This window comes from Acetobacter sp. UBA5411, assembly GCF_002409645.1.
Lineage (GTDB): Bacteria > Pseudomonadota > Alphaproteobacteria > Acetobacterales > Acetobacteraceae > Acetobacter.
Map to the genome: position 1 here is coordinate 1 of NZ_DHNR01000005.1, position 40,694 is coordinate 40,694.

33 protein-coding genes are annotated in these 40,694 nt (G+C 58.5%); 12 read left to right on the forward strand and 21 right to left on the reverse strand.

Annotated elements, in window-relative coordinates; genetic code table 11:
* Nucleotides 1–67 precede the first annotated feature (67 nt).
* A complete protein-coding gene (locus B3759_RS00880; RefSeq protein WP_099347707.1) occupies nucleotides 68–478 on the forward strand; it encodes a ketosteroid isomerase-related protein in 411 nt (136 codons plus the stop codon).
* A gap of 203 nt (nucleotides 479–681) precedes the next feature.
* Nucleotides 682–1,770: a GlxA family transcriptional regulator gene (locus B3759_RS00885; RefSeq protein ID WP_291362763.1), complete on the forward strand. Its 1,089-nt coding sequence runs from the start codon at nucleotides 682–684 to the stop codon at nucleotides 1,768–1,770.
* 147 nt (nucleotides 1,771–1,917) lie between these two features.
* Here the strand turns inward: B3759_RS00885 and sthA are convergent, their stop codons facing one another.
* From sthA to B3759_RS00905, 4 genes are all read right to left on the reverse strand, one after another.
* Nucleotides 1,918–3,402 (reverse strand): Si-specific NAD(P)(+) transhydrogenase, encoded by a 1,485-nt coding sequence (sthA, locus tag B3759_RS00890; protein WP_291362765.1) that lies wholly within the window; start codon nucleotides 3,400–3,402, stop codon nucleotides 1,918–1,920.
* Between the two features lie 710 nt (nucleotides 3,403–4,112).
* Nucleotides 4,113–4,748 (reverse strand): helix-turn-helix domain-containing protein, encoded by a 636-nt coding sequence (locus B3759_RS00895; RefSeq protein ID WP_291362767.1) that lies wholly within the window; start codon nucleotides 4,746–4,748, stop codon nucleotides 4,113–4,115.
* 255 nt (nucleotides 4,749–5,003) lie between these two features.
* Nucleotides 5,004–5,897 (reverse strand): Hint domain-containing protein, encoded by an 894-nt coding sequence (locus B3759_RS00900; RefSeq protein WP_291362769.1) that lies wholly within the window; start codon nucleotides 5,895–5,897, stop codon nucleotides 5,004–5,006.
* Nucleotides 5,881–6,921, reverse strand: a complete 1,041-nt coding sequence (locus tag B3759_RS00905) for a Hint domain-containing protein (protein ID WP_291362771.1) — start codon at nucleotides 6,919–6,921, stop codon at nucleotides 5,881–5,883. Before B3759_RS00905 ends, B3759_RS00900 begins: the two co-directional genes overlap by 17 nt.
* 152 nt (nucleotides 6,922–7,073) lie before the next feature.
* On the opposite strand from B3759_RS00905, the gene B3759_RS00910 reads away from it, so the two are divergent.
* Nucleotides 7,074–7,400 (forward strand): recombinase family protein, encoded by a 327-nt coding sequence (locus tag B3759_RS00910; protein WP_349679284.1) that lies wholly within the window; start codon nucleotides 7,074–7,076, stop codon nucleotides 7,398–7,400.
* A gap of 171 nt (nucleotides 7,401–7,571) precedes the next feature.
* On the opposite strand, the gene B3759_RS00915 is transcribed toward B3759_RS00910, so the two are convergent.
* Complete coding sequence (locus B3759_RS00915; RefSeq protein WP_099347704.1) at nucleotides 7,572–8,510, reverse strand: LysR family transcriptional regulator; 939 nt, start codon at nucleotides 8,508–8,510, stop codon at nucleotides 7,572–7,574.
* 118 nt (nucleotides 8,511–8,628) lie between these two features.
* Between B3759_RS00915 and B3759_RS00920 the strand changes: the two genes are divergently transcribed.
* From B3759_RS00920 to B3759_RS00935, 4 genes are read left to right on the forward strand one after another with little or no spacing between them, the layout of a single operon-like run.
* Nucleotides 8,629–10,266: an MFS transporter gene (locus tag B3759_RS00920; RefSeq protein ID WP_291362774.1), complete on the forward strand. Its 1,638-nt coding sequence runs from the start codon at nucleotides 8,629–8,631 to the stop codon at nucleotides 10,264–10,266.
* 17 nt (nucleotides 10,267–10,283) lie between these two features.
* On the forward strand, nucleotides 10,284–11,360 hold the full coding sequence (locus tag B3759_RS00925; RefSeq protein WP_291362776.1) for an HlyD family secretion protein: 1,077 nt from the start codon (nucleotides 10,284–10,286) through the stop codon (nucleotides 11,358–11,360).
* Nucleotides 11,347–12,891, forward strand: a complete 1,545-nt coding sequence (locus tag B3759_RS00930) for an efflux transporter outer membrane subunit (protein ID WP_408736430.1) — start codon at nucleotides 11,347–11,349, stop codon at nucleotides 12,889–12,891. The genes B3759_RS00925 and B3759_RS00930 overlap by 14 nt, the downstream gene beginning before the upstream one ends.
* Nucleotides 12,888–13,634 carry a pirin family protein gene (locus tag B3759_RS00935; RefSeq protein ID WP_291362777.1) on the forward strand — a complete coding sequence of 249 codons (747 nt, stop codon included), beginning with the start codon at nucleotides 12,888–12,890 and terminating at the stop codon, nucleotides 13,632–13,634. Before B3759_RS00930 ends, B3759_RS00935 begins: the two co-directional genes overlap by 4 nt.
* 3 nt (nucleotides 13,635–13,637) lie before the next feature.
* Here the strand turns inward: B3759_RS00935 and fghA are convergent, their stop codons facing one another.
* The 15 genes from fghA to B3759_RS01010 all read right to left on the reverse strand — a co-directional run bounded on the left by fghA (nucleotide 13,638) and on the right by B3759_RS01010 (nucleotide 32,622).
* Nucleotides 13,638–14,489, reverse strand: a complete 852-nt coding sequence (gene fghA, locus B3759_RS00940) for an S-formylglutathione hydrolase (RefSeq protein WP_291362780.1) — start codon at nucleotides 14,487–14,489, stop codon at nucleotides 13,638–13,640.
* 10 nt (nucleotides 14,490–14,499) lie between these two features.
* Nucleotides 14,500–15,612, reverse strand: coding sequence for an S-(hydroxymethyl)glutathione dehydrogenase/class III alcohol dehydrogenase (locus B3759_RS00945; RefSeq protein WP_010667027.1), 1,113 nt, complete (start codon nucleotides 15,610–15,612; stop codon nucleotides 14,500–14,502).
* A 36-nt stretch (nucleotides 15,613–15,648) separates the two neighbouring features.
* Nucleotides 15,649–16,413 carry an electron transfer flavoprotein subunit beta gene (locus tag B3759_RS00950; protein ID WP_291362785.1) on the reverse strand — a complete coding sequence of 255 codons (765 nt, stop codon included), beginning with the start codon at nucleotides 16,411–16,413 and terminating at the stop codon, nucleotides 15,649–15,651.
* Entirely contained in the window at nucleotides 16,410–17,630 is a 1,221-nt protein-coding gene (locus B3759_RS00955; protein ID WP_291362787.1) for an electron transfer flavoprotein subunit alpha/FixB family protein, read from the reverse strand. The genes B3759_RS00950 and B3759_RS00955 overlap by 4 nt, the downstream gene beginning before the upstream one ends.
* Complete coding sequence (locus B3759_RS00960) at nucleotides 17,627–19,522, reverse strand: DUF3483 domain-containing protein (protein ID WP_291362789.1); 1,896 nt, start codon at nucleotides 19,520–19,522, stop codon at nucleotides 17,627–17,629. Before B3759_RS00960 ends, B3759_RS00955 begins: the two co-directional genes overlap by 4 nt.
* A gap of 2 nt (nucleotides 19,523–19,524) precedes the next feature.
* Nucleotides 19,525–21,576 carry an NADH:flavin oxidoreductase gene (locus tag B3759_RS00965; RefSeq protein ID WP_291362791.1) on the reverse strand — a complete coding sequence of 684 codons (2,052 nt, stop codon included), beginning with the start codon at nucleotides 21,574–21,576 and terminating at the stop codon, nucleotides 19,525–19,527.
* Entirely contained in the window at nucleotides 21,573–22,571 is a 999-nt protein-coding gene (locus B3759_RS00970) for a GlxA family transcriptional regulator (protein ID WP_291362792.1), read from the reverse strand. Before B3759_RS00970 ends, B3759_RS00965 begins: the two co-directional genes overlap by 4 nt.
* A gap of 2 nt (nucleotides 22,572–22,573) precedes the next feature.
* A complete protein-coding gene (locus B3759_RS00975) occupies nucleotides 22,574–23,680 on the reverse strand; it encodes a hybrid-cluster NAD(P)-dependent oxidoreductase (RefSeq protein ID WP_291362794.1) in 1,107 nt (368 codons plus the stop codon).
* Nucleotides 23,677–24,933, reverse strand: coding sequence for an aromatic ring-hydroxylating oxygenase subunit alpha (locus tag B3759_RS00980; protein ID WP_291362796.1), 1,257 nt, complete (start codon nucleotides 24,931–24,933; stop codon nucleotides 23,677–23,679). Before B3759_RS00980 ends, B3759_RS00975 begins: the two co-directional genes overlap by 4 nt.
* Before the next feature lie 203 nt (nucleotides 24,934–25,136).
* On the reverse strand, nucleotides 25,137–26,507 hold the full coding sequence (locus B3759_RS00985) for an L-serine ammonia-lyase (protein ID WP_291362798.1): 1,371 nt from the start codon (nucleotides 26,505–26,507) through the stop codon (nucleotides 25,137–25,139).
* 216 nt (nucleotides 26,508–26,723) lie between these two features.
* Nucleotides 26,724–27,263, reverse strand: coding sequence for a sarcosine oxidase subunit gamma (locus tag B3759_RS00990; RefSeq protein WP_291362800.1), 540 nt, complete (start codon nucleotides 27,261–27,263; stop codon nucleotides 26,724–26,726).
* Nucleotides 27,256–30,276, reverse strand: coding sequence for a sarcosine oxidase subunit alpha family protein (locus B3759_RS00995; RefSeq protein WP_291362802.1), 3,021 nt, complete (start codon nucleotides 30,274–30,276; stop codon nucleotides 27,256–27,258). Before B3759_RS00995 ends, B3759_RS00990 begins: the two co-directional genes overlap by 8 nt.
* Nucleotides 30,273–30,578, reverse strand: a complete 306-nt coding sequence (locus B3759_RS01000; protein WP_010668566.1) for a sarcosine oxidase subunit delta — start codon at nucleotides 30,576–30,578, stop codon at nucleotides 30,273–30,275. Before B3759_RS01000 ends, B3759_RS00995 begins: the two co-directional genes overlap by 4 nt.
* Before the next feature lie 87 nt (nucleotides 30,579–30,665).
* Nucleotides 30,666–31,922 (reverse strand): sarcosine oxidase subunit beta family protein, encoded by a 1,257-nt coding sequence (locus B3759_RS01005; RefSeq protein WP_010668565.1) that lies wholly within the window; start codon nucleotides 31,920–31,922, stop codon nucleotides 30,666–30,668.
* A gap of 349 nt (nucleotides 31,923–32,271) precedes the next feature.
* Nucleotides 32,272–32,622 (reverse strand): RidA family protein, encoded by a 351-nt coding sequence (locus B3759_RS01010; protein ID WP_099347688.1) that lies wholly within the window; start codon nucleotides 32,620–32,622, stop codon nucleotides 32,272–32,274.
* 305 nt (nucleotides 32,623–32,927) lie between these two features.
* On the opposite strand from B3759_RS01010, the gene B3759_RS01015 reads away from it, so the two are divergent.
* The 3 genes from B3759_RS01015 to B3759_RS01025 all read left to right on the forward strand — a co-directional run bounded on the left by B3759_RS01015 (nucleotide 32,928) and on the right by B3759_RS01025 (nucleotide 36,471).
* On the forward strand, nucleotides 32,928–33,743 hold the full coding sequence (locus tag B3759_RS01015) for a glycosyltransferase family 32 protein (RefSeq protein ID WP_291362806.1): 816 nt from the start codon (nucleotides 32,928–32,930) through the stop codon (nucleotides 33,741–33,743).
* 85 nt (nucleotides 33,744–33,828) lie between these two features.
* Nucleotides 33,829–35,574, forward strand: a complete 1,746-nt coding sequence (locus tag B3759_RS01020) for a glycoside hydrolase family 32 protein (RefSeq protein WP_291362808.1) — start codon at nucleotides 33,829–33,831, stop codon at nucleotides 35,572–35,574.
* Nucleotides 35,575–35,724: 150 nt separating this feature from the next.
* Entirely contained in the window at nucleotides 35,725–36,471 is a 747-nt protein-coding gene (locus B3759_RS01025; protein ID WP_291363229.1) for a methylenetetrahydrofolate reductase, read from the forward strand.
* Nucleotides 36,472–36,809: 338 nt separating this feature from the next.
* On the opposite strand, the gene B3759_RS01030 is transcribed toward B3759_RS01025, so the two are convergent.
* A complete protein-coding gene (locus B3759_RS01030; protein WP_291362810.1) occupies nucleotides 36,810–38,468 on the reverse strand; it encodes a SulP family inorganic anion transporter in 1,659 nt (552 codons plus the stop codon).
* A 287-nt stretch (nucleotides 38,469–38,755) separates the two neighbouring features.
* On the opposite strand from B3759_RS01030, the gene cysS reads away from it, so the two are divergent.
* Together cysS and B3759_RS01040 are read left to right on the forward strand one after the other, a co-directional pair.
* Nucleotides 38,756–40,117 (forward strand): cysteine--tRNA ligase, encoded by a 1,362-nt coding sequence (gene cysS, locus B3759_RS01035; protein WP_291362812.1) that lies wholly within the window; start codon nucleotides 38,756–38,758, stop codon nucleotides 40,115–40,117.
* On the forward strand, nucleotides 40,114–40,694 hold a 581-nt coding region (locus tag B3759_RS01040; protein WP_291362814.1), incomplete at its 3' end, for an RNA methyltransferase. The genes cysS and B3759_RS01040, both read left to right, overlap by 4 nt.

Here is a 40,694-nt window from a genome sequence, read left to right on the forward strand (position 1 = left end):
TGTGCAAAGTTCCCGATCTATAAACATTGATTCTCATCGGTTTTCTCATAAGATTTCAGGACATTTCATGACACAGGCTACGACCCGGACTCTGATCGAGTCCTATTACGCAACCTTCAACGCAGGAAACCGTGATGACTTCCTTGCCTTGCTCGCCGACGACGTCATCCACGACATCAATCAGGGCGGAAGAGAGATCGGGAAGGAAGCGTTCCGCGCTTTTCTGGGGCGCATGGACCGCTGCTACAAGGAAACCATTGCCGACATCGCGGTGATGGTGAACGAAGACGGCACACGTGCTGCTGCCGAGTTCATGGTGCATGGAGAATACCTCTCCACAGATGACGGACTGCCTGAAGCGAAAGGCCAGACCTATCTTCTTCCCGCTGGAGCATTTTTCTCCGTGCGTGACGGCAAGGTGTCGAGAATCTCCAACTATTACAACCTCCCGGAGTGGGAGCGTCAGGTTACAGCCTGACACAGCATGAAGGCGACACGCACTCTGCCAGCAATCATACGTGTCGCCGTTCGAACGCATTCTGTCGCTTTTACGAAAGTCCGTCCTCACATAGCTTGCAGTTCGAAAAAGCATTTGTTGGCGGCTCTTTATTCGTTCTACAGTCAGAACGAATAAGTCGGCGATAGTCAGTCGTGCGGACTCTGAACGGCTGGAGGTGCAGTATGTTGCAACGGAAACAGTCGCTACCAACTGAAACGCCAAGCTTGCGTGTCGGAATCATTCTGGCGGAGAATTTCACTCTGTCAGCCTTCTCCCTGTTCATCGACCACCTCCGCCTTGCCGCCGACAAGGAGGACAAGAGCCGCCCTATCCTGTGTAGCTGGCAGATCATGAACAGCCGCCCGGAATCCATTCGCGCCAGTTGCGGCATTTCCGTCAGCCGGACATCGGACCTGATCAACCCAGCCGAGTTTGACTATATCGCCGTCGTGGGTGGTCTGCTGCATGGACGCAGGCAGGTGGATGAAGCAGCCATACGCTATCTGCAGAAGGCGGCCAGTCTCGGCATACCGCTGATCGGCATTTGCACGGGCGCTTTCGTGCTGGCGCGGGCTGGTGTGATGAGTGGTCGTACCTGCTGTGTCAGTTGGTATCATCGTCAGGATTTTCTGGAAGAATTTCCTGATCAGCAGGTGACCAGCGAGCAGATGTATCTGGTTGATGGCGACCGCATTACCTGTTCGGGTGGTGGCGGAACGGCAGAACTGGCGCTGCATCTCATTGAAAAGCATCTGAGCAGACCGCTAGCGCGCAAAGCCAGTCATATCCTGCTGCTGGATCGCCCCCGTCGTGGGGATACGCCGTCCCTTCAGCCTCACCCGCCGATTAGTGAAGATATTGAGCATGTGGTTGATCAGCGGGTCAGGCGCGCAATGATGGAAATGGAGCAGAACATGATCGACCCGCTCCCGATCAGTTCCGTCGCCAAACGACTTGGCATTTCCTCGCGCCAGCTGGAAAGACTGTTTCAGTCAGTGCTGGGAATCCGTCCTGCGGCGTTCTACCGGATGATCCGGCTGCGCTATGCCCGGTCCCTTCTTTCTCAGGGGGAAATGTCGATCACTCAGGTCGCGATCGAAACCGGTTTTTCCGATTGCGCGCATTTTTCACGCCAGTTCAAGACCATGTTCGGTCATTCACCGAGCTCGGTAAAAGGACGGAGTGAGCAGACACCACTTTCCCTTTCCCCGCTTCTTGCCAGCCTGAAGTCCCGGGAACGAGCAGGCGTGAGGTTGTTTGAATCGACCTGATTGCGCGGCCAGTCATGAGAAAATGCTAAAATTTTCTCATGACTGGCACATTCCAAGGCTTTTTGGAAAAAGCTTTACCAAAAACTTCTGCATGATTTACAGAAATCTTCTCACACAGCCTCAAAAACTCTCCTAACAAACTACATCTCACCCTTTTTCTGCCGAAACTTTCTTTGCTCGACGGGGAGCTGAATCCTCAGGCGAAACAGCCGGAGGTTCTCCCTCCCCTTCGTGACGGGGTGTAATTCGGTTCCACACATCCAGAGCCGCACTTTTGTAGGCTTCGGCAAAGGTTGGATAATTGAAGGTCGCTTCAATAAAATACTCGAAGCTGCCATCAAAGTTCAGAACGGCCTGACCGATGTGGATCAGTTCGGTCGCCGCTTCTCCGACAATATGCACACCGAGAAGTCTGTGCGTCTCCAGACAAACGATGATTTTCAGAAAACCGCCGCGCTCGCCCATGATCTGACCACGGGAGGTTTCGCGAAAACGGGCAATCCCTGTTTCGTAGGGGATTTTCTTTTTCCGGACTTCTTCCTCCGTCATCCCCACCATGGAGATTTCGGGAACCGAGTAGATTCCATAAGGGAAAAACTTCGGAGCCGGAGGCACAGGCTGGCCACAGGCGTGACAGGCTGCAATGCGGCCCTGCTCCATGAATGTCGAAGCCAGAGCCGGAAAGCCGATCACATCGCCCGTGGCGTAGATACTGGGCACGCTGGTCTGGAATGTCACCGGATCAACAGTGAGACGTCCGCGATTATCCGCTTCCAGCCCCGCGGCAGCCAGATTGAGGCCTGCGGTCGCACCCTGCCTGCCGCCTGTATAAAGCAGCACGTCAGCACGAACCCGTCGTCCCCCTTCCAGAATGGCGACGGGCTGTTCGGCCTCGATCACAATGGATTCCAAGGCGCTGCCGAGGCGGAAATTGACGCTCTGGTCACGCAGCTGGTGAACGAACTCATCCACCACCTCACGATCGATGAAATCGAGAATATGGTCACGCTGATCAATGATGGTGACACGCACATCCAGCGCACTGAAGATGGTCGCATATTCGATGCCGATCACACCCGCGCCAACAACGGTCAGTGAGCGGGGAATACGTTCCAGACTGACCATACCGTCACTGTCGATGACGCGTTTTCCGTCAAACGGAATATTTCTTGGTCGATGCGGTACGGACCCCACCGCCACGACAATCGCCTTGCCGCTGACGATACGACGGTTTTTTTCGTCATCCTCGATTTCGACCGTATGCGGTCCCATGAATCTGGCGTTGCCATATTCCACGGTAATGCCGTTGCGGAGGAACTGGTGTTCCAGAATATCAACCTCGTCCTGTAGGGTTTTACCAAGACGCATGTCGAGATCCTGCGCCCCGATATCCTGCTTGACCCGATAGTTGATCCCGTAAATTCCGCGTTCCCGCCAGCCGGTCAGATTGAGCACCGTTTCCCGCAGGGTTTTTGACGGAATGGTCCCGGTGTGAACGGAAACACCGCCCAACTGTCCGCGTCTGTCGATGATCAGCACGGAGCGTCCGAATTTGGAAGCCTGAACGGCAGCCCGCCGACCTGAAGGTCCACTCCCGATGACGATCAGGTCATAATCAAACGATTCAGCCATACGCTCTTGCCCGCCTGTTTCCATCTGCAATCATGACGCATAGCCGCATGAAGGGTTCCGCTTTGTAAGCCAACAGATGTTACTGACCGCTTTTGCTCACCAATAGGCAAGCCTCAAGGCTTGTGACAAGTCTCTAACTTGCATTGCGATATAACTAACTCTCATTCAATGGATGATATTCTAGTGATCAAGGTTTGTTTAGCTTACAAGTTTTTGCACGGCTGCGAGAAGCGCCTAGACTGCGGCTTCTTTTACAGCCTTAAGTTCCAATCTACCTTCAACGACTGACAGAGCAATAAAGGCTGACAGTTGATCTTTTACTTGATCTACCGCCTACTCAAATGACGTCGAACTTTTGAATGTTTTATCCGTGCTTTCCCGTCTGATTCGCTGCATCGCCTCACACACTTCTTGGCTTAACAGCGGTGGCGCTGCCCCTCATCCGACACGAAAGTATAAGACGCCTCAATCAAAAATCCATAACACAGGCGCTAGCTGTGCCTTCGTATATCCTCACTTTTCCCAAGAGCAAACACTGGATACGTCGTTCCATCATAAAATACCATGTAAGCCGTGAATAACATTTAGCTATCTACAAGTCCCAGCAGACGTCTTACTAAAAGACTCCTGCCAACATCAAGGAGCAAGACATTCCGGACCAACAAATAATTCAGCTACAATCGAAGCTGTCGCATAAGAACAATCGCTGTTCATGACTGAGCCAAGGAACTGTAGAGATGCCACAATTGGTTTGTGAAAGGGTCGCCTCTCCGGCGAAGGACTGACTGCGCTGATGCCCTTATTTCAAGCCAACGCATCACCTCCGCCCGAGACGTTATATCCACCACTCGAAACAAACCGAGTAGACGCCTGTCTTCTAGAGAAAGTTCTTCAAACGTCTCTCCATTTTTTGACGATGCACTCCTGATCAATGTATCAAAATCCACTCCAATAGCAACAGCAACTCGTGAAAGATTCCTTATTGAGCACCCGCGTTTTCCGCCTTCCCATAACGCGATAGCAGCACGAGATAGACCCGTTTTTTGCGCTACATCTCCCTGTGAAAGACCAGCCTGCACCCGTTGTATCAGCAGGCGCTTTCCAATTTCCTCATCAGAAGCTCTTGCCCATGACTGATGCATGTCGCATTCAAAGAGAATCGCTTGCTGTACCCGAATCCAGCCAACAAAATCCGCGATTGCTACAGCCTGAAGGAAGCATCTGTCCGTCCGCTTTTCTTCACGGAAAGCAACTGAATGTCCTTCCACAAGTATAACACGACGATTCACAACATGATCTGAGTTCTTACCCCAGAGCTGCCCTGCTTGTAGACGAATACTCGTCATGGTCAGGTCCTCCTGAATACGAGAAACATCAATGCTCCCCATAGAATTGAGCTGAGAATGATTGCGAAAAAAATTCCTCTGAATGGTCTGAGAGGATCATCGACCTCCCGTCTAGGAGATAATCCCCTCAGACCCTCAATATTTTTCATGGTCGACAAAACTTTCGTGTCTGCCGTTCAATATATTTCCGGACAACAATATGGGGTTTCTTCTGAAAAATGCTCCGTTCTCCGACAGGGAACGGAGCGCGCAAATCTAGACTGACACTCGCATGAGTTCTGTGTCCCGACCTGCCATTAGATATGGCCCAGCGGCCATAACCCGCATAATCAACATAGCCACTCCGGCGGAAGGACGCTTGCCGAGCGGGAGAACAGCATTACCTGTAGTCCAGCGCGCTTCTGTTCCTTCCAGCCCGTGCCATCCTTCAACCTCAGTATCCGCCAGATGACTGGTTACGGACACCCTCCGACCACTTTCGAAGAGAGTAATTTCACCAATAGCCACACCCAACTGGCGACGATCATCGACAAAAGGACCAATCACATCAGTTGGACGACTGGCTTTGGAAATAATACGCACCTTCTCAACGGATGCTGGGATCATAAACATAATATACCCGTCATGCTCACGCACCTGACGTATAGTAGCTCCAGCTTCCGTCACAAGGTGCATATCCGCATCTTCCGTAAGAACTGGCTGCCCTTTCTTCCATTCCACCCGAGCAACCTCAGCACGTTGGTCAATCGCCCGAAATAGCGGTTCCACAAAATTCCGCGCGACAGTTAACGACGCTCCACCGTCTTTCTCCCAAGATTTTTCTCTTCCGCCACCCAAAACTGCAAGGTTTCCATGCTGTTTGAACGATGACCTGTTACCTGTATCAAGGTAACTTTCCGTTAGCACCCCATCCGCCCAGATGACTGAGTGCGACTCTGTCTCGACATGGTAATAGGTATAGCTAGTGATTGTTTTATCGTAGAAAATTGACCTTCCGTTCACTAGCATCCGAACCGGAACAAAGCTTTCTTCAAAGAACAAGCAATGTTCCGGCGTGATCAACATATCCTTATAAGGCACACCGTCTGCGATTGCGTCCTTCAGCACACGAACAGGATAACCCGCCTCATCGTCAGGAAGCCCCCCCACGGACAACAACTTTCTGATTACCAACCCACGTAACCGCCCTACTGATCTCCGCGTTATTCCGCCAGTCAAATACTGACAACACATCACCAATCTGCACATCCTCAACAGCAACTTCACCTTTAGATGTTCGGATCATGCTGCCAACAAGGAAACAAGCACCAATGTAGGTATTGCCATTAGCATAAGTGATCCGCAGCGGGTTTGTCTCCAAATCAGCCGAATTGACTGAGTTATTGTAAGTGCCCACAGGAACATTTGCCCCTGACGCAACCGTGACCGTGTATTCGGCTGACTGCGTCCCGTCACTTCCAATCAGAGTAATAGTGCGTGTATCACCGCTGCCGGAGATAATATATCCGGAAACAGGCGCAACCGTATTCTGTATTTCGATCGTATCTTTAGATGGGTCATATCCGGCAATTGTCGTGCCTGACAGATTGAGGAACACACCACCGCCATTCAGAACAAGTGTGCCACCACCTGTCGTAAAATTAACCGTCGTTCCTTGAAGCAGGCTAACCAACTGAGTGTTGCCGTTATAAGTTCCGCCATAACCAATATTGATAGTTGAGCCGCTCAAGGCACCGGCTACTAGACCACCCGAAAATGAAGCCGTGCCGCCATATACATCCACCGTAATTGCTGTAGCGGCATTGACCAGAAAATTAATATCCGTGGTTCCACCAATCGTAAAAACAGGCGCAGAAAGAGCAGATAGAACAATATCAATAGTACCCGTAGATCCAGGGACCGACACCCAGTCTCCACCGATTACAGAAACAAGACTGCCGTTGACCGCACTAGTTCCGGTCTGGATATGATATCCACGCAAAAGAGAGTCAGGAACCCCCGTTAATGTTTCAACCGTATTTCCACTTGAATCTGCAATTGTTACGTTGGAAGCACCCAGACCCGCGTCAGAGATAGTCCACGTCGTTTCAACGATCTTGTTGCCGCTGGCGTCAAGAACGTAATTACCCTGAGAATCCGTTTCGTATGTGTAATACGTCCCTACGCTACTCATAGCCGACCTCTCACAAATTGTGAATTTTGCAAACGTAAAAACCGAACATTTGCGTTTCGTGACCTCCTAAACTTACCCTATCTCGCCGACTACTGTTTTGCAAGCAATTTAAAGATAGAAAAAACAAAACACACAAAAAGCCTCTCTCAAAAATCACGCAAAAAGGAGCACAGTTCTACTCACTTGCGGAGCCGTGGGCAGACACGGCAACAAGCACGGGTCGCCTGATGCTTGCCGTTCTGGGCGGGTTGGCTGATGTTGAACGTGATTTGATCCGCACACGCACTGCGGAAGGACGTGCCCGCGCACGAAACGCAGGCGTCAAGATGGGACGTCCAACACGCATTACCAATATTCAGCGTCAGGAAATCAAGATCCGACGTTTGGCTGGTCAGCCATTGAAAGAAATTGCTACTGACTTTGGAATCAGCCTCAGCACCGTATCACGTATAGCAACAGAAAAAATCACGAAACAGTGATATTTTGTTTTTATTAACCCATATTACAATACACACCATCAAAATAACCCCATATTATGGTAATTACATAATTTCATAAATAATAATATTTTTAAATATTCAGATAATCATAATAAATATATAGCCATTTAATAGAAACCGAAATATTGTCTAATCTGCAATAATGACACCTTACACTTTGATGTCCTTGTCAGGTTCACTGGTGAAAATACCGCGAGAAACCCGGAACAGCGTCTCGCGTAGCCATCGATGCACCGGGTCCGTGTCGCGCCGCGGATGCCATGCCTGAAACGCCTCGACATAAGGCAGGGACAACGGAAATGCGAAGGCCGCCAGACCAAGCGCGTCCATGGAGATATGCTGCAACACAAGATCCGGGACCGCCAGAATGAGGTCCGTATCCTTCATGCTCTCGACCATGGCGTGATAGTTCGGCACCACCATTACGATACGGCGGGTCAGTCCGTAATGATCACGCAAGGCCCAGTCGATCGGTCCCCGCGCTCTGCCTCGGCGGGACACGCTGATATAATCGTACAGCACCATGCTGTGCGGCGTGATCGGCTCGGCCAGAATGGGATGACCTTTCCGGACAAGCCCGTACATCTGGTGACGGAACAGTGTCTGTCTCCGGATTTCCGGCTTCATGCTGTCGGTCGCGCCGATGTAGAGGTCGATACTGTTGTGACGCAGAGGATCGGACGCCGGATCATCAACTTCCGGCGCAAAAACGATCTCGCATTTTGGACATTCCTGACGTAGCGCGCGCAGCAGGGGCAGTCCAAGCGCTGCCACGATCAGATCATTGGCGCGGATGGTGAAGGTCGGCTCCATGTTGGCCAGATCGGCCATAACCTGCGTCTCGATCAGACTATCCGCCGCGCGGACGACTTCCTGCACCCGATCCAGAATACCGGCGGCGAAGGATGACGCTGTCATTCTGCGACCAGACTGAACAAGAATGGGATCGGAAAAGACCGTCCGCAACTTGGCCAGATGACGGCTCATCGCCGGTTCGCTCACCTTGAGGCGACGCGCAGCGACCGAGACGCTTTCCTCCTCGATCAGCACCTGAAGGTAGCGTAGCAAATCAAGATCATAGCCTCGCATCCTTCCAGCTATAGACTTCGTCCAGCGCAGGGACCAGCATTAACCGTTCCGGAAAGTGGAATCATTGCCTATCCGAAGTGAGGGTTTTCACTGCCGGTTTCCTGATGATTATGCGCGCATGACCATCGTAGCCCCCGCACCGGCAACCGGCGCGCCCGTCATCCATGCCGCGCCGCCGATGCCGTCCTACATCCCGCCGTTCGGCCTGCGGACCGTGATCGGCTGCCTCGGCATGCTGTTGGCCGTACATGTGGCGGGATTCAACGAGCACGTCACGGAAATCGGCCTGTCCGATATTCGCGGCGCGATGCACATCGGTCACGATGAAGGCACTTGGGTCATCGCCATCTACGAGGCGTTCAACATCGCCGCCATGGCCTTCACACCGTGGTTCTACATGACGTTCTCGATCTACCGCTTCTCCATCTTCATGACGGCGATGCTGGCGCTACTCTCCATCCCGGCCCCATTCATGCCGGACGTCACATCGCTCTGCATCCTGCGCGCCTTTCAGGGTCTCGCGGGCGGCTGTCTGCCGCCGGTGCTGATGACCGTCATGCTGAAATACCTGCCACCGCCAATCCGCGTGTTCGGCATCGGCGGCTACGCCATGAGCGCGACCTTCGGCCCGAATCTTGGCCTGCCACTGGAAGCGTTCTGGTTCGAGCATGTCGGCTGGCACTGGCTTTACTGGGAGATCATTCCCACGGCGGCGCTCGCCATCGCCATGATGGCGTATGGCCTACCGAAAGACCCAATGCATTTCGAGCGGTTCGAGAAGTTCAACTGGTTCGGCATTCTGGTCGGCCTGCCCGCCATCTGCTCACTGGTCATCGTGCTGTATCAGGGTGACCGGCTAGACTGGTACCGCTCCCCCATCATCACCAACCTGACCTTCTGGGGACTGGCCGCCTTCATTGTGTTCGTCATCAACGAGGCCTATCACCCCAGCCCGTATTTCCGCATCCAGTACTGGAAATCCCGCAACATTCAGGCATCGCTGCTGTCGCTGGTGGGCATTCTCGCCATCTGTTCCATCATGGGCGGCATTCCGGCGACCTATCTGGAAGCGGTGCGTGGCTATCGCCCTATTCAGGCTGCTCCTGTTTCGTTAGTTGTGGCCCTGCCTCAGCTCATCATGCTGCCGCTGATCGCCGCCATCTGTAACAGCCGCAAGGTGGACTGCCGCTTCGTGCTGGCGGGCGGGATGCTCTGCCTCGCAGGCTCGGCCTATCTTGGCACCTGGCTGACAGTGGACTGGGTGCGCGACAATTTCTACCTGCTCCAGATCCTTCAGGTCTTCGGCCAGCCCATGACCGTCATCCCCACGCTCATGCTGGCGACCATGGCCATGGGACCGGCGGACGGTCCCTTCATCTCCGGCATGGTGAACATGCTCAAGGGGCTGGCCAACGCCGTCGCCTTCGCGCTGTTCTCCGCCTCCACGCGCCGTCGCGAGCAGTATCACTCGACCATGCTGCTCGATCACCACGGCACACACGGTCTCGCCCTTCAGGGCATGGGCGACCCGATCAACCAGCAGCTTTCGGTCACGTCGCCGGACAGCGCCCATGTCGCCCGTAATTCGCTTCAGGTCTTCCACACTTATGTGCATGAGCAGGCGCTCGTACTGGCGCTGAACGACATCTACTACGTGCTGATCTGGGTCTGCCTCGGTTACGCCGTCATGAATCTCATCCTGCCGCACCGGGTCTATCCGCCCCGTGCGCCCTCACCCAATGCTCCAGCCCGCTGAATCCGGAAACAGCCGTCATGATCTATAAAAAACCCCTTCTCTATGCCGGATGCGCGGCGGTGGTGCTGGTTTGCGTCGCCTGGGGCGGCGCACGCTTCGTCAACGGCGACGGGATCAACCAATACACCAACGACGCCTATGTCACCGCCGACTTCACGACTGTCGCGCCCAAGGTCGCCGGGCGTATCGACCGCGTAATCGCGCAGGATAACGAACAGGTCCGCGCGGGTGAGGAACTGGCTCACATCGAGGACGACGATTACCGCGCAGCCCTCGACGTGACGAAGGGCAACGTGCTGGCGGCACAGGGTGACGTGACCAATCTGGAAGCGGAACTGGCCCGGCAGGATTCCGTGATTGCCGAAGCCCGCGCGGCTGTTCTCGCCGATCAGGCCAACCTGCTGTTCGCACGCCAGAACACCACCCGTTACCGCAACCTGTCAGCGGGTGGCGCGGGCACCATCGAGCAGAAACAGTCGTCCGAAGCACATGAGAAGGAAGAACAAGCCGCCATCGCCCGCGATCAGGCCGGTGTTGACGCCGCTGTCCGGCAGATCGCCGTCCTCAAGGGACAGCTTGAGCGCGCACGTGGTGTCCTGCTCCGGGCGCAGGGCGATGAGAAACAGGCCGAACTGAACCTCTCCTACTGCACCATTCCCGCCCCGGTTGACGGTGTGGTCGGCGAGCGTGGCGTGCGCGTGGGTGCCTATGTCCATCCGGGCACCGGCATCCTCGCCGTGGTGCCGACACAGGCGGCCTATGTGCTGGCGAACTTTCAGGAAACGCAGCTGACGAAGGTGCAGACCGGACAACGCGCGACCATCTGGGTCGATACGTTCCCCAACCATCCGCTGAAAGCGCATGTCGACTCCCTCGCCCCCGCGACGGGTGTGGCCTTTGCGCCGATCCAGCCCGACAACGCCACCGGCAACTTCACCAAGGTCGTGCAGCGTATCCCGGTCAAACTGACCTTCGACGCCGACCAGCCTCTCGCCGCCAAGGTGCGTGTCGGCATGTCAGTGGAAGTGAACATCGACACCAGTTCGAAGCCGGAAGGCCCGCACGCCGGAGATAACCGCTATGTCTGGCACTAATCCATTGCGGCAGGCTCTCCTTTCCGGGCTGGGGCTGCTGGCTCTGGCGGGCTGCACGGTCGGACCGGACTTTCACAAGCCACAGGTGGCCACGCCGGAAAAATGGCGCGATCCCCTGCCCGTCGCCGAAAGCCGGGTCACCACCGCGTCCACCGATCCGGCTTGGTGGAAACTGTTCAACGACCCGATCCTGACCCGTCTGGAAAACGACGTCGCGGCGTCGAACCTCGACCTGAAAGCCGCGTCCTTCCGTCTGGCGGAAAGCACGGCGGAACGACGCATTGCCAGCGCCGCGCAGTTTCCGCACATGGAAGCCAACGGCTCCTATGCCCGCGAACGCGCCAGCACGAACGGCATCCTCGGCCTGATGGGCACGATGGAACGGGCAGAAGCCGGTAGCATCGCGAGTGGCACACAGGGTTTCGGACCTGTGGCGCTTCCCGGCGGGGTCGGCAATCCATCCTTCAATCTGCCACAATACGGTCTGAACGCCTCGTGGGAAGTCGATCTCTGGGGTCATGTCCGCAGGCAGGTTGAAGCCGCGACGGCCGCCATGCATGGCACTCAGGAGATGCAGCGCGATGTTCTGGTCTCGCTGATGGCGGAGACAGCCCAGAACTATATCGATCTACGCGCCACACAATCGCAGATCGACATCCTGAACCACAATATCGACATCGCCCGTCACAGTGTGCAGCTGACGACGCTGCGGTTCGATCAGGGTGCGGCGACACAACTGGATGTGGCCGAGGCGACCGGACAACTTCACAGTTTTGAATCCCGCCTGTCTCCGCTGAAAAGTCAGGAAATCCACCTTCTCAACGCGTTGAGTTTCCTTGTAGCGCGTGAACCGGGCGCGCTGAATGCGGAACTGGGCAAGCCTGCCGCTGTCCCGCCCGTCCCGGCGGAAGTGCCAGCCGGTCTGCCCTCCGAACTGGCTGAACGACGCCCCGATATTCGCATGGCCTCGGAACGCCTGCATGCCGCGACCGCGAATATCGGCGTGGCCATCGCCGACTTCTTTCCGCGCGTCACCCTGTCCGGCAGTCTGGATGTGCAGGCGCTTCAGTTTAGCGGACTGGGTTCGTGGGCCTCCCGGCAATATGGGTTTGGTCCGACCGCAACGCTGCCGATCTTTGAGGGTGGTCGTCTGACCGGCCAGCTTCGTCTGAGAAAGGCGCAACAGCAGGAAGCTGCAACCCTCTTCCAGCGCACCACCCTGAAGGCGTGGCAGGAAATCGACGACGCCATGGCCGCCTTCACCGCCGCGCAGAACCAGCGGGACCGACTGGCGGAAGCGGTGCATGAAAACGAGATCGCCGTGGAAACAGCAAAAGCACAGTATGTTGAAGGATCATCGGACTTCCTGAACGTCCTGACCGTGCAGAATGCGCTTCTGGCCTCCCAGAGCGCTCTGGTCGATGCGACGGCACGCGTGGCACTCTCTGTCACGCACCTTTACCGTGCGCTCGGAGGAGGCTGGGAGACCCTTTACCCGGCGGCCGCCAGCAACAGGAACATGCCCGCATGAACGCAGCCAGAATGATCATCCGTCGGTCTGAATCTCTTGGCACAGCGCATTCCGGCGGCGTGACGCTTCGATGCCACTTCGCCTTTGCGGACTGGCAGGACCCGACGCATGTTCATGAAGGCAGTCTGCGAGCCGTAAATCTCCTGTCGCTGCCTGAGGGAGAGCGTTACCGGATCGGGCCTGAATCCAATGTGGAGATTCTCACATGGGTCGAGCGTGGGGCACTAACTACGAAAACTGATGATTTTTCGCGTGAAAATCTGAAACCGGGTGATCTGCACCTTGTCAGTACCGGTCTGGGATGTTCATCGCTGGAATGGGAAGCAGCACAGGGAGGAGCGGACTGCCTGCAGTTCTGGCTGCTTCCGGATCAGAACAACAGTGAACCGGCGCAGGAAGTCCGACAGGGTTTTCCTGAAACGCAGGACGGCGCTTTCCGTATCCTGGCCTCCGGTTTTCCAGAAGATGATCCCGAAGAAGGTGAGACCATCGCGGACGGTTCGCCGATCACCCTGCAAACCCGCGCCCGTCTTCTGAGAGCAACCCTGCCAGCCAATGAAGGCGCTGTTTACCAGACAACGCCGGGACGCGATCTTTATCTGATTGTCATCTCGGGGCATGTCACGATCAAAGACGCCGTTCTCTTTCAGGGTGATGCCGCCGCTTTTGAAAACTGCGAAACCTTCACGGTCATCGCGCAGGAAAAATCCGTCCTGTTGCTGACGGATGTTCCTGCGATCTGAGTGTCAGGCCCCTTTCAGGATCTTCACATGGTGGTTCATGTGATCTTCGATAAAGGTCTGAATAAACCAGTAGGAATGATCATATCCGGCATGGCGACGTAGCGTGAGCTTCTGGCCCGCAGCCTTTGCAGCCTCCTCCAGATGCCAGGGCTGGAGTTCGCGCTCAAGGAACTGATCGCCATCCCCCTGATCCACAAGGATCGTGGTCGGGTGCGTGTGACCAGCTTTTAGAAGCAGAGTGGCGTCATGCTGCGCCCATGCTGCCTTGTCCGGACCAAGATAGGCCGTAAAGGCTTTCTCGCCCCACGGCACGGCGGCAGGATGCACGATCGGAGCGAAGGCCGACACGGACTTCCACTTTTCCGGCGAGCGGAGCGCATGGACCAGCGCGCCATGACCACCCATCGAGTGACCGCAGATACCCTGCCGTGTCGTATCAACCGGAAACTGGCTTGCGACCAGTTTCGGCAGTTCCTCACTGATGAACGTGCCCATGCGATAATGCGCGCGCCAGGGTGTCTGCGTGGCGTCCAGATAGAACCCGGCAGCAACGCCAAGATCCCAGCTATCCGTCTCACCCAGCACATTCGCGCCACGCGGGGATGTATCGCACGCCACCAGAGCGATGCTGTGCTTCGCCGCAAAACGAACGATGTTCGACTTGATCAGGAACGTATCCTGCGTGCAGGTTAGTCCTGCCAGCAGATACAGCACGGGAACCGGCTTTTCCTTGCTCGCGCCTTCAGGGATGAAGACACCGAAGGTGGTCGGAAGCCCGAGGGCCTCCGACTGGACCGTGTAGAAGCCGAGTTCGCCCCCGCAGCAGACGTGTTTCGATGCTGTTGTCAGGGTCATGTCCTGCTCCTCAGAATTCGACGACAGTGCGGATGCTCTCGCCACGCGTCATCATGTCGAAGCCCTCGTTGATTTTCTCAAGCGGGAGCTTGTGCGTGATGAGATCGTCGATATTGATGCGGTTTTCCATGTACCAGTCAACAATTTTCGGCACATCGGTTCGCCCGCGCGCGCCACCGAACGCCGAACCGATCCAGCGACGGCCTGTGACAAGCTGGAACGGACGGGTGCTGATCTCCTGTCCCGCACCGGCAACACCGATGACCGTGGACACACCCCAGCCACGATGGGCGCATTCAAGAGCCTGACGCATCAGGGTCGTATTGCCGACGCACTCGAAGGTGTAGTCAGCGCCACCGCCCGTCAGTTCGATGATACGACCAACGACATCGCCGTCCGGCAGATCCTTCGGGTTGACGAAGTGCGTCATGCCGAATTTGCGGGCCATTTCCTCACGGGCCGGATTGATGTCCACGCCTATGATCTTCTCGGCGCCCACCAGCTTTGCGCCCTGAATTACGTTCAGGCCGATGCCACCAAGACCGAACACGGCGACCGTGGAGTTAGGCTCAACCTTGGCGGTAAAGATGACAGCGCCGATACCCGTCGTCACACCGCAGCCGATGTAGCAGATCTTGTCGAACGGCGCGTCTTCGCGGACCTTCGCCAGCGCGATTTCCGGCAGAACCGTGAAATTGGCGAAGGTCGAGCAGCCCATGTAATGATGGATCGGCTGTCCCTTGAAAGAGAAGCGCGAAGTGCCGTCCGGCATCAGGCCCTTGCCCTGCGTTGCGCGGATGGACGTGCAGAGATTGGTCTTCTGCGACAGGCAGGATTTACACTCACGACATTCCGGCGTGTAGAGCGGAATGACATGATCTCCCGGCTTCAGGTGCTTCACGCCTGCACCGACTTCACGAACGATGCCCGCGCCTTCATGGCCGAGAATGGCGGGGAACAGACCTTCCGGGTCAGCGCCGGACAGGGTGAACTTGTCCGTATGACACAGACCGGTCGCCTTGATCTCGACCAGCACTTCACCCTCGCGCGGGCCTTCGAGCTGGACCGTCTCGATCTCCAGTGGCTTGCCGGCTTCAAACGCTACCGCAGCTCTTACGTCCATTGCGCTTTTCTCTTTCTTTCTCTGTTACTTCAATGATCAGGCTTCGGGAGCCTGACCGGCATTGGGCAGAACACCCAGAGCACGAAGATGCGCGACAATCGCGCGCGCAGCCTCGTGCGGATCGGGATCGACCATAAGCTGGCCGCCTCCGCTGTCCTTCGATGCGCCCGAAATCAGTTTCGGTCGCCTGCGATAGGGACGAAGCGTTCCTGCCTCTTCATCAGCAGAAACAGGGTGAACCGTAACGACCTCTTCGTCCACCCGCGTTTCCCGCTGACGGGCAAACACAAAAGCGGGAACACAACGGGCTGCCTCCGGAACGGTGACGACACAGGGGAGCGTCACCGACACAGGTTTGACCGCTCCTCTTGCCCGAAACTGCGCAAGAGCCAGTTGACCGGCAGCAGTCTGCTCCATGGGTGCGCCAATATCAGTGGCGATAGGCCAGTCGAGCGCCTGTGCAAGCTGATATGGCAACAGGCCGGTATCACTCCCACCACGACCGCGCGAAGCAGCCAGAACGAGATCCGGCCCACCATCAGCGAACAGGGCGTGGGTTTTCACTGCTTCGGCCAACGCCTGCACAGGATCAGTCTCCCCCCCCTTCAGGCAGAGAATGTGCGTAAGGCCATAACCACCATATTCCGCCAGAGCCGGGCTGGCCGGTCCGGCATGCAGGCCGATCATCTGCGCGACGCCAAGTTCCCGCGCGAGTCCAATGGCGCGGATTTCCCCCGGCACGGGCGCTGGACGACCCGAGACCGGATCAATCCCGGCGGATAGAAGAATGACAGCCTTCATGCGCCCTTCTCCCCATATTCAGCGGCAAGAACCTCACACAGCGCAGGCATAACGGCCTGCGCATCAGCAATGATAGCGAGGCCGGCACGGGCCACCATGGCCGCGTGAAGGTCTGTGTTGACCGCCACAATATGCTCCACACGCCCTAGCCCCTGAAGATGCTGCGGCGCTCCGGCAATACCCAGCGCGACGTAGCACAGCGCGTCGAGGATCGTACCGGACGCCCCCACCTGCGTCGAACGCGGCATGTCGCCATTGTCGCACACCACGCGGCTCGCCCCCGGCGTTGCGTGCAGGGCGCGGACGGTCGCGTGGAAACTGGCAAAATCCGTCACGCCCCGCCCTGCGGACACGACAAACGGCGCATCCCCGAGATTCATGGTGGCCGGATCGGCAGGAATGACTGTGCCGACCGTCATGCGCGCAGACGCCGGAACCGGCCCTTCAATTGTTTCTTCCAGCGGCAGAATTTCGTGCACGTCGCCTTCCCATGCTGGCACACGATCTGGCGCAAGCGTCATCAGAGGCGCTAGACCGCCCACCCATTCCTGACGTCCTGCGCCACACGGGCGAATGACCTGTTTTGGCCCCAGCACCTCAATCCCCGGCAGCAGGCCAAGGCCGGTGCGAGCGGCAAGACGCCGTGCCATGTCAGCGCCTTCCTCGCTTTCCGGCAGGAGAACGTGACGTGGCGACAACGCATCCATCACGGTGACGAGTTCCGCCACGCGCGCGTCAGGATCAGAACCACCGGAAAGCGGCACAAAGCGATCTGCTCCTGCCTGACCGAGCGATGCTTCATCGACAGTCTCACCGACGACCACGACCGCGCCGCCTCCGGCATCCGCCAGCTTGCGGGCCGCGCCCAGCACCTGACGATCCGACCGGTCGAGCCGACCATCGGGCAGGTCGGGCACAACGATGATGAAAAACTCCGGCTGTTCGACACGGATTTTCTTCACGACAGTTGCGTTTGAAGCAGCACTTCCCGCCATCTGACCGACAAGACCTGACCGAACGAGACGCGCCCGACCATCCCGTCCCGTCGTCAGAAGTCGCTGTCGTTCCGCACGCGGATCACGCCGCAGACGACCGGAAGGCGATGTCATCAGCCCATCCGGCGTGGCGCTCATGTCGTAACGCTGCCGCCCGTTTCCCGGCACAAGACGGGCCGCCCGTTCGGCACGCGGATCTCGACGGAGACGGATCGCGTTCATGCGGGCACCACCGCTTCCAGCACGAGTTCGGCGATGTCCTTCACCTCGGGGCGCGGTTCCGGCACGCCCTCCAGCATGGCTGTGCAACCGGGGCATCCGACCGCGACAATCGCAGCACCGACCTCAGCAGCCTGCCCCATGCGGATGTCGGGAATACGCTGCTCGGCATCGACATCGCTGACCGGATTGCCGCCACCGCCGCCACAACACATGGACTGCTTCCCGTGCCGCTCCATCTCAACCGTCGTCTTGCAGGCTGCGGCCAGCAGGCGACGCGGCGCATCGAATTCGCCATTGTAGCGTCCGAGATAGCAGGGATCGTGATAGGCGACGGACGGCAGATCGCGCGCATCGAGTTTCAGACGGCCCACACTGACCAACTCGTCGAGGAACGTCGTGTGATGCACCACTTCCCACTTGCCGCCGAGCGCGGGATATTCGTTCTTCAGCACGTTCAGCGCATGTGGATCAGCGGTGACAATCCGCTGGAACCGGCGGCTGTTCAGTGTGCCGATGACTTCCGCCGCCAGCCCCTGAAAGGTCGCCTCATCGCCCAGACGCCGTGCCAAATCGCCGCAATCCAATTCGGCTTCACCTAGAATGGCGAACTTCACGTCCGCCAGACGTAGCAGCTTCACGAGCGCGCGCAGCGTGCGGGCGTAGCGCAGTTCATACGCGCCATCGCCCAGCCACAGCAGCACGTCCGTCTCATCCTCTTCGGTGAGAACCGGGACATTCTCGCCCGCCAGTCCATCCGCACGGGCGGACAGCGAACGGCCACCGGACTCACCGGTGTCACGCAGGCGGCGCAGCGCATCCGCGGCTCCGGGACGAACCTCGCCCAGCATGAGCGTCTGGCCACGCCGGAGATCGACGATGGCGTCCACATGCTCGATCATCATCGGGCATTGTTCGACGCATGAGCGGCAGGTGGTGCAGGCCCACAGCGTATCGGGATGGATCATCGCATCCGCGCCGATAATCGCGCTGGTCATGCTCCCCTTGCCCGCTGTCGCTGGTGCATTCGGCGCGGGTGAGCCGGTATAGACGCTGGCATCCTCACCACGGGCGGACAGCGCCAGTCCCTGAATGAGCGCCTTCGGGTTCAGTCTCTGTCCAGCGGCGAAGGCGGGACAATGCTGTTCACACCGTCCGCACTCGATACAGGCATCGAAAGATGCAAGAATATTCCACGCAAAATCACTGGGAACGAGCGCACCAAGGGTAGGAGCCGCGAGATCCAGTGGACGCAGATCGGTGCTGCGACCGCCCCCGAACCGCTCCGGGCGCGAATGGGCCGCCAGCCATGTCACACCGGAAAACGCATGGCGCATCGGACCGCGCGCCACCTGCACGACAAGTCCCGCGCCACCGGCAGCCATCATGGCGAGAGGCACGAGTGCGACGCCTGTCCTTCCCGGCATGGCGACATGCACCAACGCGACAAGCGCGCCGCCGAGATTCCACGCCAGCAGAGCATTCGGCAGCCACAGAAATTTGCCCCCCGAAAGCCAGGACGGTTTCCTCGGGTTACGGCGTTTCCACACGAGATACGTGCCGCCAATGGCCGTGACGAAGAACACCCCGACACTGCCCCAGTAAAGGCGGCTTTCACGGAGCGCGGGAATCGCACCAGCCGCGAGAACCGCAGAGCCGGCTAGTGTCCCCCCTGCAACCAGCGCATGCATTGGAGCCGCACCCTTGCGACGCTCGACGGCGTGATGGACATCCACGAGATAACGCTGCGGCACAGCGGCGAGCCCGCGGATCATGTCCTTGGGGCTGGCTTTTCCTTTACGCCAGCGCCGGACCATCGGCACGGCGGAGACCGCGAGCGCGCCTGCCATGCCCCAGACCAGTCCGGAAGCGAGGAGACCTGTCCTCCCGGCCACTCTCAGAAATCCTTGCAGAGACGGAGCGCGTCATAGAGCGCCGCATGAATGTTACGACCGGCCACGGCGTCGCCGATACGGAACAGCGCGTATTCTCCGCTTTTCAACCCTTCGACAGCGGGCTGTGTCTGTCCCTGCAAAAGTGTCGGCAGATCGGTCTGCCCATGGTTGGCAGAGCCTTCCTTCAGTTCCATGTAGAGCGCGTCACGCGGAAGAGTGCCGCATTCGACGATGACATGATCGACGAGACGCTCTTCTTCGGTGTCCGTCATGGTGTTGCGTAGAACGGCGACCAGCCGATTGCCCTCCCGAGAGACCTCGCGCAGCTCCATGTTCGGCGACATGACCACGCCGAGTTTATACATCTCCCGCAGATGGATCGGCTGGTTGGTGGTGCCGACTTCCTGCGCGATGAGCCGGTCATGCGTCGCCATTTCCACAAGACATCCACGCGTAGCCATGACCTCCGCCACAGATGCGGCATTGTGCTGGCCCATTTCGTCAAACAGCAGAACACTGCCCGAAGGATTGACTGCGCCGGACAGCACATCCGCCGTGGTGTGAATAAGGTCAGCGCCTTCAAACTCGCCGCGCCATGCGCTGCCGCCGGTGGCGACAATGACGATATCCGGCTTCTCCAGATGCACCATTTCGACGGTGGCTTCCATGCCCGTGCGCACATCGACACCCAGCTTGCGCACCTGTCCATCCAGCCAACGCACGATCCCGGTCAGCGCCTCGCGCCATGTCGCCTTTGCGGCAAGATTGACCTGTCCTCCCGTCTCGTTCTCGCGCTCGAACAGCACGACGCTATGACCACGCAGAGCGCAGACGCGGGCTGCTTCCAGTCCGGCAACGCCCCCACCTATGATGGCGACCCTGTGCTTTGTGCCCGTTGTCGGCTGAACGTCGTGCGGCATCGTCTGTTCACGGCCCGTCGCGGCGTTTTGCAGGCAGAGCGCATCGCCGCCGACATAGATGCGATCGATGCAGTATCCGGCGCCGACGCACTGGCGGATATCGTCGGCACGTCCGGCCGCCAACTTGTTCACGATATGCGGGTCCGCGATATGGGCGCGGGTCATGGCGACCATATCAATGTGCCCTTCAGCGATAGCGCGTGCGGCGGTCGCAACGTCCATGATACGCTGGGCGTGGAACACCGGCACATCGGCTTCACGCTTGATGGCGCTGGCGAGATGAAGAAAAGGCGCGACAGGAAAGGACATGTTCGGCAGGCTGACGGCGTGCGACATCTCGTCACGGGCCTGCCCACCGATGACGTTGACGAAATCCACCAGTCCGCGTGACGCGTAATCGCTGGCGATTGTCAGACAGTCTTCCTGTGACAGGCCATTTTGCAGCATCTCATTGCCGGACATCCGCATGCCGACAACAAAATCCTCGCCTACTGCCTCGCGGATGGCTGTCAGAACTTCAATGCCAAACCGCATGCGGTTTTCAAGTGAGCCGCCATACTCATCAACACGATCATTCGCGGAAGGGCTCCAGAACTGGTCGAGCAGATGACCATGCGCGCCGGAGATTTCCAGCCCGTCCAGGCCGCCTTTCTTGCAGCGCACCGCCGCATCAGCAAAAGCCCTGACCACACGACGGATGTCCTCGATCTCCATTTCCTTCGGCATGGAACGAGAAGCTGGCTCACGGCGTGGGGATGGACCGATGACCGGCAGCCACGCATCAGTGTCCCAGCGCGTGCGCCGTCCCATGTGGGTGATCTGGATCATCAGTTTCGCACCGTGGCCATGCACACGGTCCGCGAACTGCTGGAAATAGGGAATCACGCTGTCATCAACAACGGAAACCTGATTCCAGGGCGTGGCCGGGCTGTCATGATCGACGGAGGACGAGCCTCCGAACATGGTCAGGCCGATGCCACCCTTGGCCTTTTCGGCGTGATAGAGCTGATACCGTTCCTGCGGCTTGCCGTCCTTGCCGTAACCCGGCGCATGGCTCGTGCTCATGACACGGTTGCGGATCACCATGTTTCTGATCCGCAGAGGCTTGAACAGGGCTTCGATATTGGAGCTCATGCGGACACATCCATGGTTGAAGTCTGTCTGGGAGAGCCTTCTTTCCGCCGGCGTTCATCGCGAGGCGGACAGCCGAAACGGCTGCGATAGGCTGAGCTGAAATGTGAACTTGAAACAAAGCCGCAGGCCGTTCCGATATCGGTAACCGACATCGTGGTCTGACGAAGCAGACGGCGGGCGCGCTCCAGACGCACTCCGACGAGATAGGCTGCCGGTGTGACGCCTGCATGTCGGCGAAAGATCCGTTCCAGCTGCCTTACGGAAAGATGCGCGGCTCCGGCGATTTCCTCGATCCGTAGTGGCCGGTCACTTTCCCGCTCGATCAGGCTCAGAGCACGTGCCATCGCTTCCGGCGTTCCCGGCGGAACAGGCACAGGTTGCCGTTCGTCTCCGGGACGATCGCGTTCCAGAAGAAACTGCGTGGAGATTTCATTGACCCGAGACATCCCGTAACGGGAAGCAATGATCTTCAGCATCATGTCGAGCGGCGCGAGACCACCGGTGCAGGTCAGCCGATTGCGATCAATGACGAAGAAATCGTCCGTGATGTCGATTTCGGGAAATTCCTCGCGGATCGAAGGCAGGTTTTCCCAATGTATGGCGCAGCGATAGCCCCGAAGAAGGCCAGCTTCCGCAAGAGCGAAGGTGCCAGTGCACAGCGCCCCCAGCACGACACCCTGCCGAGCCTGCTGCCGCAGCCATGTGAGCAATGCGGCTCCGGTCGCAGCACGTACATCGACGCCACCGCAGACAAAGACGACGTCAAAGCGAGGCGTTGTTCTGACGGAATGTGTGGGTGCCAGTGAAAGACCGTTGCTGGACAAGGAAGATTCTCCATCCAGCGACAACACCGACCAGATATAGGCTTCCTCGCCCGCCAGCCTGTTGGCCATCCGCAGCGCTTCGATAGCGTTACTCACGGCGATCATCGAATAGCCTGAGAGTGTCAGGAAACCGAAGCGCCGGAAGCTGCTGAGATCGGGCGAAGCAGGCATCGTCAGCGTTCGATCACCACGTCGCTGGTGGGCTTTGAACAGCAGATCAGGATCATGCCCATATCGACTTCACGCTGGCGGATACCTCCTTCGTGCTTCATTTCTACAGTCCCTGAGATAAGCTTGCACTTGCAGGTTCCACACAGCCCCTTTCCGCAGGACGCCGGAACGCGCATTCCCTCGGCGCGGGCGGCGGAGAGGATATTGGTGTCCGCGCCACATTCAATCTCACGTCGGCTTTTTGTGAAGTTGACCTTGTATGTCGTCTCACCCGGCTCCGGTGCGGCGAAAGCCTCTTCAAGTTCCCCCTGCATGAGCGTAGCGAAATCGAAACTCTCTTCATGATGGCGGGTCATGTCGAAACCACTGTCGGCAAGCAGCGTGCGGACTGCGGCCATATAAGGCTCTGGGCCGCAGACATAGACCTCGCGCTCCAGAAAATCAGGAGCGACCAGAGGCAGCATTGAGGCGACAAGGCGTCCACGTAGCCCCGACCACCGACCGGAGGGCGTATCGCTCTCACAGATCGTGGAAGCACGGAAACCTGGCCAGCGCTGTTCCATCAGCGCCAGTTCTCGTGCAAAGATCAGATCGTCAGGGCTACGGGCGCTGTGGAGAAACACCACATCCGCCTCACCTCCAAGATCCATCAGCGTACGGGACATGGACACCATCGGTGTGATGCCACTTCCCCCTGACAGGAACAGAAACTTTTTCGATGAACTACCCGCGCAGGTAAACTCTCCAGCAGGTCCTGTAACCTTTACTTCCATCCCGGGTTGCAGAGTGTCGTGCAGCCAGTTCGAAACCGGCCCCTTCGCCACTCGCTTCACAGTAATCGACACACGATCCGGGCGGGTTGGAGCAGAGGACAGTGTATAGCTTCGGTTTATCTCCTCTCCCGATGGGCCGCATGGGAGAGAAAACGTCATGAACTGACCGGGCTGGTAACAAAAACGGCGCGGCTGTGGAGCGGAAAACACGAATGTCTTCACATCGTGTGTTTCGTCGATGACCTGACGGCAGACAAGCACCTCATCCCGCTCAGGATTCCACAGAGGAGCGGAAGCCAGGTCGTTCAGCTCTGCAAGCACGCCGTTTGCCGTCATGCCAAAGCCGCCTTCATGCGACCGATGTACCAGGCAGCGAATTTCTCAACCAGACCTTCCGTGTAAGGAGAGTACGGTCCGGCTTCAAACGCAGGATCGGTCGCACCCTGCTGGGAAATCTCGACCAGATCCGCATCCTGCTGGTTCGTCGCCTGCCAGACTTCTGTCAGGCGTTGCAGATCATAATCGACCCCCTCGACCGCATCCTTGTGCACGAGCCACTTTGTGCGAACCAACGTCGTGTCTGCATCCAGCGGGAATACGGCGAAAGTGACAATGTGGTCTCCCATGAAATGGTGCCATGAATTGGGCTGGGTCCAGAAAGACAGACCACCGATCGCCTTGTCCTTCAGATCACCCAACGGAACGCGGCAAGCGGCCTTGGTATCCAATGTTTGGCTCTCACCAGAGCGGTCGATCGGCAGCCGTTCGGTCCGGAAACCCGTTATCATGTCATCAAGATGCTCGACTTCACGGGACGGCAATCCCTCACCTTCCCAGCGCGCATGGCATGTAGTGGCCAGTTCCGCATAACGCTGAGCATCGCGCTGGCTTTCTTCATCCAGCGTTCCGGGCGCATAGCCGAAGCCATAGGCAAAAAGTGGAATAGTCAGCTCAGGATGGTTCGGACCGCAATGATAGCATTCGCGGTTATTTTCCAGCGTGAGCTTCCAGTTTCCCTTCTCGATGAGATCGGACTCAAAGGCCACTCGTGTATTTTTCAGATCATGCGGCGCAAGATACGGCTCCATGACACGGGCCATGTCCTCAATATCTTCCGGTGGGTTCTCAGCCAGACAGATAAAGATCAGCCCCGCAACCGAACGCACCGCCACTTTCTTGAGGCCACGACATTTGGGGTCAAAATCTTCTCCCATATGCTCGGCAAATTTCAGCTCGCCATCAATTCCATAGGTCCATGAATGATAGGGACAGACGATGTTGCCGATCATCGTCTTGCCTTCAGGGATCATGCGGGCACCGCGGTGACGGCAGACATTATGGAACGCCCGGATCGCGTCATCATCGTCACGCGTGATGATGACGGAAGATTTTCCGATATTGACGACCATCGCATCGCCGGGCTCGGCAACATCCGGTTCGACACCGACATAAATCCAGTGCTGACCGAAGATGTGCTTCATGTCCTCATCGAAGATGCCCTCATCCGTGTAGAACGGTGCCTCAAGGGCGAAACCCGGCTTGCGTCGGGCAAGGAGTGTTTTGAGCATTTCTTCTGTTTGACCGGACATGAGGGTGTTTCCTTCCCGACCCGACTCTGGTTCGACACATCCAGTATGCGACTTTCAGAAAACTTTAATTTCTAAATTACGACATATTTTTATACCGTAACGACTTTGATGCCCGACTGTCCAATCCAAAAAATTCACGGGTTTTTCGTTGCAAATTAAAGTCAAATTTTATTCTTTTATATCAAACAGATAATTGAAATATATCAGCACTCAGGGAAACGGACAGCCAGACCACCCAGAGAAGTCTCCTTATAGCGACTACTCATATCCTTGCCGGTCTCGTACATTGTCTTGATCACGTCATCGAGAGAGACGTGATGGGAACCATCGCCTCGCATGGCCAGAGAGGCCGCGTTGATTGCCTTGATCGCCCCGAAGGCATTGCGTTCGATGCACGGAATCTGCACCAGACCGCCCACCGGATCGCACGTCATCCCGAGATGATGCTCCATCCCGATTTCCGCCGCGTTCTCGACCTGCGCTGCTCCTGCCCCCAAGGCAGCAGACAGACCAGCCGCAGCCATGGAACAGGCGACGCCGACCTCTCCCTGACACCCTACTTCCGCACCGGAAATGGACGCATTGCGCTTGAACAGCCCACCAATGGCAACGGCTGTCAGCAGAAAATCACGCTCACCGGCGCGGGATGCGCCTGCGCTGTAATCACGATAATACCTGAGCACGGCAGGAACAACGCCCGCCGCCCCATTGGTCGGCGCGGTGACGATGCGTCCGCCCGCTGCATTCTCCTCGTTCACTGCAATGGCGAACAGGCTGACCCAGTCCATGATCTCGTGAGCCGTGCGGACGTTGCGGAACCGATCCGCCTCCAACCGGTCACGGATAGCCGGAGCACGCCGTTTCACGCCGAGACGACCGGGCAACACGCCTTCCGTTCTCATCCCCCGATCAACGCACGCCATCATCACGTCAATGATGCGATCCACATAGGCCAGTACCTCCTCCACCGGACGCAGGGCGCTCTCATTGGCCAGTACGATCTCGGGAATGCTGAGACCACTGCGCTGCGCACAGGCAAGAAGCTGTACGCCACTGCGGAAATCGAACGGCACGTTGACGTTCTGGGGAACAGCCTCCGCGTTCTTGTCTTCCGGCACGACGAAGCCGCCGCCGATCGAGCAGTAACGACGAATCAGAACGGCCTTTCCGTTTCCGTCGGTCGCAACGAACTGGAGCGTATTCGGATGGACGGGGGGCACCGTCTCCTTGTCAAAGACGATGTCCTTGTCGGCATCGAACGTGAAAATGCAGCCACGCGGACCAAGCTCATGCGTCTCACGCATACGCGTGAGAACGGCCTCGGCCTCATCGGGGTCAACCATGTCGGGATGCAGACCACCCAGCCCGAGAATAACGGCGCGATCCGTGGCGTGACCCACCCCGGTCCACGCCAGAGAACCATAAAGCGTGACCCGGACATGCAGGGGATGAACGGCCTCAGCCGCGAGCGCCGCCAGTTCGGTGACAAACTCCGCAGCGGCTTTCATCGGACCGACCGTATGAGAAGAAGAAGGACCAATGCCGATCTTGAAGATTTCAAAAACACTGATCATGGCGAACTTTCCGATATGTCTTTACGCAGCCGCTCTGGACTCACGCCGAAAGTGCCGTGCGGACCATCCTTGCAAAGAACCGCTTCGATAAACCGCGAAGCCGAAATCCGTTTTCCGTGGAGAGAAACGTGCTTCGGATCACTCATTCAGATCAAAAAATATTGTGTCTTTAAGCGCTTTTCCGAAAGCCCCGGAAAAGCGCTTAAAGGCAGCGCGTTACCAGGCCGCGTCGAGTGCCGCCGCATCCATCATGGATGACATATAGGGCCCAAACGAACGCCACACTTCCAGATGGAACGTGTCCATACCTGTGCGCCACACCATGCCGTCAGCCTTGCCGAACAGCGTGCGTGTGACCATCCCGACCGGAAAGGACCGCTCCCGCATGTCCAGCGGGCTCAATGCCGCCAGCGTATCACGCAGCTTTTCACCTTCCAGTGTCCAGCCAATCTGGCGCTCCGAAACTTCTACCAAACTGTTCGGCACGGTGCCGAGATAGGTAGTGACGGCTTCAGGCAAGCCGGCGTCACCCGTGATGATGAACAGTTCCTGTGGCGCGAGGCGGAGCAGCGTGCAGTCACCCGCAGCTGCACTCGCCAGCATGCCCGGAGCCTCGGACAGACCGAACGCCTTGGCAGCGCCTTCCAGCGTATCCTTGCGACCCTGAAGGGCGAAGCGACGCCCTCCCTTGAGTGGCGTGGCCGTGAACCCGGCGCGGGAGACAGCCAGTGAGTTGGAAACAGAGACGTCAGACATTGAGGCGGGCTCCTTCCGCGTCATAAAACACCGGACTGGTGACGGTGACCGGGATCACCTTGTCTTCCATCGGCACATAGAGGGTCTCTCCCATCCGGGTACGTCCACCGGACACCATGGCGAGAGCGATGGACCGGCCCAGCGTGGCGCTGTGATAGGACGAGGTAACATGCCCGATCTTGTTCATCGGGATGACCTCGTTCGGGCTGGCGACAAGCTGCGCCCCTTCTTCCAGCACTTCCTGCGGCGCTTGCGTGTAGAGGCCGACAAGCTGGTAGCGGTCCGGGTCCTGCATCGCCGGGAGAGCCAGTGAGCGTTTACCCACGAAGTCCTTCTTCAGCTTGCTGACCGCCCAGCCACAACCCGCATCATCGGGCGTCGCCGTGCCGTCGGTTTCCTGTCCGACGATGATGTAGCCTTTCTCGGCACGCAGGACGTGCATCGTCTCCGTGCCGTAAGGCGTCATGCCGTAAGGCTTGCCCGCTTCCCAGATACGCTCCCACACTTCCAGCGCCCGGCTCGGTGGCACGTTCACCTCGAAGCCAAGCTCACCGGAGAAGCTGACGCGGAACAGACGCATCGGAATACCGCCGATGGTGCCTTCCACGACGCTCATATGCGGCATGGTCGCATGCGAGATGTCCAGCCCGTCCACGAGCGGCGCGAGAACCTCGCGTGCCTTCGGTCCCTGCACCGCGATGACCGCCCACTCTTCCGAGGTGGATGTCAGCCAGACATCAAGATCCTGCCATTCGGTCTGGAGATAATCCTCCATCATGGTCAGAACGCCAGCCGCACCGCCCGTCGTGGTGGTGACGTGGAAGCGATCTTTCGCGATGCGACCGACAACACCGTCATCATAGACGAAGCCGTTTTCGCGACACATCAGACCGTAGCGGCATTTGCCGACACCCAGCTTGGTCCAGCCGTTGACATACATCCGGTTCATGAACTCGGCGGCGTCAGGTCCGACAACCTCGATCTTGCCCAGCGTGGTGGCGTCAAAGATGCCGACGCTCTTGCGGACAGCGAGGCACTCACGGGCCACGGCGGCGTCCATGTCCTCACCCGGCTGCGGGAAGTAGCGGGCGCGACGCCACAGGCTGACATCCTCGAAGACCGCGCCCTTGCTGCGTGCCCACGGGTCGATCGGCGTACGGCGATCCGGATCGAACAGGTTGCCCCGCTCATGACCGCTGAAAGCACCGAACGTTACCGGCGTGTACGGCGCACGGAACGTGGTGAGACCGATCTGCTGCTTCGGACGGCCTAGGGCGCTGGACGCAATGCCGAGCGCGTTCAGGTTCGATGTCTTGCCCTGATCCGTCGCCATGCCGGTCGTCGTGTAGCGCTTGATGTGCTCGATCGAACGGAAGCCTTCACGCACGGCAAGTTTCACATCCTTGGCCGTCACGTCGTTCTGGTAATCGACGAACGCCATGGCCGTCAGGCCCTTGCCGCGACGGGGTAGCGCGCCAGTGAAACCACCGCGACCGATGGCGTCGCTGGTCACTTCCCACAAGGGAAGATCGACTTCACCATCAAAACCTGCGTCTTTCGCCGCTGCGACACCAGCCTTCAGACCATCGGCCAGCACTTCGCCAAGGTCGTAGACCCCACGGCAGGAACCGGTCGAACGCTCCGCCTGCGCGGACTCGCCCGGCAGATAGGTGTCGAGTTCGGCGTTGTAGACCACCTTGCCCTTGGACTGGGAAAACAGGTGAAGGCTCGGCGTCCAGCCACCCGCCATGAGCAGCAGGTCGCAACTGTAGTTCTTGCCCTCACCCACATCGCCACCCGGCAGAACTGGAGCCAGTTCGACGCTGTGAATACGCTGCGAACCGTGAGCGCGCTGGACCGTGCTGTTGACCAGAACCTTGATGCCCGCAGCTTTTGCCTTGCGGAACAGTTCGGAGTCAGGCTTCGGACGGATATCGACGATGGCAGCGATTTTCACACCCGCTTCAAGCAGGTCGAGCGCAACGCGATAGGCGCTGTCGTCCGCCGTGGCGATGACAGCCTTACGACCACAGGCCACGCCATACCGGTTGAGGTAAGTCTGCGCCGCGCTGGCGAGCATGACGCCCGGACGGTCATTGCCTTCAAACACCAGCGGACGTTCGATCGCACCAGACGCGATGACCACCTGCTTGGCACGCACCTGCCACAGACGCTCGCGCGGCGTGGCCGGATTGGGGGTGCTCAGATGGTCGGTCAGACGCTCATTGAGCGCGACCATGTTGTGTGGGCCGTAGTTGAACACCGTAGTGCGGGTGAACATCCGCACGTTGGGCAGTTTTTTCAGTTCAGCGACCGTGCGCTCGACCCACTCGGAAGCAGGCAGACCGTCGATACGGGACGCGCGATCAAAGAGCAGGCTGCCACCGAATTCCGCCGTCTCGTCGGCGAGCATCACTTCCGCACCTGCTTTCGCAGCAGTCAGAGCCGCCGCCAGACCAGCGGGGCCACCACCGGCCACCAGCACGTCGCAGAACGTATACTGGAAGGCGTAATGATCCGGATCAGGTTCGGTCGGCGCCACACCCAGACCGGCCGAGCGACGAATGATCGGCTCATAAACCTTGGTCCAGAAATTCCGGGGCCACATAAAGGTCTTGTAGTAGAAGCCCGACGGAATCAGTGGCGAGGCGAGATTGTTCACTGCGCCCATGTCGAACTGAAGACATGGGAAGCGGTTCTGGCTCTGCGCCGTCAGACCGTCATAGACCTCGACCTGCGTGGCGACGAGGTTCGGCGTCTGCAAGGCTGGACCGGAACCAACCGCGACCACGGCATTCGGTTCATCGGAGCCGGCAGAAATCGGACCACGTGGGCGGTGATATTTGAAGGACCGGCCCATCAGGTGAACGCCGTTCGCCAGCAGAGCCGAGGCGAGCGTATCACCCTCGAACCCTTCAAAGCTGCGACCGTCAAATGTGAAGCGCACAGGACGGCGCGTGTTGACGCGACCGCGACCGGGAACGCGGGCAGAAGCTCGGGACAAGCTACTCATCGTGCAGCCTCCGCAGCCTGTTCCGGAGTGACTTCCGGACGCGGCTGTCCGATTTCATAGGTGACAACGAAACGATCCGTCCGCGTGTCGCGGATGGCGTTGAAGAAGCGGTTACAGCCGTGAGCATGACGCCACCGCTCGGCGATCAGCCCCTTCGGGTTGTCGCGCATGTAGAGATACTGAGCCCACTCCTCATCGGTCAGGCTCATGGGATCGCGAGGACGGTCGATATGAGCCTCGCCCCCGTTGGAAAATTCGACTTCGGCTCGTTCCCCGCAATACGGGCAGCGGATCAGCAGCATGATGCACTCGCTCCTCGGAGCAGACCGGATGTGAAAACTCGTGCCGTTATCGGCGATGATTTCTGAAGCATGAGGCGACACACCATCTCAGTGCGCCACCGCCGCTGCCGCCGCTTCGTCGATCATCACGCCGTCACGGAAACGCTCGATGGTGAAGGGCGCATTGATGGGATGCGGCTCGTTCTTCGCGATGGTCCAGGCAAACAGGTTTGCCGCACCCGGCGTCGCCTTGAAGCCGCCCGTTCCCCAACCGCAGTTGACGTAAAGCCCCGGCACCGAGGTCTTCGCCGTGATCGGCGAGCGGTCGGGCGTGTTGTCGGTGATACCGCCCCACGAACGCATCATGCGCAAGCGACGGAACATCGGAAACAGCTCGCAGATCGCTGCCAGTGTTTCGGCCGGAATGTGCAGCCCACCGCGCTGGGTATAGGACACATAGGAGTCCGTACCCGCGCCGATCACCATCTCGCCTTTGTCAGACTGGCTGATATAGGCGTGAATGGTGTTGGACATCACGATGGTGGGGAACGCAGGCTTCACCGGCTCGGAGACAAGGGCCTGCAGCGGGTTGCTCTGCAACGGCAGACGGATGCCCGCCATTTCCAGAACGACGGAACTGTGACCCGCCGCCGAGACAGCGACCTTTTTCGCGTTAACCGTCCCCTTCGTGGTCTCGACGCCAGTGACAGCGCCATCCGGACCACGATTGATGCCGGTCACTTCGCAATTCTCGATGATATCCACGCCCATGTCGCTGGCGGCGCGGGCAAAGCCCCACGCCACGGCATCATGACGGGCCGTGCCAGCGCGACGCTGAAGGGAGGCGCCGAGGACCGGATAACGGATATTCGGCGAGATGTTCAGAGGCGGACAGAATTCCTTCGCCTCCTCCGCAGACAGCCACTCGTTGTCGATTCCGTTCAGCCGATTGGCATGAACGTGACGCTTGAACACCTGCACGTCATGCACGGTGTGCGCCACCATCAGGCATCCGCGCTGACTGAACATGACGTTGTAGTTCAGTTCCTGCGAGAGATTTTCCCACAGTTTCAGAGAATGCTCGTAATAGGAGGAGCTTTCGTCGAACAGGTAGTTCGAGCGAATGATGGTAGTGTTACGGGCAGTGTTGCCACCCGCCAGCCAGCCACGCTCGATCACGGCGATATTGCGCAGCCCGTGCTGTTTGGCGAGGTAATACGCCGCACCGAGGCCGTGGCCGCCGCCACCGACAATGATAATATCATAAGCCTTCTTTGGCTGCTCGACGGAGCGCCATTGCGGCTTCCAGCCCAGATGGCCACCGAGAGCCTTTCTGGCCAGGGAAAGAGCAGAAAATCGTTCCATATCCGTCCCGCATCACAACAGGTTCATGAGGGGAGCATGCGCCCCGAAATCTGGGGTCGCTGGTCAGGATCAGACGGTAAACTTGAATAAATGCGACACTGTGAAAATTTTTATCGTATTCGAAATGAACAATGCCGACAGACCCGTCATCTCAGGGACTGTGCAGAGTGATCAAACAGATAAAATGATGATCCTGTTTGCAGGAACACGCAGCGGAACTGGAAAAAAAACTCAGATCCCGAAACGGGCGGCGGTGCCACCCGGTCACTCTGCAAGAATAAGGGACATTATCCAAAATACGGCAGAGAAATATCCCGCCTGCACAAAACCGGCAGGCGGGAGAGACGCATTATTTCGTCGTAACCAGCATGATCTCAACGAGCATCTTCGGGTCAGCCATGACAGCCTGCACGCAGGCGCGGGCCGGTGCGCCGTTCTCCGGCAGCCATGCGCTCCAGACTTCGTTCAGCGCGGTGCGATCGTTGATGTCTTTCAGCCAGATCTGGGCCTGCAGGATACGGGTCTTGTCCGTGCCGTGCTCTTCCAGAAGCGTATCAAGCTGCTCAAGGATATCCTGTGTCTGACCCTTGGCGTCTTTCGTGAGATCGCGGGCGACCATGCCCTGTGTGAAAATAAAGCCGTGATATTCGACGGCCTTGGACAGAATCTGGTTCGGTTCTGTGCGAAGGATCTTGCTCATGATGCCATCTCTCTTTCTTGGTGGCGGGTTAACGGGCGCATTCTTAACAAATTTACGCGCCGTATCACAATCGACAGGTCTCCTGGCAGTTGAAGAAGCCGAGAGCCACAAGTCCGTTCAAACGCTCCCGCTTCCAGCCCGGCAGGAGATTCCTTCTCTGGCAGCGGAGTGCCTTCCTTCATGAGTTGACAACAGAACGGTCTTACAAAGACCACTACCAATGAACCGCACAGCGCTTTTCAATCTTCATGGAAGACCTATAGTGAGCGCTCTGAAAGAAACATGAAATCCGCAAGAGAATGTCATTGACCACTGATGCCCCGCCCGAACTCTCCGCCGTCTATCGTGGCGAGAAAATGCCCTGTTTTGGGCTGCTGGCGTCCGGCATCGAGAGCGGCTGGCTTCCTCTGGTAAAACCGGCTCCCGGTGACACGCTGCCGGAAGGCATTCCCCATCGCATCGCCCAGTACTGGCACTCGTCCGTTCTGCCGGAAGAGGTGCAGCGCGCTATCGAGACCATGAAGGCGCATAATCCGGGCTTTGCGCATCATCTGATCTGCGATGAGTCCGCCAGAACTTTCATCCAGCAGCATTACGGAGAAGAGAAAGCACGCCTGTTCGACGCCTGCTTCCACGCCACGATGCGCTCTGATTTCTGGCGTCTGTGCGATCTGTATGAATATGGCGGAATCTATGTCGATGTGGACACCATCGCGCACGCTCCTCTGTCGCGCATTGCCGCCGGAGCGACTTTCAACTGCATGGTGACCTATGCCGTCGGTCAGCCCTGGTGCATCAACAACGGCTTTTTCATCGCAACACCCCGAAATCCGGTGATCCATGCCATCCTGACACTGATGTTTGACAACGTCTCACGCTTTGTCCGCACCGGCCAGTTTGAGAATGTCTGGGTCGAGACGGGGCCGGGCGTCACGACAATGGCGACCATGCGCTGGCTGGCGAAGCAGTCCGTCGATCATGGCGTTTCTCCCACCGCGAGCGGTCTGATATTCCGACCCTATACAGCCGTTACGGACGCCTTCAATGATGCGGATATGGCCTACAAGGCGCATCCTGAAGGAAACTGGCGGGGCGCCACTCCCACGGGCCAGACGCGGTAATACATCCCGACATTTTTCGTGCCTGCCAGTTGCAGCCCCAAAGAAAGCCAGCACCGCCCTCCGTTCACATTCTGAAACCAGTCCCATGCCAGACAAGAAAACCTCCCGACCAGCCCTCTCCAGTCCGGGACGCCGTGCTGCCCTGTCCTCTCTCGTCACACTTGGTGCGACGGGCTGTCTTGCCGGGGTCGCCGCGCATGCTGCCGAGACGACCGGAACGCCCTCCACACCCACGACGCCTCTTCCTCCGCAGGCTCCGGATCACACCCACGACGCCGAGCCGAACGCCTCGCATCCCTCCCCGGCCGATCAACCAGGAAACGCGCTGATGCATCCCGCAACGGAAACTCCTGCGGACACGCTGTATCGTCCATCCGTCCATTTCAGCCCAACCACAGGCTTCATGAACGATCCGAACGGTCTGGTGTTCGATGGCACGCGCTATCACCTCTATTACCAGTATGATCCGTTCGCGCCGTATGCGGGGCACGTTCACTGGGGACATGCGACGAGCACGGATCTGCTCCACTGGCAGGATCAGCCGATCGCCATTCCGGAGACCAAGGCGGGCGAGGCCTATACGGGCTGCGCTGTCGTCGATGAGAAAAACACGTCCGGTCTCTTCGCGTCAGGCGAAAGCGGTATCGTCGCCCTTTACACGCGCGCCAGCCCCACCGAGCAGGCCCAGTATCTCGCTGTCAGCAAGGATCAGGGACAGACCTTCACGGAATACGAACACAATCCGATTCTGGATCTCGGCAGCAATTCCTTCCGTGACCCGCAGGTGATCTTCCATAAACCCACACGGCAGTGGGTCATGGTGGTGGCGAAGTCCCGCCTGCATCAGATTGCGTTCTACGCCTCCACGGACCTGATTCACTGGGTGCATCTCAGCGATTTCGGCCCGTCCGGCCTGTTTGGCGTCGATTACGAATGCCCCAATCTGCTTGAAGTGCCGGTCGAAGGCGGTGGCACGCGCTGGGTGCTGTTCGTTTCCGTCAATCCGGGTGCGCCGCTGGGTGGCAGCACCACCCAGTATTTCATCGGCAGTTTCGACGGCTCGCGCTTTACGCCGGATGACACCGTGATCGGCCTGACGGACTTCGCCAAGGACGCCTACGCGCTTCAGGTCTACAGCAATATGCCGAAGGACGAGGCTGTCTCCATCGCATGGTTCGGCAACTGGCAATACTGTCAGGAACTGCCGACCCGAACATGGCGCGGATGCATGACCCTGCCGCGCACAATGACATTGAAGCGGGATTTCGCGGGCTGGCTGCGCCTTGCCCAGCAACCGCGCGGTGTGGAAACCCTGTGGGACAGATCACTTTCCTTTCAGCCACGCCGACTTGCAGCCGGAACCAGTGTGCAGACCGCCATTCCCATAGGTTCAGCCCTTGATTTGAGCCTGAGTGCGACCGTCGATGAACGGCCTGCGGGGCTGCCACCGGGTGACAAGGGCCGCACAGGACGCTTCGTCATCACATTCGGCAATGAACAGGGAGAGGCTCTGACAATCGGGTTTGACGCCTTTTCCGGTCAGCTCTGGCTGGATCGTGGGAATCTGCGCGGTTTCTCACAGCCCTTTTTCACCGGAGAGTTCTCGACAGTCCTCAACCCTGATGACCGGCATTTCTCCATTCGCATCATTCTCGATGCCAGCACGCTCGAGATCTTCGCCAACGGAGGACTTTCCGTGGGGACAGCGCTGATCTATCCCTCCGCCCCCCTCACCTTCCTGCGTCTCGAAACATCAGGAGCAGGCGCGACGGTGGATAGCATCAGCCTGCATTCCCTCCACAAAACCATGGAGCGGGAAACGTCGATCTGAGTCAGTCATTATTGGGTTGGAGCCGCTTTCAGTGAGGCTCCAACCCGGAACAACCCTTGAGCCGATATCCTTCAAGGTCGTCAGATTCCCTTCAGGTGCAAACTGCTTTAGAGTGCTATGCATGAACAGATTTTGCGAATGGCTTCCGAAATGAGTCGCGTTTCCATCGAACTGGTTCCCCGCGACGCGGGGGCCATCACACGTGAGGTGCGGGAGCTGCGCGAGTGCCTGCCCTTCGTCGATACGATCAACATTCCCGATATCCAGCGGTTTTCCCTGCGCAGCTGGGACGCCGCCGCGATGGTGCAGGACAACTTCCACTCGGTCATTCCGCATATCCGGGCCATCGATATCGACCCGAAGGGCCCACTTCCCGGTCTGGACACGCCGGGCCTGAAGGAAGTTCTGATCATCAAGGGTGACCCACCGGCAGACCTGAACCACCGCGTATTCCCAAACACATCGGACGCCATCATCCGGCGTTATGTGCGGGAAGCGCCGCATTTGAAGGTGTACGCCGCGTTTGATCCCTATCGCCGCGCCCCTTACCGTGAACTGGAAGAACTGGCCCGCAAACGTGATGCCGGAGCCTGCGGCTTCTTCACACAACCCCTGTTTGACAGGCGGATGCTCGATCTCTGCCGGGAATGGCTACGGGATGAGACTGTCTTCTGGGGGTTCTCTCCTGTCATCGGTCCGAAATCACGCTCCTACTGGGAAACGACAAACCATATTGTCTTTCCGCATGATTTCTCTCCCACTCTTGAAGCCAATCTCGCATTTGCAAGGCAGGCCATTCAGGAAGTGCGGGCTGATGGTGGCTCCGTCTATCTGATGCCGCTACGGGTCAGACTCGCCAGCTACCTCTCCCCCCTCACTGACGTATTGCGGACATAATCAGCCTTTCAAATTCCGGTTTTCTGCGGTTCGCACAAAGTTTTGTTACATTTTTGATACAACAAAACACCAAACTCCTGCCCAATTTTCTGGCCATAAGGGCAGAGGCAGGCTATTAAGGAGCTGTTAGTCAGTATCCTTTATGCAGGCCAGAGGGTCAGTCCTGTTTCGTGTGTCGCAGCACAGACACGGGGCTGGCCCTTTTCTGTGCGCACTTTTCGCGTCAGATGCGGATCTCTACGACAGGTTCATACTGATCCGCGCCCTTCCCCGAATATTCTGATTTTCCTGACCGTCCAAAAGCTTTCTGTAACCGGCAGCAGCTTCCTGCGTGCCGGTCATTTCTTCGCTGTGAGTTCCGCCAGCCTCTTCCGGGCCATGTCCATCGCAAGATGGAGCGCCCCCAGCAGATGATCCTCCCCAATCAGATCTATCAGACGGTGACGGACCATATCGCTTCGCATGTCATTGCTCACACGACCGAAAAACAGCTCAACCTTCCGCGCCTGTAAACGCGCCACCAGATCACGCATCATGGCTGCCGCTGAATAATCGATATCGGTAATCGCGCCAGCATCGACCACGATGCAGAACACTGGATGCGGTGCGGTTTCGACAAGCTCCATCACATCGTCGGCGAACCGCGTGCAGTTGGCGTAGAAGAGATCGGCCGCGAACCGGTAGATGATCAGTCCCGGCTCGGTCTCCTCTCCCGCGTGACAGCGCGTGGCCTCGAAAACACCGGCACGAACCGGTTGAAGCACACTGGTATGCGGCTCGTAACTATGTCGCACGTGACGCAGCAGCGACAGCACGATCGCCAGAAAGATTCCCTGCTCCACTCCGACCGCCACCACCGTCGCCGCCGTAATGAGGGCAAGGTGGAACTCGCCGGGACTTTCCCGCCGGATGGCGAGCAAACCGGACACGTTGATCATGTCGACCCCGATGACGAACACGATGCTCGCGAGCACGCATTGCGGCAGATACTGCAAAGGGGCAGTCGCGCAGAGCAGGATCACGCCGGTGACCAGCGCAACGACAACCTGCGCACGCTGACTACGTGCTCCGAACTGCACGGCAAGCGTCGTCTGCGTCGGGCTGCCATTGACCACAAACGTGCCGCTGAGTGCCGCTGCCATGTTGGCCCCCGACAGCCCCAGAATGTCGGCGTTTTCATCAACTGTTTCACCATACTGCACGGCAAAGGCCCGTGACGTCGCAGCGCTCTGGGCGATGATCACGAACATGCAGGAAAGAGCCGTGGGCACGATCACCGACAGCTCATCCAGACCGAAATGAGGCAGTCCAAGACGAGGCAGACCGCCACTGACCGGTCCCAGCGTGGCAATCCCCATATGCGAAAAGCCGAACCACGCACTCGCCACAATGCTGCCGATCACAGCCACCAGCGCACCCGGAATACGAGGCGTCAGATGACGTGCCGCCACAATGCACCCCGCCACCAGCAACGAAAGGGCGATGGTCGGCAGACTGGCGTCATGGGCATGCGTTACATCGCCCCACAACTGAAGCAGCGAATTTTCACCCTTCTGGGAGATACCGAGCATGTCGTGCAGCATGGAAATGGCGACCTGACAGCCCACACCGGTCAGAAAACCCACAAGCACTGTGCGTGAGAGAAAGTCCGCAAGAAACCCCAGCCGGAACAGCCGTGCGATCAGCAACAGCCCGGCAGTAAACAGCGCCACGACCGGCACCAGCGCAATATAGGAGACACTTCCGATCGGCGCGACGGACTTGAGGCCACCCGCCAGAATCGCCGCCGTCGCTGAATCCGCCGCCACAACGAGATGGCGTGATGATCCCAACGCGGCAAACAGGAGCGGCGGCAGGAGAGCCGTGTACAGTCCCATGACGGCTGGCACCCCGGCGATCCGCGCGTAGCCCATCACCTGCGGCACACTCAGTGCCGCCTCGGACAGTCCGGCGATGCAGTCTCCCCACCATGCGTTTTTTTTCTTCGCGCTGGTCATCGTGCTGTGTCTTCCATCCTCCCCTTGCTTCAAACCATCATCGACCTGACCACCAGAAATGGGAACCCATGCGGACCGGCACGCACCCATGTCTGCCATGAATCGTCAGGAATGGCCTTTCAGCCCATGCTCCGGTGTTGCGTTCCGACGCGTGAAAAGGCATCCACGCGGGATGATTTCCGGTTTCCGCTGACGTTCGATAAACATGAGCGGGAAAAGGCCCGTCCGGAGATCGTGCATCCTTCCGGGCGTTTCGGCAGCATCAGGACGACAGAGACCGTATTACGATGACCCAGCTACTGCTCCATGACAGCCAGCGGCGAGCGACAGTTCCGTTCGAGCCGCTCGATCCGGAGCATGTGAAGGTCTATTACTGCGGCCCCACGGTCTATGACCTGCCGCATGTCGGTAATCTGCGGGCTATGCTGACGGCAGATATTCTCACCCGCCTGCTGCGCAGGCTCTATCCGCGCGTGACGTTCGTGCGCAATATCACCGACGTGGACGACAAGATCACCGCACGGGCCGCGCAGAACAACGAGGACATCGCCTCCCTCACCGCTCGCACGACCGCCGAGTTCCACGCCGATCTCAAGGCGATGAACATGCTGCCGCCGGACATTGAGCCGCGCGCCACGCACAATATCGAAGAGATGGTGGCGATGATCGCCCGTCTGATCGAACTCGGTCACGCCTATGAGGCGGAAGGGCATGTGTTGTTCGCTGTCGCGTCCTTCCCCTCCTACGGCGCGCTTTCGGGACGTGATCCGGAAGATCTGGTTGCAGGCGCACGTGTCGAGGTCGCTCCCTACAAGCGCGATCCGGGTGATTTCGTGCTGTGGAAACCCTCCACACCAACGCAACCCGGTTGGCCTTCTCCATGGGGACGCGGCCGGCCCGGTTGGCACATCGAATGCTCGGCCATGTCGCATCGCTATCTCGGCGACAGTTTCGATATTCACGGCGGCGGCAGCGACCTGCTTTTCCCTCACCACGAAAACGAACGCGCCCAGAGCCTGTGCTGCTTCCCCGGCAGCAAGTTCGCCGATTACTGGGTGCATAACGCCATGCTGCTGGTCGATGGCGAGAAGATGTCCAAGTCGCTGGGCAACTTCCTGACCATCCGTGACGTGCTGGCCAAAGGCCCGGTCGAAGCCCTGCGTCTTCTGCTGATGGGCGCACAGTATCGCTCGGTCCTGAACTTCACATGGACGGGGCTGGACGAGGCCAAACGCACGCTGGACCGGTTCTATCGGGCGCTGGAAGGCGCATGGCCGCTGGATGTGGAAGGACGTGATATTCCGGCTCCTTTCCTTGCTGCTCTGTGCGATGACCTGAACACGCCAAAAGCCATTGCTGAGTTGCACGCCATGGCGACCGCAGCACTCGCTGGCGACCGTGAAGCCGCTGCTGATCTGCTGGTCGCGGGTCAGATGATCGGCCTGTTTATGCAGGAACCAGCCGCATGGTTCCGGGGCGAAGCTGGCGACGGACCTTCCGAAGCCGAGATCGAAGTCCTGATCGCCGAACGACTGGCGGCACGCAAGGCGAAGGATTTCGCCCGCGCTGACGCCATTCGCAAGGAACTGACCGACAAGGGCGTGGTGCTTGAAGACGGTCCCGGCGGGACAACATGGAGGCGCGCATGACCGGACGTGACGGCGGCGCCGCCATCGAACCAATCGGCAACAGTCCGGTCGTCATTCTCGTGCGCCCGCAGATGGCGGAAAACATCGGCACGACGGCACGCGCCATGGCCAATGGCGGTCTGTTCCATATGCGGATTGTCGCCCCGCGTGACGGGTGGCCACAGGAACGGGCATGGCGCGCCGCCTCCGGCGCGGACCGCATCCTTGAAGCTGCGGAAGTCTTTGAGACGGTCGATGACGCCATCGCCGATCTGCATCACGTCTATGCGACCTGCCCCCGCCCCCGCCACATCGTCAAGCCGCTACTGACCGCCCGTGGCGGCGCCATCGAACTGCGGGAAGCGACCAATCGCGGCCTGAAGGTCGGGCTGATGTTTGGTCCAGAACGAGCCGGATTGGACAATGAGGACATGGCGCGGGCTGACGCGCTGATCCGCTATCCGCTCAATCCGGCGTTCATGTCGCTGAATCTGGCGCAGGCCGTGATGATCATGGCTTATGAGTGGTGGCTGACAGAAGACAGCACGTCGCCTCGTGAACTGATGACCAATGAAACGCATGTCGCCACCAAAGGCGA

Coding starts and splice junctions, on each gene's coding strand:
- B3759_RS00880 (WP_099347707.1), top strand. CDS start 68: ATGACACAGGCTACGACCCGGACTCTGATCGAGTCCTATTACGCAACC.
- B3759_RS00885 (WP_291362763.1), top strand. CDS start 682: ATGTTGCAACGGAAACAGTCGCTACCAACTGAAACGCCAAGCTTGCGT.
- sthA (WP_291362765.1), bottom strand. CDS start 3,402: ATGGCTGAATCGTTTGATTATGACCTGATCGTCATCGGGAGTGGACCT.
- B3759_RS00895 (WP_291362767.1), bottom strand. CDS start 4,748: ATGACGAGTATTCGTCTACAAGCAGGGCAGCTCTGGGGTAAGAACTCA.
- B3759_RS00905 (WP_291362771.1), bottom strand. CDS start 6,921: ATGAGTAGCGTAGGGACGTATTACACATACGAAACGGATTCTCAGGGT.
- B3759_RS00915 (WP_099347704.1), bottom strand. CDS start 8,510: ATGCGAGGCTATGATCTTGATTTGCTACGCTACCTTCAGGTGCTGATC.
- B3759_RS00920 (WP_291362774.1), top strand. CDS start 8,629: ATGACCATCGTAGCCCCCGCACCGGCAACCGGCGCGCCCGTCATCCAT.
- B3759_RS00925 (WP_291362776.1), top strand. CDS start 10,284: ATGATCTATAAAAAACCCCTTCTCTATGCCGGATGCGCGGCGGTGGTG.
- B3759_RS00930 (WP_408736430.1), top strand. CDS start 11,347: ATGTCTGGCACTAATCCATTGCGGCAGGCTCTCCTTTCCGGGCTGGGG.
- B3759_RS00935 (WP_291362777.1), top strand. CDS start 12,888: ATGAACGCAGCCAGAATGATCATCCGTCGGTCTGAATCTCTTGGCACA.
- fghA (WP_291362780.1), bottom strand. CDS start 14,489: ATGACCCTGACAACAGCATCGAAACACGTCTGCTGCGGGGGCGAACTC.
- B3759_RS00945 (WP_010667027.1), bottom strand. CDS start 15,612: ATGGACGTAAGAGCTGCGGTAGCGTTTGAAGCCGGCAAGCCACTGGAG.
- B3759_RS00950 (WP_291362785.1), bottom strand. CDS start 16,413: ATGAAGGCTGTCATTCTTCTATCCGCCGGGATTGATCCGGTCTCGGGT.
- B3759_RS00955 (WP_291362787.1), bottom strand. CDS start 17,630: ATGAACGCGATCCGTCTCCGTCGAGATCCGCGTGCCGAACGGGCGGCC.
- B3759_RS00965 (WP_291362791.1), bottom strand. CDS start 21,576: ATGAGCTCCAATATCGAAGCCCTGTTCAAGCCTCTGCGGATCAGAAAC.
- B3759_RS00970 (WP_291362792.1), bottom strand. CDS start 22,571: ATGCCTGCTTCGCCCGATCTCAGCAGCTTCCGGCGCTTCGGTTTCCTG.
- B3759_RS00975 (WP_291362794.1), bottom strand. CDS start 23,680: ATGACGGCAAACGGCGTGCTTGCAGAGCTGAACGACCTGGCTTCCGCT.
- B3759_RS00980 (WP_291362796.1), bottom strand. CDS start 24,933: ATGTCCGGTCAAACAGAAGAAATGCTCAAAACACTCCTTGCCCGACGC.
- B3759_RS00985 (WP_291362798.1), bottom strand. CDS start 26,507: ATGATCAGTGTTTTTGAAATCTTCAAGATCGGCATTGGTCCTTCTTCT.
- B3759_RS00990 (WP_291362800.1), bottom strand. CDS start 27,263: ATGTCTGACGTCTCTGTTTCCAACTCACTGGCTGTCTCCCGCGCCGGG.
- B3759_RS00995 (WP_291362802.1), bottom strand. CDS start 30,276: ATGAGTAGCTTGTCCCGAGCTTCTGCCCGCGTTCCCGGTCGCGGTCGC.
- B3759_RS01000 (WP_010668566.1), bottom strand. CDS start 30,578: ATGCTGCTGATCCGCTGCCCGTATTGCGGGGAACGAGCCGAAGTCGAA.
- B3759_RS01005 (WP_010668565.1), bottom strand. CDS start 31,922: ATGGAACGATTTTCTGCTCTTTCCCTGGCCAGAAAGGCTCTCGGTGGC.
- B3759_RS01010 (WP_099347688.1), bottom strand. CDS start 32,622: ATGAGCAAGATCCTTCGCACAGAACCGAACCAGATTCTGTCCAAGGCC.
- B3759_RS01020 (WP_291362808.1), top strand. CDS start 33,829: ATGCCAGACAAGAAAACCTCCCGACCAGCCCTCTCCAGTCCGGGACGC.
- B3759_RS01025 (WP_291363229.1), top strand. CDS start 35,725: ATGAGTCGCGTTTCCATCGAACTGGTTCCCCGCGACGCGGGGGCCATC.
- B3759_RS01030 (WP_291362810.1), bottom strand. CDS start 38,468: ATGACCAGCGCGAAGAAAAAAAACGCATGGTGGGGAGACTGCATCGCC.
- cysS (WP_291362812.1), top strand. CDS start 38,756: ATGACCCAGCTACTGCTCCATGACAGCCAGCGGCGAGCGACAGTTCCG.